At 60.9% G+C, this 53,295-nt stretch carries 44 protein-coding genes (1 of these 44 running past the window's edge); 23 read left to right on the top strand and 21 right to left on the bottom strand.

From position 1 onward, the window contains the following. Nucleotides 1–437: 437 nt before the first annotated feature. The 3 genes from hrpB to AC13RC_RS30630 all read left to right on the top strand — a co-directional run bounded on the left by hrpB (nt 438) and on the right by AC13RC_RS30630 (nt 4,918). Nucleotides 438–2,915, top strand: coding sequence for an ATP-dependent helicase HrpB (hrpB, locus tag AC13RC_RS30640; protein WP_113352894.1), 2,478 nt, complete (start codon nt 438–440; stop codon nt 2,913–2,915). 47 nt (nt 2,916–2,962) lie between these two features. After that, on the top strand, nt 2,963–4,255 hold the full coding sequence (locus AC13RC_RS30635; protein WP_173002575.1) for an ActS/PrrB/RegB family redox-sensitive histidine kinase: 1,293 nt from the start codon (nt 2,963–2,965) through the stop codon (nt 4,253–4,255). 75 nt (nt 4,256–4,330) lie between these two features. After that, nucleotides 4,331–4,918 (top strand): ActR/PrrA/RegA family redox response regulator transcription factor, encoded by a 588-nt coding sequence (locus AC13RC_RS30630; protein WP_113333884.1) that lies wholly within the window; start codon nt 4,331–4,333, stop codon nt 4,916–4,918. A gap of 58 nt (nt 4,919–4,976) precedes the next feature. Here the strand turns inward: AC13RC_RS30630 and AC13RC_RS30625 are convergent, their stop codons facing one another. Further along, nucleotides 4,977–5,513 carry an MmcB family DNA repair protein gene (locus AC13RC_RS30625; protein ID WP_113352892.1) on the bottom strand — a complete coding sequence of 179 codons (537 nt, stop codon included), beginning with the start codon at nt 5,511–5,513 and terminating at the stop codon, nt 4,977–4,979. A gap of 181 nt (nt 5,514–5,694) precedes the next feature. Between AC13RC_RS30625 and AC13RC_RS30620 the strand changes: the two genes are divergently transcribed. Continuing rightward, on the top strand, nt 5,695–6,369 hold the full coding sequence (locus AC13RC_RS30620) for a L,D-transpeptidase (RefSeq protein ID WP_095436107.1): 675 nt from the start codon (nt 5,695–5,697) through the stop codon (nt 6,367–6,369). Between the two features lie 261 nt (nt 6,370–6,630). On the opposite strand, the gene AC13RC_RS30615 is transcribed toward AC13RC_RS30620, so the two are convergent. The 6 genes from AC13RC_RS30615 to hslV form a co-directional block, all read right to left on the bottom strand. Beyond that, entirely contained in the window at nt 6,631–8,799 is a 2,169-nt protein-coding gene (locus AC13RC_RS30615; RefSeq protein ID WP_113352891.1) for a malate synthase G, read from the bottom strand. A gap of 118 nt (nt 8,800–8,917) precedes the next feature. Further along, entirely contained in the window at nt 8,918–10,921 is a 2,004-nt protein-coding gene (locus AC13RC_RS30610) for a hydantoinase/oxoprolinase N-terminal domain-containing protein (RefSeq protein WP_113389638.1), read from the bottom strand. Nucleotides 10,922–11,008: 87 nt separating this feature from the next. Further along, nucleotides 11,009–12,403, bottom strand: coding sequence for a cytochrome P450 (locus AC13RC_RS30605; protein WP_113389639.1), 1,395 nt, complete (start codon nt 12,401–12,403; stop codon nt 11,009–11,011). Nucleotides 12,404–12,522: 119 nt separating this feature from the next. Then, nucleotides 12,523–13,476 carry a DUF1402 family protein gene (locus AC13RC_RS30600; protein ID WP_113389640.1) on the bottom strand — a complete coding sequence of 318 codons (954 nt, stop codon included), beginning with the start codon at nt 13,474–13,476 and terminating at the stop codon, nt 12,523–12,525. Nucleotides 13,477–13,638: 162 nt separating this feature from the next. Then, on the bottom strand, nt 13,639–14,949 hold the full coding sequence (gene hslU, locus AC13RC_RS30595; protein WP_069613954.1) for an ATP-dependent protease ATPase subunit HslU: 1,311 nt from the start codon (nt 14,947–14,949) through the stop codon (nt 13,639–13,641). A gap of 47 nt (nt 14,950–14,996) precedes the next feature. Further along, the gene (gene hslV / locus AC13RC_RS30590) at nt 14,997–15,524 is read right to left on the bottom strand and encodes an ATP-dependent protease subunit HslV (RefSeq protein WP_113333876.1); all 528 of its coding nucleotides are present in this window, start codon (nt 15,522–15,524) and stop codon (nt 14,997–14,999) included. A 213-nt stretch (nt 15,525–15,737) separates the two neighbouring features. On the opposite strand from hslV, the gene hisB reads away from it, so the two are divergent. Genes hisB through coaA form a run of 7 tightly spaced genes read left to right on the top strand, consistent with a single transcriptional unit; the run spans nt 15,738 to nt 20,404 of the window. Further along, entirely contained in the window at nt 15,738–16,346 is a 609-nt protein-coding gene (gene hisB / locus AC13RC_RS30585; protein ID WP_015338215.1) for an imidazoleglycerol-phosphate dehydratase HisB, read from the top strand. Between the two features lie 24 nt (nt 16,347–16,370). Continuing rightward, the gene (locus AC13RC_RS30580; protein ID WP_113389641.1) at nt 16,371–16,868 is read left to right on the top strand and encodes a DUF2628 domain-containing protein; all 498 of its coding nucleotides are present in this window, start codon (nt 16,371–16,373) and stop codon (nt 16,866–16,868) included. 2 nt (nt 16,869–16,870) lie between these two features. After that, nucleotides 16,871–17,521 carry an imidazole glycerol phosphate synthase subunit HisH gene (gene hisH / locus AC13RC_RS30575; protein WP_488559480.1) on the top strand — a complete coding sequence of 217 codons (651 nt, stop codon included), beginning with the start codon at nt 16,871–16,873 and terminating at the stop codon, nt 17,519–17,521. Between the two features lie 25 nt (nt 17,522–17,546). Further along, nucleotides 17,547–18,290 carry a 1-(5-phosphoribosyl)-5-[(5-phosphoribosylamino)methylideneamino]imidazole-4-carboxamide isomerase gene (gene hisA, locus AC13RC_RS30570; protein WP_113352885.1) on the top strand — a complete coding sequence of 248 codons (744 nt, stop codon included), beginning with the start codon at nt 17,547–17,549 and terminating at the stop codon, nt 18,288–18,290. Further along, nucleotides 18,287–19,075 carry an imidazole glycerol phosphate synthase subunit HisF gene (gene hisF / locus AC13RC_RS30565; protein ID WP_113250780.1) on the top strand — a complete coding sequence of 263 codons (789 nt, stop codon included), beginning with the start codon at nt 18,287–18,289 and terminating at the stop codon, nt 19,073–19,075. The genes hisA and hisF overlap by 4 nt, the downstream gene beginning before the upstream one ends. Before the next feature lie 13 nt (nt 19,076–19,088). Then, a complete protein-coding gene (locus tag AC13RC_RS30560) occupies nt 19,089–19,403 on the top strand; it encodes a phosphoribosyl-ATP diphosphatase (RefSeq protein WP_488559479.1) in 315 nt (104 codons plus the stop codon). Between the two features lie 5 nt (nt 19,404–19,408). Next, on the top strand, nt 19,409–20,404 hold the full coding sequence (gene coaA, locus AC13RC_RS30555) for a type I pantothenate kinase (RefSeq protein WP_069613947.1): 996 nt from the start codon (nt 19,409–19,411) through the stop codon (nt 20,402–20,404). Nucleotides 20,405–20,407: 3 nt separating this feature from the next. On the opposite strand, the gene AC13RC_RS30550 is transcribed toward coaA, so the two are convergent. The 3 genes from AC13RC_RS30550 to AC13RC_RS30540 form a co-directional block, all read right to left on the bottom strand. Next, a complete protein-coding gene (locus AC13RC_RS30550) occupies nt 20,408–21,016 on the bottom strand; it encodes an alpha-ketoglutarate-dependent dioxygenase AlkB family protein (protein WP_113389644.1) in 609 nt (202 codons plus the stop codon). Between the two features lie 286 nt (nt 21,017–21,302). Further along, nucleotides 21,303–21,737: an alternative ribosome rescue aminoacyl-tRNA hydrolase ArfB gene (arfB, locus tag AC13RC_RS30545; RefSeq protein ID WP_069613945.1), complete on the bottom strand. Its 435-nt coding sequence runs from the start codon at nt 21,735–21,737 to the stop codon at nt 21,303–21,305. Between the two features lie 117 nt (nt 21,738–21,854). After that, entirely contained in the window at nt 21,855–23,465 is a 1,611-nt protein-coding gene (locus AC13RC_RS30540) for a phosphoenolpyruvate carboxykinase (RefSeq protein WP_488559478.1), read from the bottom strand. Between the two features lie 351 nt (nt 23,466–23,816). Between AC13RC_RS30540 and AC13RC_RS30535 the strand changes: the two genes are divergently transcribed. The 12 genes from AC13RC_RS30535 to trxA all read left to right on the top strand — a co-directional run bounded on the left by AC13RC_RS30535 (nt 23,817) and on the right by trxA (nt 41,590). Then, nucleotides 23,817–24,548, top strand: a complete 732-nt coding sequence (locus tag AC13RC_RS30535) for a response regulator transcription factor (RefSeq protein WP_197044218.1) — start codon at nt 23,817–23,819, stop codon at nt 24,546–24,548. Nucleotides 24,549–24,653: 105 nt separating this feature from the next. Further along, nucleotides 24,654–26,447 (top strand): sensor histidine kinase, encoded by a 1,794-nt coding sequence (locus tag AC13RC_RS30530; protein ID WP_173002576.1) that lies wholly within the window; start codon nt 24,654–24,656, stop codon nt 26,445–26,447. Between the two features lie 8 nt (nt 26,448–26,455). Further along, entirely contained in the window at nt 26,456–26,920 is a 465-nt protein-coding gene (locus AC13RC_RS30525) for an HPr kinase/phosphorylase (RefSeq protein ID WP_113395807.1), read from the top strand. Nucleotides 26,921–27,060: 140 nt separating this feature from the next. Further along, the gene (locus AC13RC_RS30520) at nt 27,061–27,462 is read left to right on the top strand and encodes a PTS sugar transporter subunit IIA (protein ID WP_015338202.1); all 402 of its coding nucleotides are present in this window, start codon (nt 27,061–27,063) and stop codon (nt 27,460–27,462) included. A 19-nt stretch (nt 27,463–27,481) separates the two neighbouring features. Next, nucleotides 27,482–27,757: an HPr family phosphocarrier protein gene (locus tag AC13RC_RS30515; protein ID WP_069613940.1), complete on the top strand. Its 276-nt coding sequence runs from the start codon at nt 27,482–27,484 to the stop codon at nt 27,755–27,757. A 183-nt stretch (nt 27,758–27,940) separates the two neighbouring features. After that, complete coding sequence (ahcY, locus tag AC13RC_RS30510; RefSeq protein ID WP_113352879.1) at nt 27,941–29,341, top strand: adenosylhomocysteinase; 1,401 nt, start codon at nt 27,941–27,943, stop codon at nt 29,339–29,341. Nucleotides 29,342–29,545: 204 nt separating this feature from the next. Continuing rightward, nucleotides 29,546–32,125, top strand: coding sequence for a PAS domain-containing sensor histidine kinase (locus AC13RC_RS30505; protein WP_113352878.1), 2,580 nt, complete (start codon nt 29,546–29,548; stop codon nt 32,123–32,125). Next, entirely contained in the window at nt 32,122–33,633 is a 1,512-nt protein-coding gene (gene tsaE, locus AC13RC_RS30500; protein ID WP_488559477.1) for a tRNA (adenosine(37)-N6)-threonylcarbamoyltransferase complex ATPase subunit type 1 TsaE, read from the top strand. Before AC13RC_RS30505 ends, tsaE begins: the two co-directional genes overlap by 4 nt. A 74-nt stretch (nt 33,634–33,707) precedes the next feature. Beyond that, a complete protein-coding gene (locus AC13RC_RS30495) occupies nt 33,708–34,439 on the top strand; it encodes a nucleotidyltransferase family protein (protein ID WP_488559476.1) in 732 nt (243 codons plus the stop codon). 4 nt (nt 34,440–34,443) lie between these two features. Further along, nucleotides 34,444–37,635, top strand: a complete 3,192-nt coding sequence (addB, locus tag AC13RC_RS30490) for a double-strand break repair protein AddB (protein ID WP_488559475.1) — start codon at nt 34,444–34,446, stop codon at nt 37,633–37,635. After that, nucleotides 37,628–41,194 carry a double-strand break repair helicase AddA gene (gene addA / locus AC13RC_RS30485; protein ID WP_488559474.1) on the top strand — a complete coding sequence of 1,189 codons (3,567 nt, stop codon included), beginning with the start codon at nt 37,628–37,630 and terminating at the stop codon, nt 41,192–41,194. Before addB ends, addA begins: the two co-directional genes overlap by 8 nt. A gap of 75 nt (nt 41,195–41,269) precedes the next feature. After that, on the top strand, nt 41,270–41,590 hold the full coding sequence (gene trxA, locus AC13RC_RS30480) for a thioredoxin (RefSeq protein ID WP_069613933.1): 321 nt from the start codon (nt 41,270–41,272) through the stop codon (nt 41,588–41,590). 270 nt (nt 41,591–41,860) lie between these two features. Here the strand turns inward: trxA and AC13RC_RS30475 are convergent, their stop codons facing one another. From AC13RC_RS30475 to AC13RC_RS30425, 11 genes are all read right to left on the bottom strand, one after another. Further along, entirely contained in the window at nt 41,861–43,189 is a 1,329-nt protein-coding gene (locus tag AC13RC_RS30475) for a bifunctional folylpolyglutamate synthase/dihydrofolate synthase (RefSeq protein ID WP_173002577.1), read from the bottom strand. Nucleotides 43,190–43,245: 56 nt separating this feature from the next. Continuing rightward, a complete protein-coding gene (accD, locus tag AC13RC_RS30470) occupies nt 43,246–44,157 on the bottom strand; it encodes an acetyl-CoA carboxylase, carboxyltransferase subunit beta (protein WP_069613931.1) in 912 nt (303 codons plus the stop codon). 109 nt (nt 44,158–44,266) lie between these two features. Then, nucleotides 44,267–45,106 carry a tryptophan synthase subunit alpha gene (gene trpA, locus AC13RC_RS30465; RefSeq protein WP_113389651.1) on the bottom strand — a complete coding sequence of 280 codons (840 nt, stop codon included), beginning with the start codon at nt 45,104–45,106 and terminating at the stop codon, nt 44,267–44,269. 10 nt (nt 45,107–45,116) lie between these two features. Then, nucleotides 45,117–46,331 (bottom strand): tryptophan synthase subunit beta, encoded by a 1,215-nt coding sequence (gene trpB / locus AC13RC_RS30460; RefSeq protein WP_113352870.1) that lies wholly within the window; start codon nt 46,329–46,331, stop codon nt 45,117–45,119. Then, nucleotides 46,328–47,002: a phosphoribosylanthranilate isomerase gene (locus AC13RC_RS30455; RefSeq protein WP_069613928.1), complete on the bottom strand. Its 675-nt coding sequence runs from the start codon at nt 47,000–47,002 to the stop codon at nt 46,328–46,330. Before AC13RC_RS30455 ends, trpB begins: the two co-directional genes overlap by 4 nt. 275 nt (nt 47,003–47,277) lie before the next feature. Continuing rightward, nucleotides 47,278–48,039, bottom strand: coding sequence for a M48 family metallopeptidase (locus AC13RC_RS30450; protein ID WP_113389652.1), 762 nt, complete (start codon nt 48,037–48,039; stop codon nt 47,278–47,280). An 89-nt stretch (nt 48,040–48,128) separates the two neighbouring features. Further along, nucleotides 48,129–48,569 carry a DUF2852 domain-containing protein gene (locus AC13RC_RS30445; protein WP_113333416.1) on the bottom strand — a complete coding sequence of 147 codons (441 nt, stop codon included), beginning with the start codon at nt 48,567–48,569 and terminating at the stop codon, nt 48,129–48,131. 320 nt (nt 48,570–48,889) lie between these two features. Further along, a complete protein-coding gene (gene phaZ / locus AC13RC_RS30440; protein WP_113333417.1) occupies nt 48,890–50,167 on the bottom strand; it encodes a polyhydroxyalkanoate depolymerase in 1,278 nt (425 codons plus the stop codon). 289 nt (nt 50,168–50,456) lie between these two features. Beyond that, nucleotides 50,457–51,299 (bottom strand): fumarylacetoacetate hydrolase family protein, encoded by an 843-nt coding sequence (locus AC13RC_RS30435; protein WP_488559473.1) that lies wholly within the window; start codon nt 51,297–51,299, stop codon nt 50,457–50,459. Nucleotides 51,300–51,448: 149 nt separating this feature from the next. Further along, nucleotides 51,449–52,867 carry a pyridoxal-dependent decarboxylase gene (locus AC13RC_RS30430; protein ID WP_113395799.1) on the bottom strand — a complete coding sequence of 473 codons (1,419 nt, stop codon included), beginning with the start codon at nt 52,865–52,867 and terminating at the stop codon, nt 51,449–51,451. A 63-nt stretch (nt 52,868–52,930) separates the two neighbouring features. Next, nucleotides 52,931–53,295, bottom strand: partial view of a glutathione S-transferase family protein gene (locus AC13RC_RS30425; protein WP_113395798.1) — the final stretch only. It continues 589 nt past the right edge of the window; only the last 365 of its 954 coding nucleotides appear in the window; its start codon lies off the right edge, out of view; its stop codon occupies nt 52,931–52,933.

The raw sequence follows: 53,295 nt of genomic DNA, 5'->3' as shown, positions 1-53,295 counted from the left end.
CAGGAAACACCAGAGCGAGAGACTTCGTCGCCAGCAGCGCCGCCGCCCTCGTCAGTGATCGGGCTTATAGACCCCCCAACCCGATATAGTCAACACTCCAACTGTAAAAATTCTGACATTTTTGTAAGTGATTGAATTAAAAAGCGGATTTGTGAACGCGATCAAAATCTTGGAGATTTTTTCGCGATTGGTCACGATTTCAGGATTCATTTTACGCCATCTGCCGGAATCATCCAGATAAGCGCTCCTAAAGGGCCACTTGCGCCTATTGCAAGCATTGGATCCGGCTCGCATTGCCAGCCGGACACCCAGGACCTAATAGACATCGAGAGATTGAAGGGAGCAGATATGGTGCTTCTCGATAAAAGGCGGGCACAGGCGGGGTCGAACCGGCAAACGCCAGCTTTCGCCCATAAACATATGCGGAGCGGGCAGGCGTGACATATAGAGTACCTTCATTGCCGGAGCTGCCTGTCTCGCATGTGCTCGCCGATATCGGTGCGGCACTCGCTGAAGAGCGGCGTGCCGTGCTCTCCGCGCCGCCCGGCGCCGGCAAGACGACGCTGGTACCGCTTTATCTCTTGGACGAAGCCTGGCGCGGCGATGACAGGATCATTCTTCTGGAGCCGCGGCGGCTGGCCGCAAGAGCCGCTGCTGCCCGCATGGCCTCACTGCTCGGCGAACAGGTGGGCGATACAGTCGGCTACCGCATGCGGCTCGACAACCGCATTTCTCCTAAGACGCGCATTGAGGTGGTGACGGAAGGTGTGTTCGCGCGGATGATCCTCGACGACCCCGAACTCTCAGGCATCTCCACCGTCATCTTCGACGAATTCCACGAGCGCTCGCTGGATGCGGATTTCGGCCTGGCGCTGGCGCTCGATGTGCAAGCGGCGCTGCGAGAGGATCTGCGCATTCTCGTCATGTCGGCAACGCTCGATGTGGAGCGTGTCGCTGCACTCCTCGACCACCCGCCCGTGATCGAAAGCATGGGTCGCAGCTTCCCGATCGATATCCGTCATCAGGATCGGCCAGCGGGAGAGCGGATCGAGGATACGGTGACGCGGGCAATACTTGATGCGCACGCGCGCGAACAGGGCTCCATCCTCGCCTTCCTGCCCGGGCAGGCGGAAATCACCCGCACGGTGGAGCGGCTGGAGGGCCGCTTCCGGCCGGAGACGATGATTGCGCCGCTCTACGGCAATCTCAGCCAGAAGGAACAGGATGCGGCAATTCGGCCAGCGCCGCAGGGCACGCGCAAGATCGTGCTGGCGACCTCGATCGCCGAAACTTCCATCACCATCGATGGCGTGCGAATCATTATCGACAGCGGATTGCAGCGCCTGCCCGTTTTCGAGGCTTCCACTGGTATCACGCGGCTCGAGACGGTGCGCGTGTCGCGCGCCTCGGCCGATCAGCGCGCCGGCCGCGCCGGACGAACCGAACCGGGCATCGCCATCCGGCTCTGGCATCCGGGGCAGACCGCGGCGCTTCCGGCGTTCACGCCGCCGCAGATCCTTTCGAGCGATCTTTCCGGCCTGGCACTCGATTTGGCCCATTGGGGCGTGCAAGATCCTGCGACGCTTGCCTTCGTCGATCAACCGCCTGCGACCACGCTTGCCGAAGCACGAGCCCTGCTGCGACAGCTGGGTGCGCTCGACGCGGAAAACGGGCTGACGGCGCGCGGACGGCTGATGCGCGAGCTCGCCCTGCCGCCACGACTGGCGGCGATGGTGATTTCGGCTGGCGAATTCGGCCAGGCGCGCGAAGCGGCGCTGCTTGCGGTACTGCTGACGGAACAGGGGCTTGGTGGGCAGAGCATCGACGTGGAAGACCGGCTGCGGCGCTTCAAGACCGAGAAGGGTGAACGGGCCGAGGCCGCGCGTCGTCTTGCCGGGCGTCTCGCTCAAGCGGCCGGTGGCAACGGCGGCACCCCTTCCTCTATTCCTCCGCTTGTCGGCGCGCTGCTGCTGCATGCCTTTCCCGACCGCATCGCGCTGCAGCGTGGCGGGCGGGGACGTTTCGTCATGGCCAATGGGCGCGGCGCAGAGTTGCCGGAGACCGAGCGGCTTGCCGGCTCCCAGATGCTTGTCGTCGCGGACCTGACGGGACGTGCGGCGCACGCGCGCGTTCTTGCTGCGGCGGAGATTTCCCGCGCCGATGTCGAAGAGCATTTGCCGGGCGAAATTCGCACCGAAGACCAGAGCTTTTTCGACAGAGCGAGCCGGCAGGTGCGGGCGCGGCGGGTGACAAGGCTCGGTGCCATCATCTTCGAAGAGACGCCTCTGCCGCGGCCCACCGGCGAGCCGGCGGCCAAGGCGCTGGCCGACGGCATACGGGAACTCGGGATCGGTGTCCTGCCGTTTTCCAAGGAAGCCACGCAGCTGCGGGACAGGATCGGCTTCCTGCATCGGACGATCGGCGATCCGTGGCCCGATATGAGCGACGAGGCGCTGCTTGCTCGGCTTGAGGAATGGTTCATGCCGTTTCAGCCCGACGCGCGCGGCCTCTCCGATATCTCCGCGGGCAGCCTTTCCAACGGGTTGATGTCTCTCGTGCCGCACGAGCTGCAGCGCGACCTCGCTCGAATGGCACCGACGCATTTCGAGGCGCCGACCGGCCACCGCCATCCCATTCAATATGATGGCGAGGAACCACTGTTGACCATTCGGGTGCAGGAGCTGTTCGGGCTAAAGCAGCATCCGGCCATCGGCGGCGGCAGATTGCCGCTGGTGCTGGAATTGACATCGCCGGCACATCGCCCGATCCAGACGACACGCGACCTGCCGGGCTTCTGGGCCGGATCCTGGAAGGATGTGCGCGCCGATATGCGCGGCCGCTACCCCAGGCACCCCTGGCCGGAAGATCCGGCCGAGGCCTTGCCGACGACACGCGCCAAGCCAAGGGGGACATGACGATGGCACGCTTCTTCCGGGGACTGGAAAAGCTCTCCGAAGCCGAAATGAAGGCGCAGGAGGGCCATCATACCAGCCGGCGGCTGAGACTGCAGACGCTGGTGCGCCTGCGCTGGCTTGCGGTCGGCGGTCAGACGGTAACCGTGATGATCGTCGCCTTCTGGCTGAAATTTCCCATGCCGCTGCTGCCCTGCTGCGTACTGATCGCCTGCCTTGCCTGGATCAACTTCTTCCTGACGCTGCGCTATCCGCCCACGCACCGACTGGAGCCGCCGGCAGCCTTTGCGCTGCTCAGCCTCGATCTCCTGCAGCTCTGCGGACTGCTGCTGATCACCGGCGGGCTTGCCAATCCCTTCTCGGCGCTCGTCTGCGTGCCTGTCATCATCTCCTTCGCATCGCAGCCGATCCGCTACAGTATGCCGCTCATCGTACTTGCAATGATCTGCATTACCGGTCTGGCATTCTCTCCCTTCCCCCTGCCCTGGTATGAGGGCGTTTCGGTCAGCGTGCATAGCGTCATGCAGCTGGGCGTGTGGTGCTCTATCGCCTCCACCATGGCCTTTGCCGCCTTTTATGCCTATCGCGTCTCCATGGAAGCCTCCCAGCTTGCGGATGCTCTTTCGGCGACGGAGCTGGTGCTGCAGCGGGAAAAGCACCTGTCGCAGCTCGACGGGCTGGCGGCGGCGGCGGCACACGAGCTCGGCACGCCGCTTGCGACGATCAGCGTCGTCGCCAAGGAGATGGAGCGGGAACTGCGCGAGGACGACCGTTTCCGGGAGGATGTGGCGCTGCTGCGCAGCCAGAGCGAGCGCTGCCGCGATATTCTCAGGCGGCTGACGACGCTCTCCTCCGAGGACGAAGCGCATATGAGGCGGCTGACGCTGTCGTCGATGATGGAAGAAGTGATCGCGCCGCACCGCGAGTTCGGGATCAACCTGGAATTCATCGAGAAGAGCCCGCGGGCGGGCGAACCTGTTCTGTCACGCAATGCCGGCATGATGTATGGCCTCGGCAACCTCATCGAAAATGCGGTCGATTATGCCCGCAAGACTGTGACGGTGACGGTGGAATACACCGCCGAAACTCTGACTATTATCATCGAGGACGATGGCGGCGGTTACTCGCCTGAAATACTGGCACGGATCGGCGAACCCTATGTCACCTCACGCCAGCGGGATGACACGGCAGGCGGCCTTGGGCTTGGGCTCTTCATCGCCAAGACGTTGCTCGAGCGCTCGGGCGCCACACTTTCCTTCGGCAATCGCGATCCGGAAACGCCGGGAGCGCGCGTCCGCGTCGAATGGCCGCGCGTATTAATCGACAGTAATTCGACAAAATGATTTTCGCGGCTTAAAACTGCCATCGTCAAAATCGGTTGAATACGCAGGCGGATGGTCGCCGGGATAGAAGATAACATGACGGATAAGGAAAGTGCTGCTCCGCCGGTCGGGGCCAAGGATGCCGAGGCCCATATCGGCCCGGATGCTACATTGCTGATCGTCGATGACGATGGTCCCTTTCTACGCCGGCTGGCGAGGGCAATGGAGGCACGCGGCTTTGTGGTCGAGACGGCGGAATCGGTGGCGGAAGGCGTTGCCAAATCCAAGGCGACCCCGCCGAAATATGCCGTGGTCGACCTTCGCCTCGGCGACGGCAACGGGCTCGATGTGATCGAAGCCATCCGTCAGCGGCGGGACGACACGCATATCGTGGTGCTGACGGGCTATGGCAACATCGCGACTGCGGTCACCGCCGTCAAGCTTGGCGCGCTCGACTATCTCGCCAAACCTGCCGATGCCGACGACGTCTATGCCGCGCTGACGCAGCGCCCCGGCGAGAAGGCCGAAGTGCCAGAAAATCCGATGTCTGCTGACCGCGTGCGCTGGGAACATATCCAGCGTGTCTATGAAATGTGCGAGCGCAATGTTTCCGAGACGGCCCGGCGCCTCAACATGCATCGCCGCACCTTACAGCGCATCCTTGCCAAGCGGGCGCCGAAATAGAGCATACTATTGTATCGGGAGAGGACGCTGTAAGTGCAAGCTTCAAAGGCGCTCGAAGCTAAGGCGTCTCACCCCCCTCATCCGCCCTTCGGGCGCTTTCTCCCCGAGGGGAGAAGGCAAAATCTTTACCCGTCGCCCATTCTGCCAGCATTAAGCGCTGGGCGGCGGCGCGAGAGAAATTGAGCGTTACCGATTTGCGCGTCGCCGGCGGCAGGCGATGCTCCGGCGCCTCGCGTAGCATATGGGCGCCGTAGCCGTCCGACAGAAACAGCCCACAATCCTCCGGGAAGATATCCAGCGGCACATCCTTGTGCGTCGCGAAGAACATCCGGTCGCAATGCTGCCGGTATTCGGGCCATTTGCGGTCGACGCGGAAATCCTCGATCGAGGTCTTGATCTCGATGATCCAGATCTCGCCCTTCTCCGAAAGGCTGACGAGATCGGCGCGGCGACCGCTGGCGAGCGGCAGCTCCGGTAGCACGGCGTGACGCATTTCGTGCAGTAATAGTTGCACGCCTTTGCGTACAAGCATGGCCCGTTCCGACTGCCGGCCATCTATTAACGGATTGTTATTGTAAACGTTCAAAATCGTCATGAATTGTCTCGGGGACAGGCTTGGCGTTGTTGCAAAAAAACCATGTCCTTCTAATTTGCGCGCCGGCCCTATTTTTGTAGGGCCAGAGCAGCTTGCAAAGCCAAGTTTAATGGAAAATAAACTTTAGACAAAGATGGTTTACAGCCATCCATTTCCCGCCACGAAAATTCAAGAGACTTCCATGCGCATCCGTAATGCTATGACCGCACTCGGCCTTGTCGCAATGCTCGCATCGGCTGGCTATGCCACCACCGCCGCAGCAGCGCCGGCCGCCACCGCAAATTCGGCCACCGAAACCATCAAGACGTTCGATGGCGACTACGGCGTGACGACCGACAATGGCTTTCAGCTGCCGGCGATCCCGATCCAGAAGGTGAAGCCGCAGTTCCGCCGTCAGATCGTCGAATACAAGACGGATGAAGCGGAAGGCACGATCATCGTCAATACACGCGAGCGTCACCTCTATTATATCCTCGGCAATGGCGAAGCGATGCGTTACGGCATCGGCGTCGGTAAGCAGGGCTTCTCCTGGTCCGGCACCGCATACGTCGCCTGGAAGCAGGAATGGCCGAATTGGCATCCGCCGAAGGAAATGGCTGTCCGCCGTCCAGAAATCGCCAAGTATGTCGATGGCGGCATGAACCCGGGCCTTTCCAACCCACTCGGTGCACGCGCCATGTATCTCTACAACGAAAAGGGCCAGGACACGCTGTTCCGCCTGCACGGCACGCCGGAATGGGCTTCGATCGGCACCGCTGCCTCCTCGGGCTGCATCCGCCTGATCAATCAGGACGTGATCGATCTCTACAGCCGCGTTCTTCCCGGCCGCAGCACCAAGGTTATCGTTATCCAGTAATCACTGGACATTCGAATTGAAAAAGCCGCCGGATACTGATCCGGCGGCTTTTTTGCTTGAGGGATTTGGATCGATCCCAATCGTCAGGACTCGCCTTCATCCTTCAAGGCTCCGCCCTTGGCTGCGCGCCTCGGAATGAGGGCTCACTTTTTCCGCTGGCCGCAAGAGCCCCTCCACCTCATCGCGAGTTGCCTTGCAGTCAAAGCGTCAGCGCAGAGGACAAGGCCTCGAACGATCGAGGTGACCTCCGACGGGATGAAGTTACCCCGCCTGCTTTGCCTTCAGCTCGATGCGGCGGCGATGCAGGACCGGTTCGGTATAGCCATTCGGCTGCTCGCGCCCCTTGAGGACGAGATCGAGAGCGGCCTGGAAGGCGACGGAGCCGTCGAAATTGCCTGACATGGGAACGTAGTTAGGATCGCCGGCATTCTGCTGGTCAACCACAGCCGCCATGCGCTTCATCGTTTCCAGAATCTGCGCTTCCGTGATGACCTTGTGATGCAGCCAGTTGGCCATGTGCTGCGCCGAGATGCGCAGCGTGGCGCGGTCTTCCATGAGGCCGACATTGTTAATGTCTGGAACCTTGGAGCAGCCGACGCCCTGATCAACCCAGCGCACAACATAGCCGAGGATGCCCTGGCTGTTATTGTCGATTTCCCGCTGGATTTCCTCCAGCGTCCAGTTCGGCCGCGAGGCGACCGGCACGGAGAGGATGTCGGAGAGCTTGGCGCGGGCGCGGCTCTTCAGGCTCTTCTGCACATCAGCAACATTGACGCGATGATAATGGGTAGCATGCAGCGTCGCGGCCGTCGGGGATGGCACCCAGGCGGTGTTGGCACCCGCCTTGGGATGCGCAATCTTCTGCTCGAGCATGGCCGCCATCAGATCCGGCATGGCCCACATGCCCTTGCCGATCTGGGCATGACCGGAAAGGCCACATTCCAGGCCGATATCGACGTTCCAGTTCTCATAGGCGCCGATCCAGGCCGCCTGCTTCATATCGCCCTTGCGGATCATTGGGCCTGCTTCCATCGAAGTATGGATTTCATCACCGGTGCGATCGAGGAAGCCGGTATTGATGAAGACGACGCGCTCGCGGGCGGCGCGGATCGCTTCCTTGAGGTTGACCGTCGTGCGGCGCTCCTCGTCCATGATGCCCATCTTGATGGTATTGCGCGGCATCCCAAGCAGATCCTCGACGCGCGAGAAGATGTCCACCGCGAAGGCGACTTCTTCTGGCCCGTGCATCTTTGGCTTGACGACATACATGGAGCCGGTGCGGGAATTCTTGCGGCGGCCACTGGGGCCGATGTCATAGAGCGCGATCAGGCCGGTGATGGCGGCATCCATGATACCCTCCGGCACCTCATTGCCATCACGGTCGAGAATGGCCGGATTGGTCATCAGGTGGCCGACATTGCGCACCAGCATAAGCGAGCGGCAATGCAGATCGAACGTGCCGCCATTCGGCGCCGTATAGGTGACATCGGGGTTGAGCCGGCGGGTAAAGGTCTTGCCGCCCTTGGCGACTTCCTCGGTCAGATCGCCTTTCATCAGGCCGAGCCAGTTGCGGTAAACCTCCGCCTTGTCCTCGGCATCGACGGCTGCGATCGAATCCTCGCAATCCATGATCGTCGTGATCGCCGATTCCAGGCGGACATCGGAAATGCCGGCCGGGTCGGACTTGCCGATGGCGGTGCTCGTGTCGATGACGATTTCGATATGGATGCCGTTCTGCTTCAGCAGGATATGGGTGGGGGTAGCGGCATCACCGAGATAGCCGGCGAAATGGCTGCCATCGGCGAGCTTTACGGCGCCGCCCTCGGTCGTAACCGCCAAGGCGCCATCCTTCACAGCGAAGCCTGTGACATCCTTCCAGCTTGCGCCATCAAGCGGAACGGTGGAATCAAGAAAATCCCGAACCCAGGCGATGACCTTCTCGCCGCGCTTGGGATTATAGCCCCTGCCCTTTTCGGCGCCAGCGGTCTCCGGAATGGCATCGGTGCCGTAGAGAGCGTCATAGAGCGATCCCCAGCGGGCATTGGCCGCGTTCAGGGCATAGCGGGCATTCATGACGGGAACGACGAGCTGCGGGCCGGCAATCTCTGAAATTTCCGGATCGACATTGGCGGTCGAGATCGTGAAGGCCGGACCTTCGGGCACGATATAGCCGATCTCGCGCAGGAAGGCTTCGTAGGCGGCGAGATCGACGGGCGCGCCATTCTTGCGGTACCAATCGTCAAGCGCTGCCTGCATGCGGTCCCGCTTGGCGAGAAGCTCACGGTTCCTTGGCGCGAGATCATGGACGATCTTGGAAAAACCGGCAAAGAAGGCGTCGGCATCCACGCCCGAACCTGGAAGCGCCTCCTTAACGAGGAAATCGTAGAGGACCTGTTCGATCTGAAGCCCGTGTTTTTCAATGCGGCTCATGCCATATACTCCTCAAGGCCGTGCTACGGCTCAATTTTAACATGTTGCCACTTTGCTCACGGTTTCACTTCTGTCAATTTGGCAATAGTTCGAAAGATTTATGCCTTTATGGAAATAATCAATCCATGGCGATTCGGGGACGGCCCGTGGCGGTTGCCACGAACCGGGCCTCGATCAGCTTGCGACTGCCTTCCACCTCGGGCGCATCCACCTGCTCATCCACTGTCACGACGAGGTCGACCGCGCCATTCAGCCTTGCCTGCGCCGTTGCAGCTTCCATCGCCCGCGCGCGGGCATCGGAGAAACTGTGGCTCTCGTCGGTAAAGCGCAGGCTCTCACCGGCACCATTCAGCACATAAATGCCATCCTCCGGCATGGTGACGAAGACGGTGACGCTGGTGCGGACCTGGCCGACGACAGCACCGACGGCATTCGCCACATCCGAATCGCCGGGAATGGCACTCTCGGTCGCCAGCATCTCGGCAATGGCGGGGTAATAGACCGGAGCGGAAGCACCGAGGCCGACCAGCGGCCGATCGAGCGAAATGGCGAAGCGGGCGATCCCCGGCGCGCGGCGAAGCGCGCGATCGATGGAGATGGATTTTGCGGGATCGAGATCGGCTACGCCATCTTCGGCCAAGCAGGCGGCAAGAATGACGTCGGCCGACTGGCGAGTGAGGCGATCGACGATCTTCTTCGCCAGCTCCTCGACGGATTCGGCGATCGGACGGCCAGAGCCATCCTTCAGCCGCATCGCCAAGGCCAGCCCGAGGCGGGCCGCTTCAGCGTTCCATTGCCCCTGCCTCCCAAGCACATGCATGGCGTCGGAAGGCGTCAGGCCGCTCAAATGCACAAGACCGCGCGCGACAAGCCGATCCAGCGTCGCCTTCTGCGACGTCATCGCCAGAAGCTTATCGAGTGCTACAGGCACGCTGCCGATGCGATCGAACAGCGTCTGCTCTGGCCCGGTGAGGCCGCTTGCAAGATGATCGGGTACGCCGGTGCGGAGCGCGAAACGGCCGGCGTTACGGGCGAGATGCGTCGCCCGCAGCTGCTGCTCCAAGACCTCAAGCACGACGGCACCATGCGTATGAGCGGCAAGGCTCAGCGGCAGCAGGCGGCGCGGGCCGAGTTCGAAAGCAGCGATAAGGCCGCGATCGTTGATCTTGACTTCGGAATCGCCACCAAGGCCGTAGGTGCGCATGGCGACTGCCTCAACCATGGTGCGGTAGCCTCCGACCACAGCACCATCGGCATCGAGCCGCGGCCGGCCATCTTCCATGACGGCGACATCGGTGGTGGTACCGCCGATGTCGGAAACGACGGCATTGTCGAGGCTGGTAAGATAGCGAGCTCCGACAAGACTTGCGGCGGGACCAGACAGAATGGTCTCGATCGGCCGCAGCTTGGCTTCATCGGCGGAAATGAGGGCGCCATCGCCGCGCACCACCATCATCGGCGCAGAGATGCCGCGCGTCGTCAGAAATCCTTCGCAGGCACCGACAAGACGGTCGATCATCGACACGAGGCGGGCATTCAACAGCGTCGTCAGGGCGCGGCGCGGGCCGCCAAGCTTTGAAGAAAGCTCATGGCTGCAGGTGACGGGCAGATGCGAGAGCTCGCGGATGCAGTCGCGCACCTTGATTTCATGAGCCGGATTCCTGACCGCGAAATAGCCGGCAACAGCGAAGGAGGAGACCGATTTCGCCAGTTCCGGCAACGCGTCGCGCAGAGCCGTCAAATCGAGCGGATTTTCATTGCCATGAACATTGTGACCGCCGGGGAGGAAGAGCACGGGATCGGAGCCCAGCGCTTCCGCAAGGCCATCACGTTTGAGATCCTCGGGGCCAAAACCGATCATGACCAGCCCGGCGCGACCGCCCTGCCCTTCGACAAGCGCATTAGTGGCAAGCGTCGTCGACAGCGATACGAGGCCGATGGCCGAAACGGGAATGCCGGCCTTGGCGATGACGGCATCTACGGCGCCGGCAATGCCGACAGCCAGATCATGCCGCGTGGTCAGCGATTTCGCCTTGGCGATTACGCCATCGGTTTCATGGAAGAGAACGGCATCGGTGTAGGTTCCACCCGTATCGATGCCGAGCAGGAAATGAGATGTCACGGCAATATCCAGCTCTTGAATGCAATGCGATGCCGTTATTGCACCCTTCCGGGCCGAGCCGCTAGCTGGCAGGCGGCAAAAACAGTTCTATCGTCTCGTAACCCGCATCGGCAAACCGCCGCGCGGCTGCGTGGTCAGCTTCTGCACAGGCCAGGGATTGGTTTCTTCGGTCAGATCGAAGCGGAAGCGGCGCATCATCACGGCGAGGGCGATGACCGCTTCCTGAAGCGCGAATGTGGCGCCGATGCAGACGCGGGGACCTGCGCCAAAAGGCAGGTACTGGAAGCGATTGATCTTTGTTCGATTCTCCGGAAGAAAGCGCTCCGGCATAAAGGCGCGCGGCTTTTCCCAATAAAGCTCATGGCGATGCAGCGTCCAGGGCATGATCAGGACGGTAATGCCTTTCTCTATCGTCACGCGCTCGCCCTTGGCGCTTGTCCATTCGTCATCGGCGATCGCGGCGCGGTTGATCGAGGGTGCCGGCGGATAGAGGCGCATCGCCTCCTCAAAAGCGGCGCGGACATGCGGCATGAGATCGAGCCAGGCGACTGGCTCCGCATCGGTTGCGAGTACCCGGTCGATTTCCTCTTCCATGGCCTCGCGAATGTGCGGGCTGTTGGCGACGCAATAGAGCGTCCAGGCCAATGCACGAGCCGTTGTCTCATGACCGGCGCCGATGAAGGTGAGGATATTGTCCTCGATCTCTTCCATGGTCAGTCCATCCGGACCGGCCTTTTCGAGAAGCAGCGTCAGGAAATCATCGGGTGCGCTGGCTCTGTCCCTCCGCATTTTTTCCAGCCGCTGGTCCATGGTGGTGCGGACGATGCCGCGGAACTTGTCGAGCACGCGCTGGCCGCCGATGCGGGTGATGCGCGGCACCCAGGCGGGGGCACGCAAAAGATCCATGGGATCGACTCTGCCCATGCGATGCAGGAGCTCATTGACCTCATCGGCGAAATGCTCGCCTTCAGTGACGATCTCGCCGGAAAACAAGGTTTCCGCCAGAATGGCGAAGGTCAGCTCCGTCATGTCGGCAGCGATATCGAACACCGCGCCTTCCTTGCTGACATCCTCGTATTTCTTCACATAGTCTAGACTCTGGCTCAGCATCTGGCCGGCGAAACCCTGGGCATGACGCGGCGTGAACACCGGCGCCACCGCCTTGCGCGAGCGCTTCCAAACCGATCCTTCCGCCGTCAGCAGACCGTCGCGCAGGATCGGCCGGAGCACGAGCTGGCGGATATCGGCCATGCGGTAGTTGGCGGCATTGTCGACCAGAACATGCTTGATCAGGCCGGGATCATTGACGATCAGCGTCCGCTCGTTGAAGAATTTGGTCTTGATCCAGGGCAGCGTGTAGGAGGGCTCGCCCCAGAGTTCGAGCGGATTGCGCAGGATCGTGCGGATGATCGTTAAACGGGAGGGCGGCACGGTGCGCGGAATCGGTGCCGGCGGGGAGAAGGCTTCCGGAATCATGTCCATCAGATCAATTCTCCTCGAAAAGCAGCCGTTGCTTAATCTAAGCCGCTGGAACGGCGTGCCCATCCGATATGGGGAACGCCGCCGGCAAAATCCAGACGATAAAACGTCGCGCTGCGCGCTTATAAAAGCGATTTTAGGTCGCTGAGCTTATCATTGATGAGCCACCCATAGTAATTTTCCTCCGGCCAGACCGGCTGCGAGGAACCACGGTTCTTGGCGGCAAGGGCGGCAGCGCGCTTGCGGGAATTGCCGAGATTGTAGAGCGTCGCGGTGATGCCCGGATTGCCCGAAATATCCATGCCGGCGATCGAGCGATAGTCGTCGATCGACTTGCGGATCGACGCGGCGACAAAGGCGAGCGACAGATCCGGATCCATGATCGCCTTGTAAACGCCGCCGGCATCCTTTTCATCCAGCTTCGGAATCCCTGAGGTGCGGCTGACGAGATCGGAGAGTTCAAGCGCCGTCAGCGGATTGACCTGACCGAGGCCGAAGGTCTGGCCGGCATAGAAGGGCTGGAAGAAGACGGCGCTGAAGCGATTGTCGGGATAGGATTTGCCACCAACTGTCTTGCCGCGGAAATCATCTTCCCAGACATCCTCGCGGCAGGTCCAGAGGCTGTAGGAATCACCCTTGCCCTTGCAGGCATCGAATTGCGGCCGGGCAACGAAATCATCGACGTTTTCGCCGTTGTAAGCGAAGCGGAAGCTCTGGCCGGCATAGGAGGCAGCCTTGACATAATAGGACTGCAGGCCGTCATAGGCATCGACGTTATAGGTATGCTCGCCGACGAGCGCGCCGATGATGTGGATCGGATCGATGCCGTAGGCCCGCGCCGTCGACTTGATCTTCGACATCAGCTTCGTATCGGTCGCCAGCAGTTCGCGGACCTTTTGGTACTTGCGTTCGAAGGTCGAATTCGTGCCGCGCGTGCGCCGGACGGAGGCGCCGGGAACCGGCGGCTGCTCGGCATTGCGGTTGCCCGGAGGCACCGTGGTCGCCGCATCCGCATGGGCTGGTATCCAGGAGAAGCTGGCGACCGCCAGAAGGAGAGTGATCAGTATGCGTCGCACGATGGCTGCCCCGTCGAAGTTTCAACCGATGTTTCCGTGCGACGGACTGGCGGATAATCTTGGCCGAATAAAGCCATCCGACATAAGGAAACGGGCCCCTAACTAAAAAGTTAACGGCCCGTTGTCGAGTGTCTACTGTTTAGATCGCCTTTGCCGGCCCGCTTACAGAATGAAGCGGGACAGGTCGGTGTTACTGGCGAGGTCGCCGACATGTTCGCGGACATAAGCGGCATCGATGGTCACCGATACGCCGGCGCGGTCCGAGGCATTGTAGGAGATCTCGTCGAGCACCCGCTCCATGACCGTCTGCAGGCGACGGGCGCCGATATTCTCGACGGTCGAATTCAGATGCACCGCGACATCGGCGAGCGCGTCGATGGCATCATCGGTGAAGTCGAGCTTCAGGTCTTCGGTTTCCATCAGTGCCTTGTACTGGCGGATGAGGCTCGCCTGCGGCTCGGTGAGGATGCGGCGGAAGTCTTCCTTGGTCAGCGGACGGAGCTCGACGCGGATCGGCAGGCGGCCCTGCAGTTCCGGCAGAAGGTCCGAAGGCTTCGAGACATGGAACGCGCCCGATGCGATGAAGAGGATATGGTCGGTCTTGACCGGACCATACTTCGTCGAAACGGTCGTACCTTCCACAAGCGGCAGCAGGTCGCGCTGTACGCCTTCACGGGAGACGCCGGCACCCATGCCACCATCGCGGGCGGCGATCTTGTCGATCTCGTCGAGGAAGACGATGCCGTCATTCTCGGCCGATTGCACGGCTTCGCGCTGGATCGCCTCGTTGTCGATCAGCTTGTCCGACTCGTCGCGGATCAGTTCCTTGTAGGAATCCTTGACGGTCGTGCGCACCTTCTTCGTGCGGCCGCCCATCGCCTTGCCGAACATTTCGGAGAGGTTGAGCACGCCGATATTGGCGCCGGGCATACCGGGAATCTCAAAGCCGCCGGGCATGCCGGAGCCGGTATCGGCCACTTCGATCTCGATTTCCTTGTCGTCGAGCTGGCCATCACGCAGCTTCTTGCGGAAGCTGTCGCGCGTTGCCGGCGAGGCGGTGGCACCAACCAGCGCATCGAGCACGCGCTCTTCGGCACTCATATGTGCCTTGGCCTGCACCTCGGCGCGCTTCTTTTCCCGCACCAGGCCGATGCCGACTTCGACGAGATCGCGGATGATCTGCTCGACATCGCGGCCAACATAGCCGACCTCGGTGAACTTCGTGGCCTCGACCTTGATGAAGGGGGCGCCGGCGAGCTTGGCAAGGCGGCGGGAGATTTCCGTCTTACCGACACCGGTCGGGCCGATCATCAGGATGTTCTTGGGCATGACTTCGTCGCGCAGTTCAGGCTCGAGCTGCTGGCGACGCCAGCGGTTGCGCAAGGCAATCGCCACGGCGCGCTTGGCCTCGTGCTGGCCGACAATATAGCGATCGAGCTCGGAAACGATCTCGCGGGGGGAAAAAGTGGTCATTTCGTATGTTCCCTATCAGGGCTGGAAACTATCAAGAGAGGAACGTCTTAGGCTTCGGCATCGAGCGTTTCGACGACCACATTGTGGTTGGTGTAGACGCAGATGTCGGCAGCAATATCGAGAGCGCGGCGGGCGACGTCTTCAGCTGACTTGTCGCTATCCATTAGCGCGCGTGCGGCGGCGAGCGCATAATTGCCGCCGGAACCGATCGCCATGGCGCCATGTTCGGGCTCAAGCACATCGCCGTTTCCGGTGATGGCGAGCGTCACTTGTTTGTCGGCAACCAGCATCATGGCTTCGAGGTTGCGCAGATATTTGTCGGTGCGCCAGTCCTTGGCAAGCTCGACGGCGGCACGCATCAGCTGGCCGGGATATTGTTCGAGCTTCTTTTCTAGGCGTTCGAGGAGAGTGAAGGCATCGGCGGTCGCGCCGGCGAAACCGGCGATGACATCGCCCTTGCCGATGCGGCGAACCTTGCGCGCATTGCCCTTCATCACGGTCTGGCCAAGGCTCACCTGGCCATCACCAGCCATCACCACCTTGCCACCCTTGCGAATAGTCACGATTGTCGTCATTTAACACCTGTTTGCCCCCGTTTCGGCGGGCTTTCTGCCGGGCCGCGTATCGGCCCCGTCAGCACCTATGTAAGAGGGGTTTTTGCGATTGCAAATGGCAACCGCGCCCGAATGATGCCGTCAAGCCGGCTAAACGCATAAGCCCCGCGCGTAACTTCTGGATATTTCCCGATACGCCTGATAAGGAACGGCCGTATTCCGATGGAGCAGCCCATGGCAGAGACCGCAGCGAGCCGCACGGCAAGCGTTTCCCGCAAAACCAACGAGACCTCGGTCTCCGTTTCCGTCAACATCGACGGCAGCGGTAAATCGACGATTTCGACGGGGGTCGGCTTCTTCGACCATATGCTGGAACAGCTGTCGCGACATTCGCTGATTGATATGGAGATCGACACCAAGGGCGACCTGCATGTCGACGATCACCATGCCGTCGAGGATACCGGGATCGCGATCGGCCAGGCCATTGCCAAGGCGCTGGGCGACCGGCGCGGCATCACCCGCTATGCCTCGATCGACCTCGCCATGGACGAGACGATGACGAAGGCGGCCGTCGATCTCTCGGGCCGGCCCTTTCTCGTCTGGAACGTTTCCTTCAGCGCCCCGAAGATCGGCACCTTCGATACCGAGCTGGTGCGCGAATTCTTCCAGGCCTTAGCGCAGAATGCCGGTATCACCTTGCATATCCTCAACCATTATGGCGCCAACAATCACCATATAGCCGAGACATGCTTCAAGGCCGTTGCGCGCGCATTGCGCACCGCAACCGAGATCGATCCGCGGCAGGCAGGCCGCGTGCCTTCGACGAAAGGCACGCTCGCCTGAGCCCCGAACTGGGGAATTGAGGAAATGGCAAGCTATCTGATTTTGACTCCGCCCGGAGCGACGAACCGGTCCGAAGCATCGGATCGGTATCGCGATGACACGCGATTCATCCGCGACGGCTTTTCATGGACGGCGTTTCTATTTCCGACGCTCTGGATGCTCTTTCATCGGCTGTGGCTGTATGCGGTCGCCGCCTTTCTGCTGCAGGGCATCGCGCTGGAGCTGATGCGGCAGCCGGGCTTTTTCGCCGCAGGGGCAGCACTTCTGCTTGGCGTGCATGTCCTTGCGGCTCTTGAGGGCCGGCACGCGATCAGCAATCATCTCCTCGCCCGCGGCTGGACGGTTGAAAACCTCGTCTCGGCACACGATTTGGCGACAGCAGAGGAAATCCATTTTTCCGAACTAGCGCAGGCGCCCAACCCGAATATCCATGTGAAAAATTGGGATATCTCGGCCACCAACACGAATACCAGCCGCCAAGGCCCGAGCTTCGGCCTTCCCGGCTATGATGGAGGACGCTGACCATGCGCGTCGCGATTATCGACTATGGTTCCGGCAATCTGCGCTCAGCTACCAAGGCTTTCGAGCGGGCGGCCCGCGAGGCGGGCATCGACGCCGAGATCGACCTCACCGATGACGCCGAGCGCGTCGCCACCGCGGATCGCATCGTGCTTCCCGGCGTCGGTGCCTATGCCGATTGCCGTCGCGGCCTCGATGCCGTTCCCGGCATGACGGAAGCCGTCATCGACGTCGTGGAACACAAGGCCCGCCCCTTCCTTGGCATCTGCGTCGGCATGCAGCTGATGTCATCGCGCGGGCTGGAAAAGACGATCACGCAAGGCTTCGGCTGGATTAAGGGCGACGTCAAGGAAATGACGCCGAGCGATCCCGACCTGAAAATCCCGCAGATCGGCTGGAACACACTGGATATTCGCCATCCGCACGCACTCTTCGACGGGATTGAGACCGGGCCTGACGGCCTGCACGCTTATTTCGTCCATTCCTACCATCTGGCCGCCGACCACAGCGACGACGTGATCGCGACGACGAATTATAGCGGGCCGATGACCGCTTTCGTCGGTCGAGACAACATTGCCGGCGCTCAGTTCCATCCGGAAAAGAGCCAGAAACTCGGCCTTGCCCTGATCGCCAATTTCCTGCGCTGGAAGCCATAAGGCTCGCGCTCCAAGGACAGACATCATGATTCTTTTTCCCGCTATCGACCTAAAAGACGGCCAATGCGTGCGCCTCAAGCTCGGAGACATGGAGCAGGCGACCGTCTACAATCCCGATCCCGGCGCTCAGGCGAAAGCCTTTGAAGACCAGGGCTTCGAATGGCTGCATGTCGTCGATCTCAATGGTGCCTTCGCCGGCGAAACCGTGAACGGCGCTGCGGTCGACGCCATCCTCAAGGCGACAAAAAATCCGGTGCAGCTCGGCGGCGGCATCCGCACGCTCGATCATATCGAAAACTGGCTGTCGCGCGGGCTTGCCCGCGTCATCCTCGGCACGGTTGCCGTGCGTGACCCGGCGCTGGTCGTCGAAGCCTGTAGGCGCTATCCGGGTCACATCGCCGTCGGCATCGATGCCAAAGGCGGCAAAGTGGCAGTCGAGGGCTGGGCGGAGGCTTCCGAACTCGGCGTCATCGAACTCGCCAAGAAATTCGAGGGCGTTGGCGTTGCCGCCATTATCTACACCGATATCGACCGCGACGGCGTTCTGACTGGCATCAACTGGGACTCGACGCTCGAACTGGCCAATGCCGTTTCCATCCCCGTCATCGCCTCCGGCGGGCTTGCCTCGCTGGACGATATCCGCCGCATGATTCAGCCGGATGCCCGCAAACTGGAAGGTGCGATTTCCGGCCGCGCGCTTTATGATGGCCGGATCGATCCGAAGGAAGCACTGGCGCTGATCAAACAGGCCAAGGAGGCAGCGCAATGACCCTGAAAGCCCGCGTCATCCCCTGCCTCGACGTCAAGGACGGCCGCGTCGTCAAGGGTGTCAACTTCGTCAATCTCGTCGATGCCGGCGATCCCGTCGAAGCCGCCAAGGCCTATGATGCTGCCGGCGCCGACGAACTCTGCTTCCTAGATATCACTGCTTCTTCCGACAATCGCGACACGATCTTCGACGTGGTGGCCCGCACGGCAGAACAATGCTTCATGCCGGTCACGGTCGGCGGCGGCGTGCGCACTATTGCCGATATCCGCAAGCTGCTGCTTTGCGGCGCCGACAAGGTTTCGATCAATTCGGCGGCAGTCAACAATCCCGATTTCGTGGCCGAGGCGGCCGACAAATTCGGCAACCAGTGCATCGTCGTTTCCATCGATGCCAAGCGGCGACGCACCGAGGCGCTCGGAGGCGACAATCTGAGCGCTTGGGAGATCTATACCCATGGCGGCCGCAATGCGACGGGCATCGATGCCGTCGATTTTGCCCGCAGGATGGTGGAGCGCGGCGCCGGCGAGTTGCTCGTCACCTCCATGGATCGGGACGGCACCAAAGTCGGCTACGATCTGGAGCTGACGCGGGCGATCGCCGATGCGGTGCGCGTGCCCGTCATTGCATCCGGCGGCGTCGGCGATCTCGACGACCTCGTCGCAGGCGTCAAGGAAGGTCATGCGACGGCCGTACTTGCGGCGTCGATCTTCCACTTCGGCACCTATTCGGTGGGCGAAGCAAAGCGCTACATGGCCGAGCGCGGCATTCCCATGCGGCTGGATTAGGAGACAGCGAGCGATGAGCGGATTTACCCTTTCCGACCTCGAACGGATCGTCGAGGAACGCTCCAAGGCCTCGCCGGGCGAATCCTGGACGGCAAAGCTTCTTGCTGCCGGCCAGCCGAAAGCGGCGAAGAAGCTCGGCGAAGAGGCGATCGAGGCGGTGATGGCGGCGGTCGTCAATGATCGCGACAACCTCACCTATGAGGCGGCCGATCTGCTGTATCATCTTTTAGTCGTATTGAAGATTGCCGGCATTCCGTTAGAGAATGTCATGGGTGAGCTTGAGAGGCGCACCAGTCAATCCGGCCTTCAAGAGAAGGCAAGCCGGTAAAACCGATGACGATAGCGACCAAGACCGAGCCAACACACGAGACGCTCGATATTTTCCAGGCGAAAGCCTATTCGCCCTACTATTTCTTCTCCTCGGAAGAATGGGCGAAATTCAGGGCCGACACACCGCTGACGCTGACCGCCGACGAAGTGACGCGGCTGCGCTCCATGGGCGACCCGATCGATCTCGACGAAGTCCGGCGCATCTATCTTTCGCTGTCACGGCTTTTGTCCTCGCATGTGGAATCCTCGCAGATCCTTTTCGAGCAGCGCAATCGCTTCCTCAGTCTTTCCGATATCGCCAAGACGCCCTTCGTCATCGGCATCGCCGGATCGGTCGCTGTCGGCAAATCCACCACGGCCCGTATCCTGAAGGAGCTGCTGGGCCGCTGGCCATCGAGCCCGAAGGTCGATCTCGTCACCACGGACGGCTTTCTCTATCCGAACGCCGAGCTGCAGCGCCGCAACCTGATGCAGCGCAAGGGTTTTCCGGAAAGCTACGATACGGCGGCACTGCTGCGTTTCCTCTCGGCGATCAAGGCCGGCCAGCCGAATGTGCAGGCGCCCTCCTATTCGCACCTCGTCTATGACGTGCTGCCGAACGAATTCAAGACGGTCGATCGCCCGGATATCCTCATCTTCGAAGGCATCAACGTGCTGCAATCGCGGCATCTGCCTGCTGACGGCAAGATCGTGCCGATGGTCTCGGATTTCTTCGACTTCTCCATCTATATCGATGCCGACGAGGAGCTCATCCACAATTGGTACGTCGCCCGCTTCATGCGGCTGCGCGAGACGGCCTTCCGCGACCCCAACTCCTTCTTCCATCGCTATGCTTCCATCAGCGAGGACGAGGCCTTGGCGATTGCCGAGGGGCTTTGGAAGAATATCAACCTGAAGAATTTGCGCCAGAACATCCTGCCGACGCGGCCGCGCGCCGACCTCATCCTGCAGAAGGGGAAGAATCATCTGATCGAGCAGGTGGCGTTGAGGAAACTCTGAGGCTCAGGGCTGAACACGCCTTAAAGTCAAGTTGATCCGCCCACCATTCTTCAGCAATGTCGAGGTTGCAGGATAGATGCGGTCGACACCGTGAAAGCACAATCTTCCCTCGCCGCCGAGAACGACGATATCGCCGCTCGCCAGCTTGAAGGATAGCGTGCGATCATTGCGGTTGAGGCCACCGACGCGAAAGAGGCAGGTGTTCCCGAGCGAGATCGATAGTACGGGCGCCTTGAGATCCTGTTCGTCACGATCCTGATGCAGGCCCATGCGGGCATTGTCGCCATAGAAATTGACGAGACAGGCTTCCGGCGGCTTTTCATAGCCTGCTATATCGTGCCAGAAATCCAGCAATTGCGATGGCATGGCCGGCCAGGGGCGACCGGTGACCGGATGCGTCGGCTGATAGCGATAGCCGCGCTGCTTGTCCGTCACCCAGCCGAGCGAACCGCAATTGGTCATGCGCACCGACATTTCCTTGCCGGTACCCGGCATGACCGGTGTGTACAGCGGCGCCTCGGCCACGATACCGCGAATCGTCTCGACGAGCGCTTCCTGGGCGGGACGGCCGAGATATCCGGGCAGATGGCGAATTCCGTTGGGGAGCAGCATCCATACTTCCTTTGCGCAACACTGGTCAGGTCAGTGCGCCATTGCCGCGCCTTCATGCATGGCCCCTCACCCCAACCCTCTCCCCGCCGGCAGGGCGAGGGGGTCTAATCTGCCTCAACTTAGCCGCCTCAAAGGGAGACTTATTGTTTCACGCTGACGTCCCTTCTCCCGCATGCCGAGAGAAGGCCAGGATGAGAGTCCAGGCACAGAACTACAGCAACGCCGTACTCGCCTGACAAGCCTCATTTTACTCAGCCAACTCAAAACTGCAGCCCGAAAGCCAACCCTAGTCGCCGCCGACCTTGCCGCGCATCTTCTTGACCTCGGAGCGTCCGGATTTTTCCTTCAGCCGGCGCTCGATTGATCCCTTCGTCGGCTTGGTCTTTCGGCGCGGCGGCGGGGGCGGAGCGGCCGCTTCGAGGATCAGTTCCTTCAGCCGCTCGCGCGCATCCTCGCGATTGCGATCCTGGCTGCGGAAGCGGCTGGCCTCGATCATCAGAACACCTTCCTTGGAGACGCGACGACCGGCAAGTCTAACCGCATTCGCCTTGACGCGATCCGTCAGCGATGGGGAATTCTGAACGTTGAAGAAAAGCTGAACTGCGGTTGCGACCTTGTTGACGTTCTGGCCGCCGGGACCGCCCGCCAGAACGAATTGTTCCGTCAGCTCCCAGCCGGCAATCGTGATCCGGTCGTTAATGTAAAGCGCTTCGCTGGCCATGATTTTCTCCGCGCCTGTCTATCCCACATTGATGCGCGGTTGAAAACCACTACCGGATAAAACGAAACCCGGCGAATCGGTCGCCGGGTTTCACGTGAGTCATTCCGCTCTGGATGATTATTCTGCAGCGACCGGCATCCCCGGAGCGGCATCACGGACGTTGCCGTCCACATGATCTTCGAACTTGGCGAAGTTCGTGACGAACATCTGTACTAGCTTCTTGGCCTGGGCATCGTAGGCTTCGCCATCGGCCCAGGTGGAGCGAGGATCGAGGATCGCAGTATCGACACCGTCGACCGCGACCGGAACCGCGAAGCCGAAATTCGCGTCCGTGCGGAATTCGACATTATCGAGGTCGCCCTTCAAAGCCGCCGCGAGCAGAGCGCGCGTCGCCTTGATCGGCATGCGGCTTCCCTTGCCATAGGCGCCACCGGTCCAGCCGGTGTTGACCAGCCAGCAACGGGCGCCGTGGCGGGCGATCAGCTCTTTGAGGAGATTGCCATATTCAGCCGGATGGCGCGGCATGAAAGGAGCGCCGAAGCAGGTCGAGAAGGTGGCTTCCGGCTCGACGACGCCCTTTTCCGTGCCGGCGACCTTGGCGGTGTAGCCGGACAGGAAGTGGTACATCGCCTGATCCGGCGTCAGCTTGGCGATCGGCGGCATGACGCCGAAAGCGTCGGCCGTCAGCATGATGATCGTCTCGGGATGACCGGTGATGCCGGATTCCGATGCATTCGGGATGAAATGCAGCGGATAGGCGCTGCGGGTGTTTTCCGTCAGCGAACCGTCATCAAGATCCGGCCTACCATGCTCGTCGAGCACGACATTTTCCAGGACGGTGCCGAAGCGGCGCGTTGTGGCGTAGATTTCCGGCTCGGCCTCGGCCGAAAGACGGATGGTCTTGGCGTAGCAGCCACCTTCGAAGTTGAAGATGCCGTTTTCACCCCAGCCATGTTCGTCATCGCCGATGAGCGTACGGCTCGGATCGGCCGACAGCGTCGTCTTGCCCGTGCCCGACAGGCCGAAGAAGATCGCGGCATCGCCTTCGGGACCGACATTGGCAGAGCAATGCATCGGCATGACGCCGCGTTCCGGGAGCAGGTAATTCAGGACGGTGAAGACCGATTTCTTCATTTCGCCGGCATAGGAGGTGCCGCCGATAAGGACGATGCCATTGACGAGATCACAGGCGATCACCGTTTCCGTGCGGCAGCCATGGCGCTCCGGATCGGCGCGGAAGCTCGGCAGGTCTATGATCGTCAGCTGCGGCACGAAGCTTTCCAGCGCCGCGCGATCCGGGCGGATCAGCAGGTTGCGGATGAACAACGAGTGCCAGGCGAATTCGGTAATGACGCGCGTTGGCAAAGCATAGTCGACATCGGCGCCGCCGATCAGATCCTGCACGAAGAGATCCTTGCCGCGGGCATGGGCCAGCATGTCCTCATGCAGGAGCTCAAAATGCTCCGGCAACATCGGCTTGTTGTTATCCCACCAGATCTGGTCTTCCGTGGCGGCATTGCGCACCACGAACTTGTCCTTCGGAGAACGGCCGGTGTGCTGGCCGGTCAAGGCCCTGAGCGCGCCATGGGCGGTCAGATCGGCTTCGCGGCGGCGAATCGCCTCTTCGTAAAGGTGAGCTTCCATGAGGTTGTAGCGCACACTGGCGGCGGCTCCCAGGCCGATCGATCCCAGTTCAGTCGCGGGATTGCGGACGCCGAATTGCTCCATCACTTTTTCCTCTACAAAGGGGCTTGGCCGTTAGAACTAACTAAAGCGTAGAGGGCTCTTTTAAAAAGCACAAGAGCTAGAAGCGAGAAATATTTAATGATATCAGTTATTTAATCGATTTAAATAAATTTCCTCAATTTTAAATCGTTTGAATAGAGGGTGGAGGGACGTCATGTCACACAACCTCTGCGCAAGGGTTTTTCCTCACAACAATCCTCCCCTTTATCTTTGCCACAATTTGTTCCACCTTTATCCCCATAAGCGCGCCAGGTTACCGCCGACCGAGCTGGCAGACCGCCTGGGCTGGATTCCAAATCCGGGAGACGCGCACTGATGACGGAGACGAACACCATGTTGACAATCGCGCTCGTTGACGACGACCGCAATATCCTGACTTCCGTATCGATTGCCTTGGAAGCAGAGGGATATAAGGTAGAAACCTACACGGACGGAGCTTCGGCGCTGGACGGCCTGCTTGCCCGGCCGCCGCAACTGGCGATCTTCGATATCAAGATGCCCCGCATGGACGGCATGGAGCTCCTGCGCCGCCTGCGGCAGAAGTCCGATCTGCCCGTGATCTTCCTCACCTCGAAGGATGAAGAGATCGACGAGCTTTTCGGCCTGAAGATGGGCGCCGACGACTTCATCACCAAGCCGTTCTCGCAGCGCTTGCTGGTCGAACGCGTCAAGGCTGTTCTCCGCCGTGCCTCCGCCCGAGACGCCGCAAACGCTGCCGGCGGCGCAGCCGCCGCCAAGCCGGGTGCTGTGCAGCAAGCCCGCTCGCTGGAACGGGGGCAGCTCGTGATGGACCAGGAACGCCATACCTGCACCTGGAAGGGCGAGCCGGTGACGCTCACCGTCACCGAATTCCTCATCCTGCATTCGCTTGCCCAGCGCCCCGGCGTGGTCAAGAGCCGCGACGCGCTGATGGATGCGGCTTATGACGAGCAAGTCTATGTCGACGACCGCACGATCGACAGCCACATCAAGCGGCTGCGCAAGAAATTCAAGATGGTCGACCTCGAATTTGATATGATCGAGACGCTGTATGGCGTGGGCTATCGCTTCCGCGAAGCAGCATAATAGTTAGCGAGACCATACGGATAGTTAACTGGACCATACGGCGGACAATGGATTAAGAGCATGCGGACGGGGTCGCCGACCCCGTTCTTCGAAAGGGCCGTAGGCTTGGCACAGCTGGTGCAGGACAGGGATATAGACGACTCGGAAAGCCCGAGCGGCGCTCGAATCGCGCGCCGGCGCTGGACCCATCCCTTCGTCCTGATCCGCCGCATCTTCGGCAATGCCGTCTTTTCAAGCCTGACGCGACGCATCCTGTTCTTCAATCTGGCCGCCCTCGTCGTTCTGGTCGGCGGCATTCTCTATCTCAATCAGTTCCGCGAGGGCCTGATCGATGCCCGTGTCGAAAGCCTTTTGACGCAGGGCGAGATCATCGCCGGTGCCGTCTCGGCTTCGGCATCGGTCGACACCAACTCCATCACCATCGATCCGCAGAAGCTGCTGGAGCTGCAGGCCGGCCAGAGCATCACGCCCGTTCCGAACGACGAGGATCTGGAATTCCCGATCGATCCGGAAAAGGTGGCGCCGGTGCTGACGCGGCTGATCTCGCCGACGCGCACGCGCGCACGCATCTTCGATGCCGACGCGAACCTGCTGCTCGACAGCCGCCATCTCTATTCCCGCGGCCAGGTGCTGCGCTACGATCTGCCACCCGTCGACGACGAGAAGCAGAGCTGGTCCGACTGGTTCAGCGGCTTGCTCAACAAGATGCTGCAGCCGGGTAACCTGCCTGTCTATAAGGAAGCGCCCGGCGGCGACGGCTCCATCTATCCCGAGGTCATGAATGCGCTGACCGGCGTGCGCGGCGCCGTGGTCCGCACCACGGAGAAGGGCGAACTGATCGTCTCGGTCGCCGTGCCGATCCAGCGCTTCCGCGCCGTGCTCGGCGTGCTGCTGCTGTCGACCCAGGCCGGCGATATCGACAAGATCGTTCATGCCGAGCGCCTCGCGATCATGCGCGTCTTCGGCGTCGCGACGCTCGTCAACGTCGTGCTATCGTTGCTTTTGTCCTCCACCATCGCCAATCCGCTACGCCGGCTCTCGGCTGCGGCCATCCGCGTGCGCCGCGGCGGGGCGAAGGAGCGCGAGGAGATTCCGGACTTTTCCGCTCGCCAGGACGAGATCGGCAATCTGTCGATCGCGCTGCGGGATATGACATCGGCGCTCTACGATCGCATCGATGCGATCGAAAGCTTTGCGGCCGATGTCAGCCATGAACTCAAGAATCCGCTGACATCTCTGCGCAGCGCCGTCGAAACGCTGCCGCTCGCCAAGAGCGACGATTCCAAGAAGCGGCTGATGGATGTGATCCAGCATGACGTTCGCCGCCTCGACCGCCTGATCAGCGATATCTCCGATGCATCGCGCCTCGATGCCGAGCTTGCACGTTCGGATGCCAAGTCGCTCGATCTGGAAGTATTGCTGCGCGACATGATCGATATTTCCAGACAGGTCGGGCACAGCAAGAAATCTGTCGAGATCGACTATATTATCGACCGCAAGCCAGGCAATAAGGCGAACTTCTCCGTCGACGGCCACGACCTGCGCATCGGCCAGATCGTCACCAATCTCATCGAAAACGCACGATCCTTCGTCCCCGCGGAAACCGGCAAGATCACCGTGCGGCTGACGCGGACGCGGACGCGCTGTGTCATCTATATCGAGGATAATGGTCCCGGCATTCAGGCCGAAAATATCGACCGCATCTTCGAACGGTTCTATACCGACCGGCCCGAATCCGAAGGTTTCGGGCAGAATTCCGGCCTCGGCCTGTCGATCAGCCGGCAGATCGCCGAAGCGCATGGTGGCTCGCTGCGCGCCGAGAATATCGTCGACAGCGATGGCTCGACGCTGCTTGGCGCCCGCTTCATCCTATCGCTGCCAGCCCAGACGACGGCGTGAGCGGCCGCATGACGGGCGAGGCGACCAATTCCCACGCAACGGCGATCGTCATTGGCAGGATAGGGCTGCTGTTCCTTGGCCCCTCGGGCAGCGGCAAATCCGCCCTCGCCTTCTCCTGCCTTGCGGCTGCCAAGCCGCTGGGATTGACGGCAAGCCTGGTCGCAGACGACCGCGTGCTGATTGCCGAACAGAACGGCTCCATTATTGCGAAATGCCCGCCCTCGATCGCAGGGCTTATGGAAATCCGCTACACCGGTATCGTTCGCATGCCTTATATTTCCGAGGCCGAAATGCATTTTGCCGTTCGCCCTGTCGACCCGACAACCGCGGAAAGACTACCACCCGAGGATGAGCAGATCGATATTACCGCGTCTGCTCGGTTGCCGTTGATCCGATTGGCTGCAACCTCTGCGAATCCGCTTGCCGTAATAATGGCGAAAACCGGCGCAAGTTTTGGTGAATCGGCCATTTAGGCCCGCATAGGCGCGTAAATCCTGTATTTTAAGCTTGCACTTCGTCTTTTCATCGCCAAGATGTCCCCCCACTGGTGGACGACATTGCTGCATTGCGATATGGGCCACCTGTTTGCGTATGCGATGGGAGCAGTAATATCATGATTGGACTTGTGCTTGTCACTCATGGCAAGCTGGCTGAAGAGTTTCGGCATGCTGTCGAGCATGTCGTTGGTCCGCAGAAGTTCATAGAAACGGTATGCATTGGTCCCGAAGACGACATGGACAAGCGGCGGCAGGATATTCTGCAGGCCGTTGCCGGTGCCGACGACGGGCACGGCGTCATCATCCTCACCGATATGTTCGGCGGCACTCCTTCCAATCTCGCAATCTCCGTCATGAATAGCGGCCACACCGAGGTTATCGCCGGCGTCAATCTGCCGATGCTGATCAAGCTTGCAGGCGTGCGCGGCGACAACAACATGGAAAGGGCCCTGGTGGAAGCTTCAGAGGCCGGGCGTAAATATATCAACGTGGCCAGCCGTGTGCTCAGTGGCAAATAACGAGGCAAACACCGCCCCCATGACCGAGCTTTCCCGGGAACTCCTGATCATCAACAAGCGGGGTCTGCATGCCCGTGCGTCGGCGAAATTCGTGCAGACCGTCGAAGCCTACGACGCCGCCATCACCGTTTCAAAGGACGGCACCACCGTCGGCGGCACCTCGATCATGGGCCTCATGATGCTTGCCGCCAGCCCCGGCTGCAGCGTGCTTGTCACGGCAAGCGGCAATCAGGCCGCCGAAGCGCTTGAGGCGCTCGACCAGCTCGTCGCCAACAAGTTCGGCGAGGAAATCTAGGCTTTTCCGCCTCCTCCCCTGTGGATATAAAGACATAAAGACTTCTTTATATCATTATTGATTTCCACCCTGAAGCCTGCTACACGGCATCATTCCTACACGCTATAGCGTGCAATTCTTGTTGCATTCGGCTGAGGCGTCTGCCCGCGGCGCGATTGCATCGTTCAGGCTGGAGACTCATTGATGAGCGCTGAAAAGGACTACATCGTCGCCGATATCGGCCTTGCCGACTATGGTCGCAAGGAAATCGCAATCGCCGAAACCGAGATGCCAGGCCTGATGGCTTGCCGCGCCGAATTCGGCGAAGCGCAGCCGCTGAAGGGCGCACGCATCACTGGCTCCCTGCATATGACGATTCAAACGGCCGTTCTCATTGAGACGCTGGTGGCCCTCGGCGCTCAGGTGCGCTGGGCATCGTGCAACATCTTCTCGACGCAGGACCATGCCGCCGCGGCCATCGCCGCTTCCGGCGTTCCGGTCTTCGCCGTCAAGGGCGAGAGCCTTGAGGACTACTGGACCTACACGGACAAGATCTTCCAGTGGGCGGATGGCGGTCTCTCCAACATGATCCTCGACGACGGTGGCGACGCCACGATGTACATCCTGCTCGGCGCCCGCGCCGAAGCCGGCGAGGACGTACTCTCCCATCCGCATTCGGAAGAAGAGGAAATCCTCTTCGCACAGATCAAGAAGCGCCTGCAGGCAACGCCCGGCTGGTTCACCAAGCAGCGCGACGCCATCAAGGGCGTGACCGAAGAAACCACCACGGGCGTCAACCGCCTCTATCAGCTCAGCCAGAAGGGCCTGCTGCCCTTCCCGGCGATCAACGTCAACGACAGCGTCACCAAGTCGAAGTTCGACAACAAGTATGGCTGCAAGGAATCGCTGGTCGACGGTATCCGCCGCGCTACCGACGTCATGATGGCCGGCAAGGTCGCCGTCGTCTGCGGCTATGGTGACGTTGGCAAGGGTTCTGCCGCTTCGCTCTCCGGCGCCGGCGCCCGCGTCAAGGTCACCGAAGTCGACCCGATCTGCGCCCTGCAGGCCGCCATGGACGGCTATGAAGTCGTTCAGCTCGAGGACGTCGTTTCCTCGGCCGACATCTTCATCACCACGACCGGCAACAAGGACGTCATCCGCATCGACCATATGCGCGCGATGAAGGACATGGCGATCGTCGGCAATATCGGCCACTTCGACAACGAGATCCAGGTTGCCGCCCTGCGGAACCTCAAGTGGACGAACATTAAGCCGCAGGTCGACATGGTCGAGTTTGCCAAGGGCAACCGTATCATACTGCTATCGGAAGGCCGCCTGCTGAACCTCGGCAACGCCACCGGCCACCCATCCTTCGTGATGTCGGCTTCCTTCACCAACCAGACGCTGGCGCAGATCGAGCTCTTCACCAAGCCCGGGCACTACAAGAACGAAGTCTACGTACTGCCGAAGCACCTCGACGAGAAAGTTGCCCGTCTGCATCTTGCCAAGCTCGGCGTGAAGCTGACGGAGCTTTCGGAAGAGCAGGCTGCGTATATCGGCGTGACGCCGAAGGGCCCATTCAAGTCTGACCACTACAGATACTGATTATTAAAACAGTATCCACAACATCTTGTGGCCCTGGCATTGACAAATGCCGGGGCTTATTTTTTAGCCAGCTCCCTTCCCCCAGATTCTCCTAGGCAGTATTGTTTTTAAACTTGATTCGTGACGAACCGGGCGTGCCCGGAGCCATGAAAATGGGATGTCTTGTCAGGATGCGGCACATTATAGGACGGAGACAGACCTCTTATGTTTGAAGGGGAAGACAACCTGCATCAACCAGCGCTACATCGAGTGGCGACGCGGTTGCGGCAGGGCGGTGCATATTGGCTTTCGGCAAAAGCGAAGCTGGGCAAAGGTTGGCTGGTGCGCCTGAGCCGCTTACTGCAGCTCAGCGTTTTCGGCGGTCTCGTGACCGGCCTGGCAGGTCCCGTTCTCGCTCAAAGCAATGATGCCGCGCAGGCGAGCATGCGCCTCTTCACCTCTTCGGAAATGGCCATCTTCTCCGTCATCATTGGCGTGATCTCCGCCGCACTCCTCTCGACCATGTGGATGGTCCGACAGCGCGGCAACATGGAAAGCGAAAGCCGCGAGATCCGCACGGCCCTTTCGGATGCCAACCAGCGTATTTCGCAATATCAGGCGCTGATTGCCGACAAGAACCGCCGCATCGTCATCTGGGATGGCCCGAATGCGCGGCCCGAACTGCTCGGACAGCTTCCGGTCGAGACCGGCGCGCCGCAGGACAATGAATTCCTCGCCTTCGGTCGCTGGCTGAAATCATGGTCGGCCGGCGAGCTTGACAAGGCTATCGACACGCTGCGCAGCAGCGGCCAGAGCTTCGACATGGTGGTCGAGACCAATCGCGACGAAATTCTGGAGGCGCAGGGCCGCATTTCCGGCGGGCGCGCTTTTGTACGCTTCATCGCGCTCAACAACCTGCGCGCCGAACTCGCTGAGCTGAAGATCGAACGCGACCGGCTGATGACCTCGATCTCTACCTTCCAGAATTTGCTCGATGCCATCGACTTGCCGGTCTGGCAGCGCGATGCGGAAGGCAAGCTCACCTGGGTGAATCAGGCCTATGGCGAGGCCGTGGAAGCGGTTTCGACCGATGAAGCGGTGCGCGAGGGACGGGAATTCCTGACGACCGTGACCCGCGAGCGCATTCGTGCGGCAGCCACGCCGGAGTCGCCATTCCACGACAAGATTTCAACCGTCGTGCATGGCAACCGCACTTTCTTCGATGTCGTCGATGTGAAGGCTCCGAACGGTTCCGCCGGCATCGCCATCGACGTCTCCGAGGCAGAAGGCGTTCGAGCGGAGCTCGCACGCACGCTGAAGAGCCATGCCGAAACACTCGATCATCTGGCAACGCCGGTTGCGATCTTCGACGGCGAGCGGCGGCTGCAATTCTACAATCAGGCTTTCGTCCAGTTGTGGGAACTCGACATCGCGTTCCTCGAAAAGCGACCCGACAACAGCGAGCTTCTGGACAGGCTGCGCAGCGCCAAGAAGCTGCCCGAGCAGCTGAACTGGAAGACATGGAAGGACGGCGTACTTTCGGTCTATCGCGCACTCGATACACAGACCGATCTCTGGCATCTGCCCAACGGCCAGATTCTCCGGGTCTTCGCCACGGCGCATCCTCAAGGGGGTGCGACATGGGTGTTCGAGAACCTGACTGAACAGGTCGATCTCGAAACCCGCTACAACACCCTGGTCAAGGTTCAGGGCGAAACCATCGACCATCTGTCCGAAGGCGTCGCCGTTTTCGGTCCCGATGGCCGCATCCGCCTGTCGAATCCGGCCTTCCGCATTCTCTGGAACATCACAGAGGCACAGGCGAAGCCCGGGACGCATATTCAAGCCCTGGCCGAGGCGTGCGCGCCTTCTTACGACCGGCCGGACGGGTGGAAGCGGTTTGCCGAGCAGATCACCAGTTTCAACGACGAGCGGCCCTCATCGCAGGGCACTCTGGAACTTTACTCCAATCTTGTACTCGACTACGCCGTCATTCCTCTGCCGAATGCACAGACCATGCTGACATTTGTCAACAAGACCGACAGCGTGCGCGCCGAGCGCGCCCTGACCGAGAAGAACGAAGCGTTGCTGAAGGCGGACGAGCTGAAGAACGATTTCGTCCAGCACGTCTCCTACGAGCTGCGTTCGCCGCTGACTAATATCATCGGCTTTACCGACCTCCTGAAGACGCCGGGCATCGGCTCGCTGAACGAGCGGCAGGCCGAATATATCGACCATATCTCGACCTCGTCTTCCGTGCTGCTGACGCTGGTCAACGACATCCTTGATCTCGCCACGCTCGACGCCGGCATCATGCGGCTGAACTATTCCGAGATCGTGCTCTCCGACCTGCTTGACGAAGTCTCGATGCAGATCGCCGACCGGCTGCAGGAAAGCGGCGTGATGCTTGAAATCACCGTGCCGGCGCACCTCGGCTCTATCGTTGCCGATCAGCAGCGGCTGAAGCAGATCCTGCTGAAACTTCTGACCAATGCCGCCAATTTCGCGCCCGAGGGATCGACGATCTCGTTGAGATGCGGACGCGAAGGCACGGATTTCGTCTTCTCCGTCTCGGACAAGGGTCCCGGCATTCCCGAGGATTTGATCAACACGGTTTTCAACCGCTTCGCCTCCGGTGGCAAGGGCGGCAAGCGCAGCGGTGCCGGCCTTGGCCTTTCCATCGTCGAAAGCTTCGTCAGCCTGCATGAAGGCGAGGTTTCGATCGAAAGCCAGCCGGGCAAGGGAACGACGGTCACCTGCCGGATTCCTTCAGCCGAGCTGCCTCACTCCGTCGCAGCAGAATGACAGCCTCCGACAACAGCATTTCCCTTTTCCTCGCAGATGACGCCGCCACGGCGCAGCTCGGCGAGGATCTGGCGCTGGCCCTAAGGGTCGGCGACTGTCTGGCGCTATCAGGCGATCTCGGCGCGGGGAAATCCTCGCTGGCACGCGCGCTACTACGCGCCATGGCCGACGATTCCGAACTGGACGTGCCAAGCCCAACCTTTACGCTCGTGCAATCCTACGAGCTGCGTATCCCCGTCTCGCATTTCGATCTCTATCGCCTCGGCGATCCCAGCGAATTGACGGAACTCGGCTTCGACGAGGCCCTGCAGACCGGGATCTGCCTTGTGGAATGGCCTGAAATGGCCGAGGACGAATTGCCAAAAGAGCGCGTCGACCTCAAGCTGACGCATGAAGGCGAAGGGCGGTGCGCCGTGATTGCGGCACCGGCCAAGCAGATGGCGCGCATCGAGCGCGTATTGGCCATCCGCGCCTTTCTCGATTCGCACGGCTATCGCAGTGCCGCCAGACGTTTCCTCACGGGCGATGCCTCGCTGCGTGCCTATGAGTCCATCTATCCAAAGAATGGCGGCAGCCGCGTGATCCTGATGGATTGGCCGCGCGTCCCGGAAGGGCCGCCGGTGCTCGATGGGAAACCCTATCCGAAGGTCGCGCATCTCGCTTGGGATGCCTATCCCTTCGTGGCGATCGCCAATATCCTCCGCCAAAACGGCTTTGCCGCTCCGGAAATCTTTGCGGCTGATTACGACCAGGGCATTCTTCTGATCGAAGATCTCGGCACCGACGGCGTCCTGGATGCGGAGGGAAAACCGATTGCCGAGCGCTATCGCGAAAGCATCGCCTGCCTCGCGCATCTGCACAGCCTTTCGATCCCCCGCGATATCCCCGTTACGCCGGATCACATCCATCACATTCCGGATTTCGACCGGACCGCCATGAAGATGGAAGCGCGGCTGCTGCTCGACTGGCATCTGCCCTGGAAGCGGGGCACGCCGGCAAGCGATGAGGAACGGGCCGACTATCTCGCGATCTGGGACAAGCTGATCGATCAGCTCGAAGATGCGGAAAAGAACCTGCTGCTGCGTGACATGCATTCGCCAAACATCATCTGGCGGGCGCATGAACAGGGCATAAGGCGTATCGGCCTCATCGACTTCCAGGATGCGATGATCGGGCCAACCTCCTACGACGTCGCCTCGCTGGTGCAGGATGCGCGCGTGACGATCGAACGCGACCTGCATGACCAGCTTCTGGTCGACTATCTCGCACTTCGTCATGCCCAAGGCGGCTTCGACGAGACGAAATTCCTGAAGAGCTGGGCGATCATGTCGGCACAGCGCAATTGCAAGCTCGCCGGCCTCTGGGTGCGGCTCTTGCAGCGCGACGGCAAGCCGGGTTATCTCAAGCACATGCCGCGCACGCTCGCCTATCTCGCCATTGCTTTCGAGCATGAAGCGCTCGCACCTCTGCGAGAATGGTGCGAAAAGGCCGGAATCGGTCGAGCATAACAGCCAGGGAATGGCGACGGCTTTCCGGCCTTGTGCTATGGAAAGAAGATATTGAATCAAAAGTTCGAGACGAAATGACCATCAAGCAAGCCATGGTATTGGCGGCGGGGCTTGGAACCCGCATGCGACCGATCACCGACACCATCCCGAAGCCGCTGGTGAAGATCGCCGGCAAGCCGATGATCGATTATGCGCTGGATGCGTTGGCGGAAGCCGGCGTCGAGCAGGTCGTTGTCAACGTCCATCATCATGCGGATCAGATGGAAGCGCATCTGCGCGGCTACGACAAACTTAACATCCTGATCTCCGACGAACGGGATGCGCTGATGAACAATGGCGGCGGATTGGCTAAGGGATTGAAGCTTCTCGGCCGTGATCCGGTTTTCGTCATGAACTCGGATCTCTTCTGGATCGGCGAGAGCGAAGGGCAACCAACGAATCTCGAACGCTTAGCCGGATTCTTCGATATTGCACAAATGGACTTTGCCATGCTGTGCGTGGCGCTGGACAAGACGACGGGCCATAACGGTAAGAATGATTTCAGCTTGGCTGATGATGGTCGGCTATCGCGCTATAACGATGCCGCCGGCAATGGCGTCGTCTACGCCGGAACGTTGGTTATCAATCCGTCCTTTCTCGATGATGCTCCATCCGATGCCTTCAACATCAACACCTATTATGACAAGGCCATCGAGCGCGGCCGGCTCTATGGCACGATGATGGATGGTCACTGGTTGACAGTCGGTACGCCGGAAGCAATCGGCGAGGCGGAGGAAGCGATCCGGAATTTCCGGGCGTTTGCGTGAGCCTATGACGGGCGGGCACCGGCAGCGCATCCTAACGATTCCGGCGGGCCTGCCCTTCCTGAAGACCCTTGCGACCGCTCTTTGCGATGGCCGGCTGACCGAGCATTTCCGCCACGATCCAGAAGACCCGCTGTCGCTTGCCAAGGTCAGCATCTTCCTGCCGACCCGGCGCGCGGCTCGCGTGCTGCGCTCGGAATTCGTCGACCTGCTCGGCGGCCGCTCCGCGATCCTGCCAGTCATTCGCCCGCTCGGCGAAACCGATGACGACAGCGGCTATTTCGAAGAAGCCCTGCCCGAAACGGCGGATCTCGCGCAACCGCTTGCCAATACGGCGCGGCTTCTGGAGCTGGCGCGGCTGATCCTTGCGTGGCGCAACAAGCTGCCGCAGATCGTCCGCGACATTCACTCCGATTCGCCGCTGGTGGCGCCGGCCAGCCCGGCGGATGCCATATGGCTCGCACGCAATCTCGCCGAGCTCATCGATTCGCTGGAGACCGAGGATCGCGAATGGAGCGAGCTTGCCAGCCTCAGCGCGGAGGATCATGCGCTCTGGTGGCAGCTGACGGCCGAATTCCTGGCGATCGCCAGCGCCTTCTGGCCGGCGCGCCTCGAAGAACTCGGCAAATCATCGCCCGCCCGCAACCGCAACGCCATTCTGCGTGCGGAAGCGCAGCGCATGTCCACCATGCGCCATCCCGGCCCGGTCATCATTGCCGGCTCGACGGGCTCGGTGCCGGCAACGGCTGAGCTGATCGCAGCCGTCGCCGCCCTGCCGCAAGGTGTCATCGTGCTCCCCGGCCTCGATCTTTCGATGCCTGAGGAAGATTGGCAGCTGGTGGCGCCGGAGACATCGATTGGCGAGAGAGCCGATCCGACCACACGTAGCCATCCGCAATATGGTCTTTCGCTGCTGCTGAAACGATTGCAGGTCACCCGGCGTGATGTCGAAACTGTCGCGGATGCGTCTGAAACCATGCAGATGCGGGCGCAGATCCTGTCTCGAGCGCTGGCGCCGGCCAAGGCGACGAGCGGCTGGGGAAGCTGGCGCAAGACGCTCGCTCCCGATGCGATCTCGGGCGCATTTGCCGATGTCGCGCTGATCGAAGCAGCCAATGAACGCGAGGAGGCGACCGCGATCGCCATCGCCTTGCGGCTGGCGTTGGATAAGCCGGGGCTCAACGGCGGTGAAAGCCAGGCGGCCTTGATCACGCCTGACCGCAATCTCGCCCGGCGTGTGACGGCCGAGCTTGCCCGTTTCGGCATTACCGCCGACGATTCGGCCGGGACGCCGCTGAATGCCACGCCACAGGGTACGTTGCTGCAATTGCTGCTGGAGGCATCCCTTCGCCCTGGCGATCCCGTTGCCGTCGTCTCACTGCTCAAGCATCCCCTCGCCTTGTTCGGCCTGTCGGCGGAAATACACCAGCCGGGAGTCGATGCGCTGGAGGTTCTTGCGCTCAGGGGTGGCGTCGATCACGTCGAGATCAGTCGGCTGGGAGCCCTGCTTGACGACCGCGTGGCGGAGCAGGCCAATGACCGCCATACGCCGCAATGGCGCAAAGCGCTGCCGCCTGAGGCCATCGAGCATGCGCGGGCGCTGGCCCAGCGAGTGACCGCGGCATGCGAACCTCTGGTATCGACGCTTTCCCTGCCCGCGTCAGAAGGCCTCCTCACACTTTCGGATTGGGCGGAGCGCACCGGCTGTGCTCTGGAAGCCGTCGCCATCGACGAGCGTGGCAGCCTGGCAGGCCTTTGGGCGGGCGAAGCCGGGGACACGCTTGCCAGCCTACTCCGGGATATCATTGAGACCGAAGGTCAGCTTGAGGCCGATGGCGTGCAGTGGATCGATATCATGGCCGCGCTCTGCGTCGGCCAAGCGGTGAAGCCGCGGGCGCTCAGCCATCCTCGCCTCTTTATCTTCGGTACGCTGGAAGCGCGCCTACAGAGCGTCGACACGCTGATCCTCGGCGGGTTGAACGAAGGATCCTGGCCGGGGCAGACGGCAAACAATCCCTTCATTTCGCGCGGCATGAAGACAGAGATCGGCCTGGAGCCGCCGGAGCGCCGCATCGGCCAGCTCGCGCACGATTTCGAAATGGCGAACGGCACGCGCGATCTGATCTATTCCCGCGCGCTGCGTCAGGGCTCGACACCGACAGTCGCGTCGCGCTGGCTGCAGCGGCTGATAGCGCTTGGCGGCAAAGAATTAGAGGACGCAATGAAGGCGCGCGGCGACCAGTATCGCCATTGGGCAGGGATGATCGACGAAGGAGAAAACCAGGCGCCGGCGCTGCGCCCGGCACCGAAGCCGCCTGCAGAGCTGCAGCCGAAGAGCTATTCCTTTAGCGAAGTGGGCCGGTTGCGGCGCGATCCCTATGCGATCTATGCCCGGCGCGTGCTGCGGCTCGATCCTGTGGAGCCGTTCAATCGCGATCCCGGCCCAGCCGAACGTGGTACGCTCTATCACAAGATCATCGATCGTTTCGTCCGCGAAGGGCATGTGGCCGGCACGGCGGATGCGACGCTGGCCATGGATCGGATCATCGCCGAGCTCTTCGATGCCGAGCGGCTGCCCGTCCATATCGACAGCGTCTGGCGCCCGCGCTTTCGCGAGGTGGCGCGCGCCTTCCTTGATTGGGAAGCGGAACGGCGGCCGGCGGTTCGCAAGACGGCGACGGAAGTGCCGGCCGGCGTGGAGATCGAGCCGATCGGCATTCGGTTGACCGGCGTTGCCGACCGTATCGACATCAAGAACGACAAGGGCGCAGACCTCATCGACTACAAGACCGGCTACAATCCCTCTCCGCCACAGGCGCGTGCGCTGCTCGATCCACAGCTGGCACTGGAAGCCTATGCGCTGAAGGCCGGTGCTTTCCGCAATATCGGCCCACTGATCCCCGAGAACCTGCTTTATGTCAGGCTGCGGCCCGGCGATCGCTTCAAGGTCGACCAGGTCAACAACGAGCATTCCAGCCGCGGCGGCAAGACGGAAACCAAGTCGGCTATGGATCTCGCGCAGGAATCGATGGACCAGCTGGTGAAATTCGTCTCGCTGCTGCAATCGGGCGAGAAGGGGTTTTCCTCGCGGCTGATCCCGGCCCAGCAGTTCGAATATGGCGGTGACTACGATCACCTCGCCCGCGTTTCGGAATGGTCGACGGCCGAGACCGAGCAGGAAGGCGGCGGCGATGAGTGATTTTCCCGCCGATGATATCGCCATCCTGCCCGAAAGCGACGATCCCGGCGTCTGGATCAGCTGGACGACGATCCAGCAATCGATCGCCTCTGACCCCGAACGCTCGGCCTGGGTTTCGGCCAATGCCGGCTCCGGCAAGACGCATGTGCTGACGCAACGCGTCATCCGCCTGCTTCTTTCCGGCGCGCGGCCCTCGGCGATCCTCTGCCTTACCTATACCAAGGCCGCGGCCTCCGAAATGTCCAACCGCGTCTTCGACAGGCTCGCTGCCTGGGCAACCATGCCGGACGACGAGCTGAAGACGCGTATTGCCGATATCGAGGGCAAGGAGCCGGATCTATTCAAGCTCGCAGCGGCGCGGCGGCTTTTTGCCAAGGCGCTGGAAACGCCAGGCGGACTAAAGATCCAGACCATCCACGCGTTTTGCGAGGCCTTGCTGCATCAGTTCCCGCTCGAGGCCAATGTCGCCGGCCACTTCTCCGTACTCGATGATCGGGCGGCCGAAGTCCTGCTCGACGATGCGCGCCGTGCGCTGCTGACATCCACGACGCCCCACGGCGACGCCGAATTGGCGCGGGCCTTCGATTATGTCCTCGATCTCGGTGACGAATCGGGACTTGAGGCGCTGCTTGGCGATATCATTGCCAATCGCAATGCGATCCGCCGCTTTACCGAAACGGCCGAACGCAACGGGGGTGTCGAAACTGCGTTGCGTGCTCGGCTTGGCCTTTCGCCCGGTGAGACGGAAAGGAGCATTGCCGAGCAATATTGGCCGTTGCCCGGTCTGTCTGGTGCAACGCTGGAGCTTTACCTAACGCTTGCCGACGAGAAGGGCGGTGCCAAGGCTCAGGAAGTGGCTTATGCGCTGCGCCTTGCCAAGCGCGAGGCAGATCCGCTTGCCCGCGCCGAGATCCTCGAAAAGGCCATGCTGACCGCCAAGGGCGAGCCGAAATCGGACAGCCAGTTCTTCGTCAAGGCAATGCTCGCCGATGTGCCTGCCCTCGCCGATGCCGTGGCTGCGGCGCGCGCCCATGTCGTCGCCAGTCGCGACCGGCTGAAGCTGATGCGGATGTATCGGGCCACCCATGCTGCGCTCATTCTCGCCGATCGTCTGAATCGCGACTATGAGGAGCTGAAGAAACGGCGCAGCCAGCTCGATTTCGAAGACCTCATCACCCGCACGGCCGACCTTCTGACCAAGAAGGATGTCGGGCCGTGGATCCACTACAAGCTGGATCAGGGCATCGATCACATTCTCGTCGACGAAGCGCAGGATACGAGCCCGATCCAGTGGAGCGTCATCCAGTCGTTGGCGGAGGATTTCTTCTCCGGTGACAGCGCCCGGCCGACGCTGCGCACGATCTTTGCCGTGGGTGACGAGAAGCAGTCGATCTATTCGTTCCAGGGCGCCCGTCCCGAACGATTTTCCGAGGAGAGCGACCGCACAAGACGGCGCGTGGCGGCGAGCGGCCAGCAATTCTCATCGATCCGCCTGCCGCTGTCCTTCCGCTCGACGGCCGATGTGCTCGGCGCCGTCGATCATGTCTTTACCAGTCCGGAGAATGCCCGGGGGCTTAGCGCCGTTAACGAGCCTGTCGTGCATCGTTCCAGCCGCATCGGCCACCCCGGCGCCGTCGATCTCTGGGAAATGATTGCGCCGGAGCCGGCCGCCAAGGAAGAGGATTGGACGGCACCGTTCGATTCGACCCCGGAGAGCGCACCTGCTGCCATCCTGGCGCGGCGGATGGCGCATACGATCGGCAATCTCATCGGCCGGGAAACGATCATTGAGAAGGGTAAGGCGCGTTTCATCGAGGCCGGCGACATTCTCGTGCTGGTGCGCAAGCGCGACAGCTTCGTCAACGCGCTGACCCGAGCGCTGAAGAGGCGCGGCAACATTCCCGTCGCCGGCGCCGATCGTCTGGTGCTGACGAGCCATATCGCCATTCAGGATCTTCTGGCGCTTGGCCGTTTCCTGTTGCTGCCGGAGGACGATCTCTCGCTCTGTGCGCTGCTGAAGAGCCCCTTGTTCGACCTCAGCGAAGAGGATGTCTTTGCGGTCGCCGCCTATCGCGATGACGAGGAAGGCGTCTGGAGCCATCTGCAGAGATTTGCCGCCGACGGCCATGACCGCTTCAGGCAGGTGGTCGAACGGCTGAAAACCTTTCTTGCTCTGTCCAAGAGCCTGCCCGTGCATGATTTCTATGCGCGCGTGCTTGGCAGCTTCGGCGGCAGGCGGAAATTTCTGGCGCGGCTCGGCACCGAAGTCAGCGATATCCTCGACGAATTCCTGACCTTCACGCTCGATCATGAAACCAGCGGCCTGCCCGGCCTGCAATCCTTCATCTCGACGCTGGAGCTGGAAGCGCCAACGGTCAAGCGCGAGCAGGACAAGGGCCGCAACGAGGTGCGGATCATGACCGTGCATGCCTCGAAGGGGCTGGAGGCACCGATCGTCTTCCTCGTCGATGGTGGCGGCAAGGCCTTTACCCATACGCATCTGCCGAAGCTGCGGATGATCGAAACCGATAGGGACGAAATCCCGCTGCCGGTCTGGGTGCCGATCTCGGCGCTCGCCAATTCGCTGACGCAGGCCGATACGGCGCGGCTGCAGGCACTGGCGGAGGAGGAATATCGCCGGTTGCTCTATGTCGGCATGACGCGCGCCGCCGACCGGCTCATCATTTGCGGCTACCGCAGCATCCGCGAGAATGCCGATACCTGGCATGCGATGATTTCCGCGGCGCTGCGCGGGCAAGAACTGTACTGCACGCAGAAGACCTTCACCGGCCCGGATGGCGACTGGCAGGGCTTGAGCTGGCGGGTTGCCCAGGTCCAGCTCGAATTCGAGACCGCAAGAGAGCATGAGAAGCGTTCGGAGCGCGTCGGCCTGCCGGCGGGTCTCAGCCGGCCATTGCCGCCGCAAAAAAGCCTGCCGCGGCCGCTCAGCCCCTCCGGCGTCGGCACCGTCATCGACGAGGAAGCCGACGATCTGTTGGTGACTTCGGCGCTTTTCGGCGAGAAAACCAAATCCGACCGCGCCCTTCAGAAAGGCCGTTTCATTCACCGCATGCTGCAGACCTTGCCCGAAATCGCGCCCGAAGAGCGCGCCGATGCCGCCCGCCGCTATGCCGAACGAGCCGCGCGCTTCTGGCCGCAGGCTGAGCGCGAGGCGCTGGTCGGCTCGGTCATGGCGCTGCTCTCCCATCCTGATCTGCAAGGCACCTTCAGCACGCATGCGCAAGCCGAAGTCTCGATCATGGGTACGCTGAAACTCGGCAGCCAGTCCTACGCCGTCTCAGGCCGCATCGATCGGTTGGCTGATCTGAACGACCGCGTCGTCATTCTCGACTATAAGACGAATCGGGTACCGCCTGACGGGGAAAGCAACATCCCCTTCGCGCATAAGGCGCAGCTTGCCATCTATCGCGAGATCCTTTCGCCGCTCTATCCGGGAAAGCGCATCGACTGCATGCTGGTCTATACCGAAAATGCCTCGATCTACACGCTGTCGGACGAGGTGCTTGCATTGGCGCTTGCGGAGCTCAAGACAAAGTGAAATACCAGATATTGAAATCTGGGCACCGCACCATCACATATCTAGCAACCCGTAAATCCTGGTAAGGAGCAGCTTATGGCTACCGTTAAAGTCGATACCTCCAACTTCGCCACCGAAGTGCTGCAGTCTGCAGAGCCTGTCGTCGTTGATTTCTGGGCCGAATGGTGCGGTCCGTGCAAGATGATCGCCCCGGCTCTGGAAGAGCTCGCCGTGCAGTTCGAAGGCAAGGTCAAGGTTGCCAAGCTCAACATCGACGAAAACCCGGAACTGGCCGCCCAGTTCGGCGTTCGCTCGATCCCGACGCTCGCCATGTTCAAGGCTGGCGAAGTCGCTGACATCAAGGTCGGCGCCGCTCCCAAGACGGCCCTGCAGAGCTGGATCTCCAGCGCAGCCTAATCGGTATCGATTGTATGGAACAAGAGCCCCGCTTCGGCGGGGTTTTTTGTTGGTCGGAGAGCACAGGCCATCTTCTCCCTTCGAGGCTTCGCGCCTCAACAACGGTGTTGTGCTTGCACTTGCTCATGGGCCGCCGCCCTGATCCTTCGACAGGCTCAGGATGAGGTGGAGCGAGTTGCCAACCAGATGAGGAGCGGCCCTCATGGTGAGGAGGCCCGCAGGGCCGTCTCGAAGCACGAGAGCAGGTGGTGAGTAACAACCCCGCCGGAATTACCGCGGCGGCGTGCCGTTGTCGGCAAGAACATCGCCGACCAGATAGAGGGAACCGCCGATCAGGATGCGCGGTGCCGGCGAATTCGCCACAGTCATAGCCTTGATCGCATCCAGCGCCTCGCCCACAGTCGACATGGGCTCTGCGATCAGACCGGCATCGTAGGCGGCATTCGCCAGGATGACCGGATCGACCATGGCTTCGCTGCCGCGAATCGGCACGCAATAGACTTTCTCCGCAAGACCGGCAAAAGCCTTGAAATAGCCGATTGGATCCTTGGTGTTGATCATTCCAATGATCAGGAATAAGGGCCGCGGCTGACGCTCTTCAAAATTGGCCATGGCCTCGGCGATGACTTCGCCGGCGCCAGGATTGTGGCCGCCATCGATCCAGATCTCGGCGCGTTCGGGCGCATTTGCCACCAGATCGCCTTCCGTCAGCCGCTGCAGGCGGCCCGGCCATTCGACCGATGTCATCGCCTTTTCCATCATCGCTTCGGTGACGACGAAACCAGCGGCCTTGACGGCGCGGATGGCGGCAGCGGCATTGCCATATTGGTGACGGCCCGGCAGCCGCGGCAGCGGCAGATCGGCCAAACCGAACTCGTCCTGATAGACCAGCTTGCCATATTCCTCATGGGCGGAAAAATCCTGGCCGAAGACGGCGGTCGGGCAACGAAGCCGCTCGGCCGTGGAGATCAGCACGTCGAGCGCGGCATCATAGTCCTGATGGCCGATGACGACGGGATGGCCCGGCTTCATGATGCCTGCCTTTTCCGCTGCGATCAGTTCGACGCGGTCGCCGAGATAGGGCTGGTGATCGAGCGAGATCGGCATGATGACGGAAACGGCCGGATCGGAAAGGACATTGGTGGCATCGAAACGGCCGCCAAGTCCGACCTCGATGATCGCGACATCAGCCGGATGCTCGGCAAAGAGGAGAAAGGTCGCGGCCGTCAGGATTTCGAAGACGGTGATCTTCTGCCCCTCATTCGCCTTGGCGATGCGCCTGAGCACATCGGCGAACACGGTATCGTCGACGAGCTTGCCGCGGCCACCCTTGACGCCGATACGGTAGCGCTCGTGCCAGTTGACGAGATGCGGCGAGGTATGGACATGGACGCTATAGCCACCCGCTTCGAGCAGTGCACGGCAAAAGGCCGTCACCGAACCCTTGCCATTGGTGCCGGCGACATGGATCACCGGCGGCAATTTCTGGTGGGGATTTCCGAGGACGTCGAGCAGGCGGGTTATTCGTTCCAGAGACAGATCGAAGCCCTTGGGATGCAATCCCATGAGCTTCTCGATCTCGCGTGCTGCCTCGCTCATTGCGGACTGATCCATAGACGTCATCCCGCACCTCCGCCCGTCGGCAATCGATGATGTCAGGCGCTCGCTGCTATCGCCAGTGCCGCGCCATTCTTGTTCTTGACCGATACGTCGTTTGCCGGCGCCTTGGTCAGGATCTTCAGAAGCGTCGCCAAAGTGTCCGGAATGTCATGACGCTTGACGACCATGTCCACCATCCCGTGCTCCAGCAGGTATTCCGAGGTCTGGAAGCCCTCGGGAAGCTTTTCGCGCAGCGTCTGCTCGATCACGCGCTTGCCGGCAAAGCCGATTTCGGCGCCGGGTTCGGCGAGATGAATGTCACCCAGCATGGCGTAGGAGGCCGTGACGCCGCCGGTCGTCGGGTTGGTCAGAACCACGACGTAGGGCTGGCCAGCTTCCTTCAGCATGTCGACGGCGACCGTCGTGCGCGGCAGCTGCATCAGCGACAGGATGCCTTCTTGCATGCGGGCGCCGCCCGAAGCCGGGAACATGACCAGCGGACACTTTTCGGCGATAGCGCGCTCGAAAGCCTTCACGATGGCTTCGCCGGCGGCCATGCCGAGCGAACCGCCGATAAAGTTGAATTCATGCACGACAGCCACGAGCTTCAGACCACGGACCTTGCCGAGGCCGGCAAGAATCGTATCCTCCTGCTCGGTCTTGAGGCGACTGTCCTTCAGGCGGTCGGTATATTTCTTCGAGTCGCGGAACTTCAACGGGTCCTGCGCGACCTTCGGCTGCGGCAGGGCTTCGTATTCACCATTGTCGAAGAGATCGGCAAGACGGGCCTTGGCCGGCATCTTCATGTGGAAGCCGGATGCGGGGATGACCCACTTGTTCTCTTCCAGATCCTTATGGAAGACCATTTCGCCCGTTTCCGGGCACTTGATCCAGAGATTCTCCGGAACCTCGCGACGGCCCAGCATGGAATTGATCCGCGGGCGGACGTAGTTCGTGATCCAGTTCAATTCGAAACTCCTAATCGACCGAATTAATCGATATCCTAGTCGTCACCAAATGCCCATAGGGCTTTTCCCTCAATCCGCAGGGGATTGCTGAGAGGCCTATATGGGGAAACTATTCGGCGGCAACAAGGCGGGCGGAACGCGTTCCCGTCGACAGGCCGCGCACCAGGGTGGCGACAGCCTGGATGGTGTCTGCCGTTGCCTTGCCATCCTTCGTGAGGCTGGTGGCAATCTGATTGACGATCGCGGTACCGACGACGACGCCATCGGCGGCAGCGCCGATCAGCTTAGCGTGCTCGGCGGTCTTGACGCCGAAGCCGACGCAGACCGGCAACTCGGTGTGCTGCTTAATGCGCTTGACGGCGCCCGACACCAGCGACGGATCCGGCAGCGCCGAACCGGTGATGCCGTTCATAGAGACGTAATAGACGAAGCCGGTCGTGTTCTTCAGAACCGTCGGCAGGCGCTTGTCGTCGGTGGTCGGCGTTGCCAGGCGGATGAAGTTGATGCCCTTGCGGATCGCCGGAATGCAAAGCTCGTCATCCATTTCCGGCGGCAGGTCGACGACGATCAGGCCGTCGATGCCGGCAGCCAGCGCATCATCGAGGAACCTTTCGACACCGTAGATGTAGATCGGATTGTAATAGCCCATCATCACGATCGGCGTATCGGCATCGACTTTCCGGAAATCGGCGGCGAGCTGCAGGGTCTTCTTCAGCGTCTGGCCGGCCTTCAGGGCGCGCTGGCCGGCAAGCTGGATCGCGGGACCGTCGGCCATGGGATCGGAAAAGGGCATTCCGAGTTCGATAACGTCGGCGCCGGCTTCCGGCAGCGCCTTCATGATGCCGAGGGAGGTCTCGTAATCGGGATCGCCGCCCATGAAATAGGTGACGAGTGCCGGGCGGCCTTCAGCCTTCAAAGCGGCGAAGCGTTTGTCCATACGTGCGGTCATGGCGTCTAACTCACATTCCCAGAATCTTGCCGACGGTGAAGATGTCCTTGTCACCACGGCCGGAGAGGTTCATCAGGATGATCTCATCCTTGCCCATCTTGGGGGCGCGCTTGATCACTTCGGCGAGCGCATGGCTCGGCTCGAGCGCCGGGATAATGCCTTCGAGGCGCGTCAGCGTCTGGAAGGCTTCGAGCGCCTCATGGTCCATGATCGGCACATATTCGGCGCGGCCGATATCGTTCAGCCAGGAATGTTCCGGGCCGATGCCGGGATAATCGAGGCCGGCCGAAATCGAATGACCTTCCTTGATCTGGCCGTCGCCGTCCTGCAGCAGGTAGGTGCGGTTGCCATGCAGCACGCCGGGCGAACCGGCGGTGATGGAGGCGCAATGCTCATCACCCTGCAGGCCCTTGCCGCCGGCTTCGACGCCGACGATCTTGACGCCCTCGTCATCCAGGAACGGATGGAAGATGCCGATGGCATTCGAGCCGCCGCCGACAGCCGCTATGACGAGATCCGGCAAGCGGCCTTCGGCCTCCAGGATCTGCGCGCGGGCTTCGGTGCCGATCACGGCCTGGAAATCGCGAACCATTTCCGGATAGGGATGCGGGCCGGCGGCCGTACCGATCAGATAATAGGTGTCGTCGACATTGGTGACCCAGTCGCGAAGGGCTTCGTTCATCGCGTCCTTCAGCGTGCCGCTGCCGGCCGTTACCGGAACAACCTCGGCGCCCAAGAGCTTCATGCGGAAGACGTTCGGCGCCTGGCGCTCGACATCGGTCGCGCCCATGTAGACGACGCAGGGCAGGCCGAAGCGGGCGGCAACCGTCGCCGAGGCCACGCCATGCTGACCGGCGCCGGTTTCAGCGATGATGCGGGTCTTGCCCATGCGCTTGGCGAGCAGGATCTGGCCGATGCAGTTGTTGATCTTGTGCGAGCCGGTGTGGTTCAGCTCTTCACGCTTGAAGTAGATCTTGGCGCCGCCAAGCTCGGCCGTCAGGCGCTCGGCGAAATAAAGCGGGCTGGGACGGCCGATGTAATGCGTGCCGAGAGCCTTCAGCTCTGCCTGGAAGGCCGGATCGTCCTTCGCCTTCGCCCATTCCTCCTGGAGATCCAGGATCAGCGGCATAAGCGTTTCGGCTACGAAACGTCCGCCGTAAATGCCGAAACGGCCATCCTCGTCGGGGCCGGAGCGGAAGGAATTGAGTTTAGGCGTCTGGTTCACTTTCTACTCCCTGCTGCCGGTTCCGGCAGACATGCTTCTGCAAAAGCGTCGAAAAACTGGTCGATCTTGCCGAGATCCTTCACACCAGGCGCACTTTCCAGCGCCGAGGAGAGATCGATACCGCTGGCCTTGGTGGAGGCCAGTGCCTCGGCGACATTGTCCTTGTTGACACCGCCGGACAGCATATAGTCCACCCGATCGTCGACCCAACTCATCAGGCTCCAATCGAAGGATACGCCATTTCCGCCCGGCAGCTCCGAGCCAACAGGCGGCTTGGCGTCGAACAGGAAGCGGTCGGCAATGCCGATATAGGATTCCACCCGCTTTAGATCGTCGGCGTCTCGCACCGACATGGCCTTCATGACGGGGACATTATAGACCGCTTTGATGGTCAAGACACGCTCGGGGCTCTCATTGCCGTGGAGCTGCAGCATATCCGGCTTCACGAGCGACATGATCTCATCGAGATCGTCATTGGTCGGGTTGACCGTGACGGCGACAACCTTCGCCTTGCCGCGCGCGCGCTCGGCAAGCTCGCCGGCGAGATCCGGCTCGATATAGCGCGGGCTTTTTTCAAAGAAGATAAAGCCGATATGGGTAGCACCGCGCTCAAGAGCACGATCCACCGCCTCCGGCGTCTTCAGACCACAAATTTTGATATCGGGGTTCATGGCAGCGGAGTGACACGAAATTTCGCAAGAGTCGAGCCTAAAGGCGACGTTGGCGGGATTTTTGCGTGGCTCCAAGGCCACCGTATATGAAATAGAAAGTGCCCCTCACCCAGCCCTCTCCCCGTTTTGACGGGAAGAGGGGCACTCTGGCAAAACTCCTTCGCCCCGCGTGCGGGGAGAAGGTGGACTCGAACAGTTGAGCGAAGCGAACTGTGAGAGGACGGATGATGGGCCAACCTGCCTATATGCGATTGCCTTGCGCACCTCTATGCAGCTCAATCAAAATCAATCGCATGCAGCTGGCTGCCGTGGCGCTTCAGCCAGGCTTTGGCCTCGTCCATATCGGGGCAGAGTTTGCGGCAGAGCGCCCAGAAGCGCGGGCCATGGTTCATTTCGCGCAAATGTGCGACTTCGTGGGCGGCGAGGTAATCGATGACCAGGGGCGGCGCCATGACGATGCGCCAGGAGAAGCTCAGGTTCCCTTGCGAGGAGCAGGAGCCCCAACGGCTGCGGGTATCCTTCATGGTGACGGACGTGACGCTGGCGCGGATGGCCTTGGCGTGGACAGTCACGAGCTTTTCTAGATCGGCGCGGGCCTCTTTCTTCAGGAAAGTGGCGATGCGACGGCCGGCATGTTCCGGCATGCCGCTGACGCGCAGCACCGGAACGCCCTCGACGACGATGGCTTCGGTGAGGCCCCGCAAGGTTCCGGTGTGCTCGATCCGGTGGCGCACGCCGCGCAGGAGGATTTCGCTGCCGCCGCGCAGGCTGTTGTCGACGGAGAATTTCGCGAGCTTGGTCAGCAGCCAACCCTGATGCCTATCGAGGAAGGCATTGACCTCGCGTGCCGCCAGGCCACGCGGGATGGTCATCTTCAGCGATCGCCCGCCAGGCTCGATCCGGAGCGTGATGCGGGTGGCGCGCTCGTGCTGGCGGATCGTCAGGGGCATCAACCGGCCGGCAACATCGAGCGTACGCGTTTCCGGTGCGGCCACCTTGGCTTGCGGTTTGCGGGGTCTGGAGAGCAGCGGAAACATGAGGCAGTTTTATATGATTCGCGGGGATTTCTGGCAAAGAAAAACCGGCATCGAGCGATGCCGGTTTTGACCTCGTGACGGAACTCCCGTCACGGCGTCTTGAACTCGGTTGGCGAGCCGCCATTGTCATTGCGCTTGACGCTGTTGCGCTCGCGCATGAAGCGGTCGAATTCTTCCTGATCCTTGGCGCGGCGCAGTTCGCGAGCATAAGCATCGAATTCGGCGCGCATTTCGTCCAGCTTGCGGCGCTCCTGTTCGAGGCGCTCAAGCTCTGCCCGGCGCCAGTCGTCGAAGGCGACGTTGCCGGTGGAGGAAAAGGAATGGCGATGACGATTGCGATAGCGTCCGCAGCCAGCAAACATGCCGTCGGTCCTTTCATTCACATCCCGTTTGAATTCCCGCAAACGTTCTCCGAAGAGAATATAGGCGAGCATGGCGAAGCCAAGCGGCCAGAAGACCACGAAGCCAAGCACCATCAGGGCAATAGTAGCCGGAGTCCAATCCGGGCGAAGCAATGCAGATTGGTTCATTGTCAGGTATCCTCGCACGGCGCATTGCCCCTCGACCGACACCGGTCAATGGTCAGGCTTCTGCGCGGTTTTTAAAGCTCTACCTGCATCTCAGCGCGTTCCAAGGACGCGCGGCGCGGTAAACGGCCCGATCATCTCTGCGGTACCGCCGGAATCGAGATGGTAACCTATTCGTGAGGCTTCAATGGGATCGCTTGATGGAATCGGACAAGTGCTTGAATCGGCGCGGATAATTCAACAAAAGCTAATATTTTGCATAGTAGGGCAGTTCGGCTCATCAACAAGTTCCGAACTGCCCTATCTATTTGATCTTACTTCTTTCAAGCGGATTTTCCGCCCTTGATGACCCGCTTGACCACCGACCGGCCGGTGCGGGCATGTTCGCGGGTGAAGGCCAGGATGCGCGGCGCAATTTCGCGGCGGAAGCGCGAGCCGTTGAAGACGCCGTAGTGGCCGACATCCGGCTGCAGGTAGTGCATGCGCATATGGTCGGGGATATTGGTGCAGATGGTCTGCGCCGCATGCGTCTGCCCGACGCCGGAGATATCGTCGTTTTCGCCTTCGACGGTTAGAAGCGCGACGTTGCGAATAGCTGAGGGATCGACGCGCTCGCCGCGATGCATCAGCTCGCCCTTTGGCAGCGCATGCTTCATGAAGACCTGATCGACCGTCTGCAGATAGAATTCCGCCGTCAGATCCATGACCGCCAGATATTCATCGTAGAAATCGCGGTGCTTCTCCGCCGGTTCGCCGTCATTCTTGACGAGGTGCACAAAGAAGTCCTTGTGCGCGATCATGTGTCGGTCGAGGTTCATCGACATGAAGCCGGAAAGCTGCAGGAAGCCGGGGTAGACCGGCCGCATGAAGCCCGGCTGCGGCCAGGGCACGTTCATGACCACATTGTCGGCGAACCATTCCAGCGGCTTTTCCTTGGCAAGCTGGTTGACCGCCGTCGGATTGATGCGGGTATCGATCGGGCCACCCATCAGCGTCATGGATGAGGGTGCCAGGCGATCACCCGCCGCTTCCATCACAGCAGCGGCGGCTAGGACAGGCACCGACGGTTGGCAGACGGCGACGACATGCGTATCCGGCCCGAGGTGGTGCAGCATCTCGATGACGTAATCGATATAGTCGTCGAGATCGAAGGTGCCTTCAGTCATCGGCACCATGCGGGCATCGATCCAATCGGTGATATAGACATCGGCACCCGGCAGCAGTGCTTCCACGGTGCCGCGCAGCAGCGTCGCATAATGGCCCGACATCGGCGCGACGATCAGGATGCGCGGATCGGCGCTGTGGCCGGCGGGCAGGCTGCGCTCGAAATGGATGAGATTGCAGAAGGGCTTCTTCCAGACGATCTTTTCGTGAACCGAGACCGGTTTGCCGTCGATCACCGTCTCCGGAAGGCCGAATTCCGGCTTGCCGTAGCGCCGGGTGGTGCGCTCGAAAACTTCGAGACTGGCCGTCAAGGTGCGGCCGAATACCGTATGCGAAAGGGGATTAAGGGGATTGGCATAGGCCAGGCGCATCATGTCCGCCGCGGCGCGAAAGGGTGCGAGAGCGGCGTGATTGAGTTCGTAAAACTGATAAAACATGGGGGCTTTACCTTTCGTGATGCGAGGGCATTCGGCCGCGCAGATCACCTAAATCATTGAAGCGCACGCGTCGCTGCCTTCACTGCGGCGCTCCTCCGGTCGCGCTGTGCAGCAGGATAATGACGGTTCCTCGTGCGCGATCATTATCCTTCCTATAATCCAACCTAGCAGTTTTTGCTGCAGAGCAACATAACTACAATTGGTTCTTATCGATAAAAAACGCCGGAGAATTGCTTCCCCGGCATCAAGAATGATCTCAAAAGGTTAAAGTTCCTGAGCTTCGCACGCCTTACGCGTCGGCCAGGAAGGTCTGGCGCTGCGTGCCCAAGCCTTCTATGCCCAGCTCAACGACATCGCCCGGCTTCAGGTACTGCGGCGGCTTCATGCCCATGCCGACGCCCGGAGGCGTGCCGGTGGAGATGACGTCGCCGGGATGCAGCGACATGAGCTGGCTGAGATAGGAGACGAGATGGGCAACGCCATAGACCATGGTCCTGGTCGAGCCGTTCTGCATCATCTTGCCGTTGACCTTCAGCCACATGCCAAGATTCTGCGGATCGGCGACTTCATCCTTCGTGACGAGCCAGGGGCCGATCGGACCGAAGGTGTCGCAGGACTTGCCCTTGGTCCACTGTCCGGAGCGCTCGGTCTGGAAGGCGCGCTCGGAGACGTCGTGGGAAACGCAGTAACCGGCGACATAATCAAGCGCATCGGCTTCGCTGACATATTTTGCCGTCTTGCCGATAACGACGCCAAGCTCGACTTCCCAGTCGGTCTTTTCGGAGCCGCGCGGGATCAGCACATTGTCGTTCGGGCCGACGATGGCCGAGCTTGCCTTCATGAAAATGATCGGCTCCGGCGGCACGGTCGCGCCGGTTTCGGCGGCATGATCAGAGAAGTTCAGGCCGATGCAGATGAACTTGCCGGTGCCCGCAACGCAGGCACCGAGGCGGCCTTCCGGCAATTCAGGTAGGCTTTTCGGATCAAGGGCTGCGATCTTCGCGAGACCTGCGGGCGAAATGGCCTCACCGCCGATATCGGCGACGTGGGCGGAGAGATCGCGGATCTTGCCGTCGCTATCCAGAAGCGCCGGCTTTTCCTTACCGACTTCGCCAACACGCAACAGTTTCATGGACTTTCCTTCCCTGCATCTTCAAAGACGAGATTACTCTTACGATAAAATTGCTGGCACCATATATGAACGAGTTATTCACCAGTGTCACCAATCGATTTTGAGGAGCCTAGCACGGCTCGGCTCTTCGCGCCGGAAAAACAGCTTTTCTAGTTCGGGGATAATGACCTGGCGATTTCGACGATGACATCGAAAGCCATATCGATGTCATCAGCCGTCGCCTCAAACTGGCCGGCCTGAAAGCGGATGACCAACCTGACGCCAACGCGGGTCTGCGTCAGATAGATGCGGCCATCATTGTTGATGGCATTGAGTAGCCCCTGGGTGTGGCTTTCCTGATCGATACCCGCGGGCGCCTTGTGATCGAAGGAAAACAGCGATAGGAACGGTTCGGTGACGATTTCGAAATCGGGCTCGGCGGCGAGACGCTTAGCCAGATTCTGCGACCAGGACACATGATTTCGGATCATCGTCCGCAATCCTTCCAAGCCGTGATAGCGCAACAGGAACCAAAGTTTGAGCGCGCGGAAGCGGCGCCCAAGCGGCACCGACCATTCCGAGTAATTGATGATACCGTCATGGCCATGCGTGCGGAGATATTCGGGCTGGATCGCCAGCGTGCGGACCAGCGTCTCCGGCTCGCGCACGAACTGGACGGAGCAATCGAATTGCGCGCCGAGCCATTTATGCGGGTTGAAGACGACGGAATCGGCATGCTCGACGCCGTGCCACAGGGTGCGGAACTCCGGGCAGATCATTGCCGAGCCAGCCCAGGCGGCATCGACATGGACGTAGAGCCCATGCGCATGGGCCATCTTAACGACAGCGGCGATATCATCGCAGGCACCGACGCTGGTGCCGCCGACACAGGCGATGACGCCGGCCGGCAGCAGTCCAGCAGCGCGATCACGCTCGATCGCATCGGCAAGTGCTTTCGGATCCATGGCTTTGTTGGGACCACCAGAGGGAATCCGCACCAGATTTTCCTGCCCGACCCCGGCAATCCAGATGGCGCGGTCAATGGACGTATGGACCTGATCGGTCGAATAGATGCGCACCGCTTTGTTGGCCGCAAGTCCGCGTTTGTTGCCCTGCCAGTCCAGCGCTCTTTCGCGCATCACGAGGACGGCGGCAAGCGTTGCTGTCGAGGCGGAATCCTGAATGACGCCGGTGAAGCTTTCCGGCAGACCGAGGGCCTGCCGCAGCCAATCGACAACTTTCGTTTCAAGCTCGGTGGCGGAAGGTGACGTCTGCCAGAGCATGCATTGAGCGGCGATGGCGCTGACCAGATATTCGGCAACCACCGAGACGGGAGCGGCGTTGGCTGGGAAATAGGCAAAGAAGCGCGGGTGCTGCCAGTGCGTCATGCCGGGCACCAGGATATCCTCGAAATCTTTGAAGATATCCTCCATCGCTTCGCCCGATTCCGGTGGAGAATCAGCTATATGCGCCGATATTTCGCCCGGCGCCATCTTCGCCCGGACCGGCCTGTCACGAAGCGACGCGCGGTAATCCGCGCCCCAATGTGCCGCTTTCTCCGACCACTGCCGGAACTCTTCCCAGTTCATGACGATCCTCCCTGATCCATCGAACGAGGGGACCTTAGACCGGTTTTGGAACTCGGTCGAGTATCAGAACAGCTCGTCCAGCGCCGGTCCGAGCGGCACGATACCGGTGGGATTGAGCGTCGAAATCGAGTAGTATCCGCGCTTGATATGATCGAAATTCACCGTTTCGGCAACACCCGGCCAATCGAACATCCGGCGACAGAAGGACTGGAGATTGGCATAGTCCGACAGCCGGCGGAGATTGCATTTGAACAGGCCGTGATAGGCGACGTCGAAACGGACGAGCGTGACGAAGAGCCTGATATCGCTTTCGGTTGGATGCCCGGTGAAGAGAAAGTCCTTGCCCTCTAATTCCGTCTCGACCTGATCGAGGCAATCGAACACCTCATTGAAGGCCTCTTCATAAGCAGTCTGCGTCGTTGCAAAGC

It is taken from the genome of Martinezella sp. CNPSo 3890 (assembly GCF_057784455.1).
The sequence above is the reverse complement of the archived record's forward strand: the minus strand, read 5'-3'. Positions and strand labels throughout refer to the sequence as shown.

Excerpts from the sequence above, each read along its gene's own strand:
- AC13RC_RS30635 (WP_173002575.1), top strand. The coding sequence starts at position 2,963 with ATGAAGGCGCAGGAGGGCCATCATACCAGCCGGCGGCTGAGACTGCAG.
- AC13RC_RS30630 (WP_113333884.1), top strand. The coding sequence starts at position 4,331 with ATGACGGATAAGGAAAGTGCTGCTCCGCCGGTCGGGGCCAAGGATGCC.
- AC13RC_RS30625 (WP_113352892.1), bottom strand. The coding sequence starts at position 5,513 with ATGACGATTTTGAACGTTTACAATAACAATCCGTTAATAGATGGCCGG.
- AC13RC_RS30620 (WP_095436107.1), top strand. The coding sequence starts at position 5,695 with ATGCGCATCCGTAATGCTATGACCGCACTCGGCCTTGTCGCAATGCTC.
- AC13RC_RS30615 (WP_113352891.1), bottom strand. The coding sequence starts at position 8,799 with ATGAGCCGCATTGAAAAACACGGGCTTCAGATCGAACAGGTCCTCTAC.
- AC13RC_RS30605 (WP_113389639.1), bottom strand. The coding sequence starts at position 12,403 with ATGGACATGATTCCGGAAGCCTTCTCCCCGCCGGCACCGATTCCGCGC.
- hslU (WP_069613954.1), bottom strand. The coding sequence starts at position 14,949 with ATGACCACTTTTTCCCCCCGCGAGATCGTTTCCGAGCTCGATCGCTAT.
- hslV (WP_113333876.1), bottom strand. The coding sequence starts at position 15,524 with ATGACGACAATCGTGACTATTCGCAAGGGTGGCAAGGTGGTGATGGCT.
- hisB (WP_015338215.1), top strand. The coding sequence starts at position 15,738 with ATGGCAGAGACCGCAGCGAGCCGCACGGCAAGCGTTTCCCGCAAAACC.
- AC13RC_RS30580 (WP_113389641.1), top strand. The coding sequence starts at position 16,371 with ATGGCAAGCTATCTGATTTTGACTCCGCCCGGAGCGACGAACCGGTCC.
- hisH (WP_488559480.1), top strand. The coding sequence starts at position 16,871 with ATGCGCGTCGCGATTATCGACTATGGTTCCGGCAATCTGCGCTCAGCT.
- hisA (WP_113352885.1), top strand. The coding sequence starts at position 17,547 with ATGATTCTTTTTCCCGCTATCGACCTAAAAGACGGCCAATGCGTGCGC.
- hisF (WP_113250780.1), top strand. The coding sequence starts at position 18,287 with ATGACCCTGAAAGCCCGCGTCATCCCCTGCCTCGACGTCAAGGACGGC.
- AC13RC_RS30560 (WP_488559479.1), top strand. The coding sequence starts at position 19,089 with ATGAGCGGATTTACCCTTTCCGACCTCGAACGGATCGTCGAGGAACGC.
- coaA (WP_069613947.1), top strand. The coding sequence starts at position 19,409 with ATGACGATAGCGACCAAGACCGAGCCAACACACGAGACGCTCGATATT.
- AC13RC_RS30550 (WP_113389644.1), bottom strand. The coding sequence starts at position 21,016 with ATGCTGCTCCCCAACGGAATTCGCCATCTGCCCGGATATCTCGGCCGT.
- arfB (WP_069613945.1), bottom strand. The coding sequence starts at position 21,737 with ATGGCCAGCGAAGCGCTTTACATTAACGACCGGATCACGATTGCCGGC.
- AC13RC_RS30540 (WP_488559478.1), bottom strand. The coding sequence starts at position 23,465 with ATGGAGCAATTCGGCGTCCGCAATCCCGCGACTGAACTGGGATCGATC.
- AC13RC_RS30535 (WP_197044218.1), top strand. The coding sequence starts at position 23,817 with ATGTTGACAATCGCGCTCGTTGACGACGACCGCAATATCCTGACTTCC.
- AC13RC_RS30525 (WP_113395807.1), top strand. The coding sequence starts at position 26,456 with ATGACGGGCGAGGCGACCAATTCCCACGCAACGGCGATCGTCATTGGC.
- AC13RC_RS30520 (WP_015338202.1), top strand. The coding sequence starts at position 27,061 with ATGATTGGACTTGTGCTTGTCACTCATGGCAAGCTGGCTGAAGAGTTT.
- AC13RC_RS30515 (WP_069613940.1), top strand. The coding sequence starts at position 27,482 with ATGACCGAGCTTTCCCGGGAACTCCTGATCATCAACAAGCGGGGTCTG.
- ahcY (WP_113352879.1), top strand. The coding sequence starts at position 27,941 with ATGAGCGCTGAAAAGGACTACATCGTCGCCGATATCGGCCTTGCCGAC.
- AC13RC_RS30505 (WP_113352878.1), top strand. The coding sequence starts at position 29,546 with ATGTTTGAAGGGGAAGACAACCTGCATCAACCAGCGCTACATCGAGTG.
- tsaE (WP_488559477.1), top strand. The coding sequence starts at position 32,122 with ATGACAGCCTCCGACAACAGCATTTCCCTTTTCCTCGCAGATGACGCC.
- AC13RC_RS30495 (WP_488559476.1), top strand. The coding sequence starts at position 33,708 with ATGACCATCAAGCAAGCCATGGTATTGGCGGCGGGGCTTGGAACCCGC.
- addB (WP_488559475.1), top strand. The coding sequence starts at position 34,444 with ATGACGGGCGGGCACCGGCAGCGCATCCTAACGATTCCGGCGGGCCTG.
- addA (WP_488559474.1), top strand. The coding sequence starts at position 37,628 with ATGAGTGATTTTCCCGCCGATGATATCGCCATCCTGCCCGAAAGCGAC.
- trxA (WP_069613933.1), top strand. The coding sequence starts at position 41,270 with ATGGCTACCGTTAAAGTCGATACCTCCAACTTCGCCACCGAAGTGCTG.
- AC13RC_RS30475 (WP_173002577.1), bottom strand. The coding sequence starts at position 43,189 with ATGAGCGAGGCAGCACGCGAGATCGAGAAGCTCATGGGATTGCATCCC.
- trpA (WP_113389651.1), bottom strand. The coding sequence starts at position 45,106 with ATGACCGCACGTATGGACAAACGCTTCGCCGCTTTGAAGGCTGAAGGC.
- AC13RC_RS30455 (WP_069613928.1), bottom strand. The coding sequence starts at position 47,002 with ATGAACCCCGATATCAAAATTTGTGGTCTGAAGACGCCGGAGGCGGTG.
- AC13RC_RS30450 (WP_113389652.1), bottom strand. The coding sequence starts at position 48,039 with ATGTTTCCGCTGCTCTCCAGACCCCGCAAACCGCAAGCCAAGGTGGCC.
- AC13RC_RS30445 (WP_113333416.1), bottom strand. The coding sequence starts at position 48,569 with ATGAACCAATCTGCATTGCTTCGCCCGGATTGGACTCCGGCTACTATT.
- phaZ (WP_113333417.1), bottom strand. The coding sequence starts at position 50,167 with ATGTTTTATCAGTTTTACGAACTCAATCACGCCGCTCTCGCACCCTTT.
- AC13RC_RS30435 (WP_488559473.1), bottom strand. The coding sequence starts at position 51,299 with ATGAAACTGTTGCGTGTTGGCGAAGTCGGTAAGGAAAAGCCGGCGCTT.
- AC13RC_RS30430 (WP_113395799.1), bottom strand. The coding sequence starts at position 52,867 with ATGAACTGGGAAGAGTTCCGGCAGTGGTCGGAGAAAGCGGCACATTGG.